This is a genomic window from Micromonospora sp. NPDC127501, from assembly GCF_040302185.1.
Lineage (GTDB): Bacteria > Actinomycetota > Actinomycetes > Mycobacteriales > Micromonosporaceae > Micromonospora.
Window position 1 is genome coordinate 57,266 of the sequence record NZ_JBEORJ010000009.1, and the last position, 57,671, is coordinate 114,936.

Here is a 57,671-nt window from a genome sequence, read left to right on the forward strand (position 1 = left end):
GCCCTCCGGGCCACGCTGGGCGTGCACGATGCCGCCCCGGCGCAGCTGGAGAAGGATGCTCTCCAGGAACTTCGGCGGGATCTCCTGGGCGCGGGCGATCTGGTCGGCCGTCACCGGCCGGCCGCGCCCGGGGCCGCTGGCCGTCGCGGCAAGCTCGGCGGCCGCGCGGAGGGCATAGTCGACCCGGGCGGAGAGGCGCATGTCGGCAAGGTTAGTCGCTGGTCAACCGGGCGGGCGGGCGACCCTCGGCCGATCGGCCACGCGTCGATGGGAAGCGGCCCCGCTGGCACCCGTCCGGGCCGCCGGGCGGGACCGATGAACGGCCGCCCGTAGGGACCGGTGAAGTACGTCATGATCCACCGCACGGTGGCGGCCGAAATGCCGTTCCGGAGCGTCCCTATGCTGGGCGTGAGTACGAATGTCTGGCCGTTTACCCGGCCACCAGCAACATATTGATAAACACCCGGGTGCGCTCGGGGGGAAGGCAATACGATGACCGATGTCGCGACACGCACCTGGGACGGCATGACCATCCCGGTGGCCGGCACCTATCTTCTCGATCAGGCGCACAAGCGGATCGGTTTCCTGTCCCGGCACATGATGGTGAGTCCGGTGCGCGGCGAGTTCGCCGAGGCCTCGGCGGAAATCTTCGTGGCGGAGGACCCGCTGCTCTCCTCGGTGACGGCCACCATCATGTCGGCCAGCATCACCACCGGGAGTGTCGACCGGGACACGCATCTGAAGAGTGCCGACTTCCTCGATGTGGAGCGTTTTCCCACCCTCGAATATCGAAGCACCGGTATCAAATGGAAGGGCAACGAGGACCCCATCTTCCAGTGGGCGCGCCTGCGCAACCATCGGTTGGGCGGACGAGGCCGAAGTCACATTGTTCCGCCGCAGTCCGACGGCATTCCCGGACGATTCGTCCTCACCGGTGAGCTGACCGTGAAGGGCATCACCCGAGCCGTCGACCTGGAGGTGAATTTCGGTGGTGCTCGTCAGGATCCGTACGGGCAGAACATCTTCGGATTCAGCGCGACGGCCGAGATGAACCGTGAGGACTACGGCCTGCTCTGGAATGTCGTCCTGGAGAGCGGCGGGGTGCTGGTCGGCAAGACGGTGCAGATCGAGATCGCCGGCGAAGCCATCTACCAGGCCTGAAGAACGTCATCCCCGCCAGCTGGCTGGCGGGGATGAGGACGACTACCTGGCGGAGATGAGCCGGAGCGTCAGGCGCCGACGCGACGCAGCAGACCCTCCTGGACAGCGCTGGCGATCTGCCGGCCGTCCGTGGTGAACATCCGGCCGGTGGCCAGCCCACGGGCGCCGGACGCCGACGGGCTCAGGCAGTCGTAGAGGAACCACTCGTCGGCCCGGAACGGCCGGTGGAACCAGAGCGCGTGGTCCAGGCTCGCGCCGACCAACCCGCCCGGCCCCCACACCTCGCCGTGTGCGGAGAGCACCGAGTCGAGCAGGGTGAGGTCCGAGGCGTAGGTGAGCGCGCAGGCGTGCAGCAGGGGGTCGTCGGGCAGTTTGCCGTCGATGCGCATCCAGACGCGCTGGTGCGGGTCGGCGGGCCGGTCGCCGGGGCGGACCCAGCCGGGCTCGCCCACGTAGCGCACGTCGATCGGTCGTGGGATCTGACCCCAGATGCCCAGCCGCTCCGGGTAGCGGGAGAGCCGGTCGGTCATCGTCGGCACCTCCTGCGGCGGGGGCACGTCCAGCGGGGCCGGGGCCTGGTGGTCCAGCCCCTCCTCGGCCCGCTGGAACGACGCCGACATGAAGAAGATCGGCTTGCCGTGCTGGAGGGCGACCGCGCGGCGCACCGAGAAGGACCGGCCGTCGCGGATGTTCTCCACCTCGTACGCGATCGGTTCGACCGGGTCGCCGGGGCGGACGAAGTAGCCGTGCAGGGAGTGCACGAACCGCTCCGGGTCGACGGTGCGGCCGGCGGCGACCAGGGCCTGGCCCGCGACCTGGCCGCCGTACACCCGTTGTGGGCCGACCGGGGGGCTCATCCCCCGGAAGGTCATCTCCCCGGTCGGATCGAGATCCAGCACTTCCAGCAGCTGGTCCACCGCCGCCTGGCCGACCGCGACCCGACCGTCGCTCACTGCAGGGCCCGCGCCGACGCGGCGTCGACCAGCGAGCCGAGCTGGTGTACGCGCAGCGTGTTGGTCGAGCCGGGGGTGCCGGGCGGGCTACCCGCCACGATCACCACGTAGTCACCGGGGTTGGCCCGGTCGAGGCCGAGCAGCGCCTGGTCGACCTGGCGGAACATGTCGTCGGTGTGCTGCACGAACGGCATCAGGAAGGTCTCCACGCCCCAGGTGAGGGCGAGCTGGTCGCGCACCTCGGGGACCGGAGTGAAGGCCAGCAGCGGCAGGTCGCAGTGCAGGCGGGACAGCCGTCGCACGGTGTCACCGGTCTGCGAGAACGCGACGAGGGCCTTGGCGTTGATGGCCCGGGCGATCGACGAGGCGGCGACGGTGAGGGCGCCACCGTGGGTACGCGGGTCGTGCTGCAACCGCGGCACCCCGATGGAACCGGCCTCGGTGGTCGTCACGATCTTGGCCATGGTGCTGACGGTGAGCACCGGGTACTTGCCGACGCTGGTCTCGCCGGAGAGCATCACCGCGTCCGCGCCGTCGAGGACCGCGTTGGCGACGTCGGAGGCCTCCGCCCGGGTGGGGCGGGAGTTCTCGATCATGGAGTCGAGCATCTGGGTGGCCACGATGACGGGCTTGGCGTTCTCCCGGCACAGCTGCACGGCGCGCTTCTGCACCAGCGGGACCTCGTCCAGCGGCATCTCGACACCGAGGTCACCGCGGGCGACCATGACGCCGTCGAAGGCCAGCACGATGGCCTCCAGGTGCTCCACCGCCTCCGGCTTCTCGACCTTGGCGAGCACCGGCCGGAACACGCCCTCCTCGGCCATGATCCCGTGCACGAGCTTGATGTCCTCGGCCGAGCGGACGAAGGAGAGCGCCACCAGGTCGACGCCGAGACCCAGGGAGAAGCGCAGGTCCTCGGCGTCCTTGTCCGACATGGCGGGCACGCTGACCGCCACGTTGGGCAGCGACACGCCCTTGTTGTTGGAGACCGGGCCGCCCTCGGTGACGAGGCAGCGGATGTCGTTGCCGGTGACGTCGGTGACCTCGACGGCGACCCGACCGTCGTCGATCAGCAGCCGGTCACCGGGCTTCACCTCCTGCGGCAGCTTGCGGTAGGTGCAGGAGACCCGCTCCTTGGTGCCGAGAACGTCGTCGCCGGTGATCACGACGGAGTCGCCGGTGCGCCACTCGTGGGGGCCGTCGGCGAACCGACCGAGCCGGATCTTGGGGCCTTGCAGGTCGGCGAGGACGGCGACCGGCTTACCTGTTGCCTCCGACGCCTCCCGGACCAGTCGATAGACCGCCTCGTGGTCGGCGTGACTGCCGTGGCTGAAGTTGAGCCTCGCCACGTTCATGCCGGCCTCGACGAGACCCCGGATGCGCTCCGGGGACGAGGTGGCGGGACCAAGAGTGCAGACGATCTTCGCGCGGCGTGTCACGCCCATCAGGCTAGTCTCTCCTTCAGGTCGGACTCGGGGCCGACCCCTTGCAGGCAGCGGAACAGGTGTCCAACGACGCGCGGTGCGCGTCGGGCCGGCGGGCGGAACCGCACCGGGAACGTTGTGGCGACGGGCATCAGCGACCGCGCGCCGGGAATCGTACGCCTCCGTCGGCGTGCGCTGTTGGGGTGCTCCCGGCGGCGACACACTCCGGGTGCCCCGACGGCGGCAGGCGGCGGCTCATTCCGGGTGCTCCCGGGGCGGCAGGGTGGGCACCGCGTGCAGCAGGTCGCGGGGGTCGTAGCGGCGCTTGGCGTGGCGCAGCCGCGCCCAGTTCGCGCCGTAGGCGAGCCGCACCCGGTCGGTTTCCTCCGGGGCGAGCAGGTTGGGGTAACCACCGGGTAGGGCGTGCGGGGCGAGCGCCGCAGAGGTCCGCTCCGCCCAATCGCGGTGCGGGTCGGCCTGGTCGCCGGGAGCCCACACCGCGATGACCTCGGTCATCAGGTGGTCGCTGCGGAGCCCGAACGCCGTGTCGGCGGGTCGGACCCGGGTGGCCGCGCCGTGGAAGTGGTGCACGGCCAGCGCCGAGAACGGCGAGCTGACCTGCCGGGCCGCGTCGACGAGCGTGTCCACGGTGCTGTCGGTGAGCGCGGGCAGCCAGCGGGTCCGCAGCAGGTAGTGGTTGCCGTCGACCATCCCGCCGTCGAACATCCGCAGCGCGTCCGCGTACGGCATCGGGCCGATCTGGTCGACCAGCGGGGTGCCCAGCGCGCGCAGCCGGTCCATCCACGGCGAGCCGGCGTCCAGGTCCGGGCCGCTGTAGAACGGGCAGACGAAGATCACCGGCTCGCCGGCCGGGCCGGGCAGGAAGCCGGCCATCACGGTCAGTTCGTCCGGAGCCTCGGCGACGAGGGCGCCGTAGCCGCGCAGCACGGCCGGCGCCTCGGACAGCGCGAACATGATCATCCCGGCCAGCACGCCGGGCAGCCGGTGCGCGCGGAAGCGCAGCTCGGTGACGATGCCGAGGTTCCCACCGCCGCCGCGCAGCGCCCAGTACAGCTCGGCATCGTGCCGGGGGTCGGCGGTGACCCGGCGGCCGTCGGCGAGAACCACCTCCGCGCCGAGCAGGCTGTCCAGGGACAGACCGAACCGGCCACACAGCGGGCCGTACCCGCCGGCGAGGGTGAGCCCGGCCATCCCCACGGCGCCGACCACGCCGGTGGGGACCACCAGGTCGTACGGGCGTGCGGCGGCGAGCAGCTCGGCCGCCGTGGTGCCACCGCCGATGGTCACCGTGGCCGCGTCCGGGTCGACCCGGACGGCGCGCAGCCCGGTCAGGTCGAGCACCAGAGCGTCGTCGCGCAGCGCCCGGCCGGCCCAGTCGTGTCCTCCGGAGCGGACCGAGAGGGGCAGGTGGCACCGGGTGGCGATGCGGACCGCCTCGGCCACCTCGTCGGAGTCCTGGCACCTGGCGACCAGCGCGGGCGTGCGCGCCACCGCGCCGTTCCAGAGTCGGGTGGTGGCGGCGTAACCGGGATCGTCCGGCTCGTGCAGCCGGTCGCCGAGCAGGGCACGCAGTCGGGCGGCGGCCGACGCGACATCGGGGGTGGCGGCGGAGATCATGGCGACTCCTCGACCGGGGCCGACCCACGACACCGGGTACGCCCCGGCGGCGGCCCGCGCAGGGCGCGACCGTAGCACCGGCAGGCGGGCGAGCGCCGTCGTCATCACGACAGCCACCGATGGACCGCTGACTCAGCTGCCCGCCTTGACCAGCGGGAACTCCAGGGAACCGGCCGGGCAGAGGAAGGTCAGCACCTCCACCCGGTAGAGCCCGGCCTGCACCGCCGGGTCGGCCTCCAGCACGCTGCGGACATCGTCGACGCTGCCGGTACGGGCCAGCCCGAAGCCGATCGGCGGATCCGGCTCGCGCGCCGGCCCGTCCACCGAGCCGGCGACCAGGACGATGCCGCGCCGCTGCAACGCCTGCATGTGTTCGGCGTGCTCGGCCTGCAACCGCTGCACGGTCTCCGCGGGCAGGGCCCGCCCGGCCGCGCCGGGATAGATCACGATGCACTCGTACGTGTCGAGCGCGAAGTTGACCTGCGGCACTGCCATGGGTGCTCCCTCCGCCGTCGCGCCGGAACGCACCGGCTCCGGCCAGCGTCGCACGGACACCCCGGTCGTACCGGGCGCTTCCCGGCAACTCGGCTCGGTGCGCTGACGGCGTGTCCGCGCCCACACTCGGCCGACCGCCGGCATGGCGGCGCGGTTCCGGGGGATGATCCTTCGGTGGTGGGTGGGCTCTTCATGCCCGCGCTGTCCACGCCCGCCACGACGAGACGATTGGGGATCGGGCAATGGCGACAAATATCAGCGAGCAGCCCGCGAAGGCGTCCGGCACGTACCGGATCGGTGGCGACGTCACCGTCAACCGGCTCGGCTACGGGGCCATGCAGATCACCGGCCCGGGCGTCTGGGGCGACCCGAAGGACCCGGCCGAGGCGGTTCGCGTGCTGCGCCGTGCGGTCGAGCTGGGCGTGACGTTCATCGACACCGCCGACTCGTACGGGCCGTTCGTCTCGGAGTTGCTGATCCGGGAGGCGCTGCACCCGTACGCCGACGACCTGGTGATCGCGACCAAGGCCGGGCTGAGCCGCTCCGGCCCCGGTGACTGGCGTGCGCTGGGCCGCCCGGAGTACCTGCGCCAACAGTGCGAGTTGAGCCTGCGTCACCTCGGCCTGGACAGCATCCCGCTGTACCAGCTGCACCGGATCGACCCGAAGGTGCCGCTCGCCGATCAGCTCGGTGAGCTGGCCCTGCTGCGGGAGGAAGGCAAGATCCAGCACATCGGGCTGTCCGAGGTGAGCGTCGCGCAGATCGAGGAGTCCCAGGCGATCACCACGATCGCGTCGGTGCAGAACCTGTACAACCTCGCCAACCGCAGCGCCGAGGACGTGCTGGAGTTCTGCGAGCGCAACGACCTCGCGTTCATCCCATGGTTCCCGATCGCGACCGGTGAGCTGGCCCGCCCGGGTGGCCCGCTGGACGCCATCTCCACCGCGCACGGCGCGTCGCCCGCGCAGCTCGCGTTGGCCTGGCTGCTGCGCCGCTCGCCGGTGATGCTGCCGATCCCCGGCACGTCCTCGGTGGCGCACCTGGAGGAGAACGTGGGCGCGGCCGACGTGCGGCTCACCGACGACGAGTTCGAGGCGCTCGCCAAGGCGAGCTGACCCGCCGATCCGGACGCCGTCGGCTCAGCCGGCGGCGTCCGGACCGGTTCCCGGGCGCCGTCGGGTCAGTCGACGGCGTCCGGACCGGGCTCCCGGGCGGCGCGTAGCGCCTCGGTCGCCTGGGCCAGCAGGCGAGCGGAGTCGGTCCGCCCGCTCACCTGCAATTCCACTTCGGTGTCCCCGGCCTGGATCCGGATGCTCGCCTCGGTGCGCTGCTGGTCGACCCAGGACTGCAACAGGTTGAACAGCCCCGGAAGCAGCCCCTGGGCCAGCACCGCGATGATCACCGCGTCGCTGAAACCCGGCCGGCCCCCGCCGCCGCCGGCCGGGCGGACCACCGGCCGGTACTCGGGGCGGCGGTGGATCCAGGTCAGCAGGTCGACCGACGGAGGCTGCCGCTGCCGGGGGTTGATGGTCAGCCGGACGGGCTGCCGGGCTGCGGTGTCGCTGTCGGTCACGGTCTGTCTCCCGGTCAGTCGGCGGCGGGTCGGAAGGTCACGTTGTCCCCGTCGGCGGTGGCGACGCCCGCGACGGTGAACGAATTGTCGTCCTTGAACGGTGAGCTGCCGCCGAAGTAGGTGGTCGTGCCACTGGCCTCCACCCTGCCCTGGGTCTCGGTCGGGGTGGAGACCTGGGCGCTGGCCGGGCCGGTGAGTTCGACGGCGAGCTTCGGGTACTCCAGGATCTTCCAGGTGATCTTCTGGACGGAGCCGCCGTAGTAGCGGAACGGGCAGCCCGGCGGGGCGGCGACGGTCTGCTTGGCGCACTCGTCCAACCAGGCCCGTACCCGGGCCTCGACGGCCTCGATCGCCGCCGGCTTGAGCACCGGAGCCAGTTGCAGGACGGCGGCGCTCTCCCCCGGGCCCACCAGCACGGTCGTGCTCGGCGTCTCGCTGAGCGCACTGGACGGGCCGGTCGCGGTGTAACCGCCGGGCAGCAGCACCACTGGCGGGCCCTCGGTGGCGACCGGCAGCTCCACCCCGTTGAGCCGCACCCCGGGGTCGGCGATCGCGGCGTTGAGCTGGGTCGGCCCACCGCTCAACCGCCAGCCGTGGAACAGCCCGGCGGTGGTCTCGTCCTCGCGGCGCAGGGCAAGGGTGGCGGTCTCCCGCGCGTCACCCAGCCGGTACGTCACCGTGGCGGTGGCGGTGTCGCCGTCGCGCTCCAACGAACTGATCTCGACGTCGGTCGGCGGTTGGTAGCCCTTGCCACGCAGCAGTTGCGCGAGCAGCTTGGTGTCGGCGCCACTGCCCTGGTCGGTCAGGTACCCGAGCGCGGCGGCGCTGTCCCGGTCGGCGAGCGCGGAGAAGTAGCCGTCGATCGCCGCCTGGGGGCGGAAGAACGCCCACTGCACCACGCCGAGCCCGCTGGTGCCGAGGCAGGCGACCAGGATGAGGGCGCCGACCAGCAGCCAGGTGCGCCGGGTGCCGACCGGGCCGGAGGAGTTGAACAGCCGGTCGACGGTGACGGGCTGGGCCGCCCCGGCGGGCGCACCGGCCAGCGACGCCCGCTCCAGCGCGTCGAGCCGCAGCTCGTGCGGCGGGTGGGTGGCGCAGACCGCCTCGTCCCAGCCGCTGCGGCCGGTCTCGAAGGACAGCCGCCGTTCCAGGATGCGCCGCAGTCCGTCGACGTGCCCGGTGAGCACGGCGCCGAGGTCGGCCCGGTACTCGGCCGCCCGCACGTCACGGGCGTGCAGCGGCAGCACCACGTACCGCATGGTGAGCAGCACCGGCCAGAAGAACACGAAGACCACGAAGTTGGTGCCCGGGTGCGGGAACGTCCGCATCAGCCAGGTCGGCAGGGCGTGCGCGAGGGTCAGCGGCAGGCCGACACCGCGGACGAAGGCGCTGGTGATCTCGTCCCCGGTCCGCCAGTGCACCAGCTCGTGACTGAGCAGCGCGGCCACCTCGTCGTCCGGTTCGGTCAGCACGGCGGTGGTGACCACCACGTGCCGGGCGTACGTGCGGGCGTTGCTCAGGACCGGGTCGTCCTCCATGAGCAGCCGGGGCACGCTGGGCAGGCCGAGCCGTCGGGCGCAGTCGTCGAGGATGGGGCGCAGCCGCGCGTCCTCGCGGCGGCTGGGCTGGCGCGCACCGGAGACGACCAGCAGGCGTGGTTCGAGCAGCACCCGGTAGAGCGTGTAGAGGAGCCCGATCAGCGCGGCCGCGACGACAGTGCCGATCAGGCCGGTGAGCAGCGCGAAGGGCTCGTCGGTGACGCCCAGCCAGGGCAGCGCCAGCACGACGAGGAAGCCGACCAGGAAGCCGATCGCGAAGCCGACCACACCGCCGAGCACCCCGCCGGAACGGGTCAGGAACGCCTCGATCAGGGAGCCGATCAGCGGGGCGTCGCGCAGCACCTCGGGCACCTGGTCGTTGGCGCCCGATCCGATGGCGAAGAGCCCGGCGACGCCGAACAGGAGACCGCCCCAGAACGCCAGAAGCAGAGCTACCGGCAGGTAGAACCAGGTGGCGAGGAACGCGCCGAGCACGCCGCGCCAGTCCCGCAGGATTCCGGCGCGCAGCCAGACCAGCGCGCTGGGGTAGCCCGGTGGGCGGTCGGCGAACCCGCCGGTGGGGGGCGGGGTGTCGGCCGACGGCGGTTGGGCGGCCCGGACGTCGAGCTGCGGCACGGTCGGCGGGGTGTTCTCCGGCGGCACGGTGGGCGGCTCGGTCATGAGCGCTGCTCCCTCTCGGAGGATGGCGTCCACTGTCGGGAATGGACAGCCGGAGCAGGCTATCGAGGACCTCTGATGCCGGAAACCCCGTTTCCCACGATCGTCGCGCACCCGACACTCACCATCGCGGATCCGGTGCGGTGGCCCCGGAGGGGACCGCCGCACCGGACCGGTTCAGAGCGCGAGGCAGTTGGGTCGCACCGGGCCGTCGACCAGGGCGCCGCGCACGATGGTGTACGCCGTCCCGTCGAGCACCAGACCGAGGTGCCCCACCACCCGCAGCGGGCAGTACGCCTGGATCAGCACGTTCGTCGCACCGTCGTTGACGGCGGCGTTCCCGGTCGGCCGGACCAGCTCGTCCTGCACGGTGCGGATGGTGGTGTAGCGCACCGCGCCCGGGGTGTCGTCGCCGGCGTTGAGGTCGGTGAGGAACGCCGAGCCGATGCTCATCTGTTGGCAGGCCACCACGCCGGCGCAGCTACCCAGGCCCAGGAACGCGACGATGTTGGCGACGTACGTGCCGTACTGCGGTGTGCCCAGGCTGACGTAGCGACCGACGGTGGCGGTGCCGCCGAGCCGCTTGAGGTAGTACCGGCTGACCAGGCCCCCTTCGGAGTGGGCGACGACGTCCACGCTCGCCGCGCCGGTGCTGGCGCGGACCTGGTTGACGTAGCCGGCGAACGCGCGGGCCGAGGTGGGGATGTCACCGAGGCCCAGCCCGGGCAACTGGTAGATGAAGGCGCGGTAGCCGTCGGCGCGCAGGCGGGCGGCGATCGGCTCGTACGCGACGGCGACGCCGCTGAGCCCGCCGACCACGATGACGGGGTTGGCCGCCGCGGCGGCGAAGGGTGTCGCGGGGGTGGCGGTGGCCGGGGCGGGATCGGCGGGGGCGGCGGTCGCCGTGGCGGTGGACGCGAGCAGCGCGGCGGTGGCGAGGGCCAGGACGAGGGCGGTCTTTCGGAGCAGCATCGCTGCACCTCCGGTGGGAGGCGCCCGGCGAACCGGGCAGGTGGGTGGGGGTGTCCGGTCGACCGTGCGACGATCATCCCCGCAACAATTCAGAAACGTCAATGACTTGTTACGCGCCGGTAACCCGTTGTTCCGACGGAGGCGTAAACGGTCATACCGTCACGCTCCATATCGGACACCAACCATGACTGGCATGCTGTGGCCGTGGCTGTCGACGAACCCACCGAGCGCGAGCTGCGGGTCATGCCGTGGTGGCTGGTCCTGGTCGGCCTGCTGGTCGCCATCGCCCTGGGCTGGCTGGTGTTGGACCTGCTGCTCACCGAGGCCGACCGGGCCAGCCAACCGGACACTCGCGCCACACTGCGCATCGACGCGATCCGCACCGGCCTGACCGTCGTCGCGGGCACCGGCGGAGGGCTCGCGCTGCTGCTGGCCGCCCGCCGCCAGTGGATCACCGAACGCGCGCAGCGGCACCAGGAGACCGTCGCCGCACGGGACCAGGTGCACCGGGATCGGGTGCAGGCGCACGCCGAGGCGGTGGCCGAGGCCGCGCAGCGCCACCAGGACCGGCAGTCCGGGGCCGCCGAGCACGACGCGGCGGAGCGTCGACTGACCGAGCTCTACACCCGGGCGGTCGAGCTGCTCGGCAACGACAGCGCGGCGGTACGCCTGGGGGGCCTGCACGCGCTGGAACGCCTCGGTCAGGACAACCCCGGGCAGCGCCCGACGATCGCGGCGGTGCTCTGCGCGTACCTGCGGATGCCGGCGCCCGACGGCGAGCCGCGCGAGACGGAGGTCCGGCGCAGCGCGCAGCGCGTGCTCACCCGGCACCTGCGCGCGGACGACGCGGCGCACTGGCCGGAGCTGAGGCTCGACCTGGCCGGCGCCACGCTTGTCGACTTCGACGCCGCCGGGTGCACGCTCGTCGACGCGAACTTCACCGAGGCGGTGTTCACCGGTACGACGACCTTCGCGGGCGCGACGGCGCGGGGCCGGCTCCGGCTCGGGGCGGCGACCTTCGACGAGGCGGTCTTCGAGGGGCTCGCGGCCGACGGCGAGGTCATCCTCGACGACGTCCGGGTCGGCGGTGGGGCCAGCTTCGACGGTGCCGCCCTTCCCGGCGGCCTGGCCTGCCGGCGAGCCAGATTCGTCGGCCCGACCTCGTTTCGCCGGGTGATCTTCGGTCAGCCGACCAGCTTCGACGCCACCCGCTTCGAGGACACCGCCACGTTCCGGGAGGCCGTCTTCGACGGCGCCCTGTCCATGGAGCACACCGAGTTCGGGCGGTCGGCCAACTTCCACTCGGTCCGTTTCACGAACATGGCGCTGTTCCGCTGGACGGTGTTCGGCGCGGAGGCGCTGTTTGACCGGGCCCGCTTTCTCGACGCCGCGAACTTCGGCCGGGCCCGGTTCCACAGCATGGTCAGTTTCCGTGACACGCAGCTCAGCCGGCCGCCGCAGGTCGAGCAGGCCCGGGCGGTGGCCGATCCTGGTCACCGCTGGCCGGCGGGCACGACAGTGGAACGCCTCGACGACGAGTGGCTGCTGCTGGTCGACCGCTGACGGTGGGACGGAAGTCAGCGCGTCGTGGTCGGACGGTCGTCAGCGTGGCCTGGGCGGCTGGGTCGTCAGCGCGGCGTGGCTGGCGGGCGCAGGCCGTCCAGTGCGACGCCGAGCACCCGGTCACGCTGCTCGGGTGACGGGAACTGGGCCATGGTGAGGCCACTGATCAGCCGCACCACGTCGTCGAAGCCGATGTCGTCACGGACCACACCGGCGGCCTGCGCGCGACGCATCAGCGGCTCACCGGCGGAGAAGATCTCCGTCCGGCAGCTGGTGAAGATCTCGGAGTCTCGCAGCAACTGCTCGGCCAGCGCCCGCTTGGTGGCGACGTACGCGACGAAGCGGTGCAGCCAGGCGACGAGCGCGTCCCAGGGCGGCAACTCGGCCAGACCCTCGGCGGAGTGGCACAGCTCCCGGACCTCCTCGACGTAGACGGCCTCGAACAGGTGCCGGCGGGTCGGGAAGTTGCGGTAGAGCGTGCCGATGCCCACGCCGGCCCGGCGGGCCACGTCCTCCAGGGAGGCGGCGGCGCCGTTCTCGGCGAACGCCTCGCGTGCCGCCGCGATCAGGGAGTCGTAGTTACGTCGCGCGTCGGCCCGCTTGGGCCGCTGGGCGAAGACCTCGGGCGCCTGCCCCGCGCTGGTCATGACGTGCGTCACCTCACCCTGGTTGCATCCGGAGGGAACCCTCCGCTAGCTTAGTGGAGGCACCCCTCCGGAATCCCGGAGGCCTGCCTCCGGTTACTGTACCTCGGGACCCGCCCGATCGCCGCCTGGCCACCCCGATCGCCCGGACCCCGACAGACCCCCCCGTCACGGACGACGGGTGACAAAGCCTTCATTCCCGTACGTAATCAGGGAGCCTTCTCTCGTGGCAGTGACTTCCCGACGCAGCTCGCGTCGGCTCACCTTCACCGTGCTCGCGGCCGGCGCCGGGTTCTTCGCGATGCTCCAGTCGCTGATCACCCCCGTGCTGCCGACCATCCAGCAGGCCCTGCACACCTCCCAGAACACAGTGACCTGGGTCCTGACCGCCTACCTGCTCAGCGCGTCGATCTTCACGCCGATCCTCGGACGCGTCGGCGACATGATCGGCAAGGAGCGGATGCTCGTCGTCTCGCTCGCCGCCCTCGCCCTCGGCTGCCTGCTCGCCGCCATCGCGCCGAACATCGGCATCCTCATCCTCGCCCGGGTCGTGCAGGGCATCGGCGGAGCGGTCTTCCCGCTGTCGTTCGGCATCATCCGCGACGAGTTCCCGGCTGCACGGGTCTCCACCGCAGTGGCCGCCATCTCGGCGATCGTCGCCGTCGGCGGTGGCCTGGGCATCGTGCTGGCCGGCCCGATCGTCAGCACGCTGGACTACCGCTGGCTGTTCTGGATCCCGATGATCGTGGTCGGGCTGACCGCCGTGGCCGCGCACCTGTTCGTGCCCGAGTCGCCGGTCCGTACCCCCGGTCGCATCGACTGGCGCGCCACAGTGCTGCTCTCCGGCTGGCTGGTCGCGTTGCTGCTGCCGATCAGCCAGGGCGCCACCTGGGGCTGGACCTCCACCCGGGTGCTCGGTCTGCTGGCGCTGGCCGTGGTGCTGCTGGCCGGCTGGCTGGTCACCGAACTGCGGTCCAGCAACCCGCTGATCGACATGCGGATGATGCGCCTGCCCGGCGTCTGGACCACCAACCTGGTCGCCCTGCTCTACGGCGCGTCGATGTTCTCCATGTACGCGTTCCTCCCGCAGTTCCTGCAGACCCCGACCGCCGCCGGCTACGGCTTCGGGGCGAGCATCAGCCAGGCCGGTCTGCTCATGCTCCCGATGGTCAGCGCGATGTTCGTCGCCGGCGTCATCGCCGGGCGACTCCAGGCCGTCTTCAGCGCCAAGGCGCAGCTCGCCACCGGTGCCACCTTCAACGTGGCCGCCTCCGCGATGCTCGCCACCGCGCACGACACCCGCTGGGAGGTCGCCATCGCCGGTGGCCTGGTCGGCCTCGGCATCGGCCTGGCCTTCGCGTCGATGGCCAACCTGATCGTCGCCAGCGTGCCAGCCAGCCAGACCGGCGTGGCGACCGGCATGAACGCCAACATCCGCACCATCGGCGGCGCGATCGGCGCGGCCGTGGTCAGCGGCGTGATCACCGCGCACCCGCAGGCCAACGGCCTGCCCCGGGAGGCCGGCTTCACGATGGGGTTTCTCGTCCTCACGGCGATCGCCCTGGCCGCCGCGCTCGCGGCCCTCGCCGTCCCGTCCGCCCGGCGGACGTCGGCCGGTCGCCGGCCGTCCGCCGCGACGATCGTCGAGTCGGAGCTAGCCGGCGAGTTCGCCACCATGCCAGCGACCCGCTGAGGCAACGTGTCGCAGCCCGGGCGGTTCGCCGCCCGGGCTGCTGCATGTCCAGGAGTACGCTGGCCGCTCCCCCACCCACCGACCGTCGTCTTTCAGGATGCGCCCATGTCCGAGTTGCTCACCGCCGACCGCATCGAAGAGATCGGCGCCCTGGGCGTCGACAGCCCCGACCCGGCCGCGCTCGTCGCCGAGCTGGTGGGTGCCGTCGACGAGGGGCGTGTCGCGGACCCCGACGACACCGGGTACGCCCTGCTGGTCGCCGCGGACATCCTGGAACAGGCCGGTGACCTGGCCGACGCGCTCGCCCTGGCCACCCGTGCCATCGCCGAGCAGCCGGACGACAACGCGTACGCCCGAGCGGTGCGCGGCGGTCTGCTGCTGCGCCTCGACCGCTCGGACGAGGGCATGGCCGAGCTGACCGCCCTGCGTCCGCTGTTGGAGACCGACCCCGCGGCCACGTACCTGATCGACGAGCTGGCCGAGTCCGGCCACGCCGACACGGCGCTGGAATGGCTCACCGGGGCACTGGACGCCATCCTGGAACGGACCCGCACCCAGCAGCACGAATCCGAGGACGCCCAGGACGAGGCCGCGGCCATGATCTACGGCCTGGCCCAGCGGCGGCACGACCTGCGCGAGGAGCAGGGCCTGCCCCACGACGAGTACGACAACCTCGCCGACCGGCTGCGCGCCGCGAGCACCCACGCGCTCGACGCCCTCGACGACGGCCCGGCGACACTGCTGTTCTGGCCGCAGGCGGAGTTCACCGCACTGCTGCTGCGCTGGCCCGCTCTGGTCGACAGCTACCCCGCCACCTGGGACGAGCACCGCGCCCAGATCGAACGCGCCCTCGTCGACGCCTCCGGGATGGGCGGCGCCGACCTGGGCGTGGTCGTCGGCACGGTCGCCGACCTGGCGGCCTTCGCCGACCGCACCGACAGCGACCCCACCAGCGAGGAAACCCTCGACGAGTACGCCGACAGCCTCGACGAGTCGGGCGTGACAGCCTGGCCGCCCGGCCGCAACGACACCTGTTGGTGCGGGTCCGGCGCCAAGTACAAGAAGTGCTGCCTGCCCCGCTCGCGCGGCTGATTGTCTCGGGCGCTCCGGCCCCGACGTATGGTCGGTGCGTCCGTTCGACTCGACGATGAAGGCGATGGCGTGACCACACACGAGCAGCACGAGACGGTCGAGGACAGCCCGGTCGGCTGGGTCGCCAGCCACATCCGGCGCTACGTGGGCACCGACGGCGCGGACGGGGGCACCTTCCACGGCGTACCGTCGCTGCTGCTCACCACCCGCGGACGCCGATCGGGCAAGCTGCGCCGCACGGCTCTGATGTACGGGCGCGACGGCGACAACTACCTGCTGGTGGCGTCCAACGGCGGCGCGGCCAAGCACCCCGCCTGGTACCTGAACCTGAGCGCCGACCCGGCGGTGGAGATCCAGGTCGGCGCGGAGCGGATCACCGGTCGGGCCCGGACCGCGACGGGCGAGGAGCGCGTTCGGCTGTGGCCGGTGATGACGAAGGTCTTCCCGACGTACGCCCGCTACGCGAAGGAGACCGACCGCGAGATCCCGGTCGTCGTCATCGAACGCGAACCCGCCATCGATTGACACCTCTCACTGCTGGGGAGGGCTAGGGTGACCGCAGGTAAGCACCCACTCCGGCAAGGAGGAACGTCGTGCGCCGCATCATCACCGCTGTCGCACTACTCGGGCTGTCACTTTCCGTCATGCTGGCGCCGACGCCGGCCAGCGCGGCAAGCACCGTCGAGGTCACGTCCGCGACCCTCGTCGCACGAGGCGTTGCCGTGGACATCACCCTCACCGTGACGTGCCCAGCCGGCCTGTCCGGCGCTACCGAGCTGATCGTCCGGCAGCGATCGGGCGACCGGGTCGCCTACGCGTCCGGCTGGGCGCCCCTCAACAGCTGCACCGGCGAGCCACAAGCCGTGACCGGGCGAGCCTGGGCGGAGGGCGGCGGGCTGGTCCTGCACAAGGGTGTCGCGCTGATCAGCGGCGGATTCGAACTGTGCAACCAGGACGTCTGCGACTACCCGACCTTCGAGCAGACGTTCCGCATCACCAGCTGAGACAGCGGCCGAGCCGTCGTCGCATGCCACCAACGGCGCGTCCGATGATCAAGTGATGAGAAGTAGGTCAGAACCGCTCCCGACGCCTACTTTTCATCACTTGATCATTGGCGCCGTCCCGAGTGACCGGATCAGGCGCACCCGTCACCCGGCCGCCTCAATCGCAGCCTCCACCTTGTCCAGATAGTTGAACCACCACTCCCCCTCGCCCTTAGGGCGAAAGGACAGGAGACTTGCGGCCACAACGAAGGCCAGGACGACTGCGCTGCCGGCTGGCAGCACACCCGACATCGGTCGACCGGTTACAACGGCGTTGAGGAAGGCTTCGACCTCGGGAGAGGTCGTCGAGCTCCAAGCTTCTGCCTCGGCAACCTCCTCGGACAACTGCTGGATCTGCTCAGGCGTTGGCTTGCCTTGGCAGATATCAGCACTGACAAAGGCCGCGATGGCAGCCAGTAACTCCAGGGCCGACTGCCGCATGGTTGCGTCGGAAAACGCCGTGAGCGCTCTATCAAACTCGATCGGCTGCCGCTTCACGGCCCAGTGCAACGTGTCACGGACAAGCTGCTCAACTCGCTCATCGATCTTCAACCGAACCTCCGCCATCCTGCGATCTCGCTTTGTAAGCCTTGAGGGAACCCCAGGTTGCCACGGCCCCGAGGACGACGCCGGCTACCGCCTTCGGCAGAGCGGGCATGAACTCCGAAACCGTCGCCCATGCTGTCGCCGCCGCCGAACCGCCAACAGCAATTGCCTCTGGGCCGACAGCCCTGCGTCTGGTAGGCGACGGCGCATCTCGGTTCTCTCGGCTCCGCGCCTCACGTCGTCCGTCGCGGTCCGGCAGCGCCGACACTGGTCGTGGGATCGCAGGTCGCAAGGTGACGCCGGCTGCCGCGGGTGGTTGGTGGATTGCGCTGCCACCACCCGTGGTCAGTTTCCCAGCGCTCGGACCTTGGCGATCGTCTCCTGCACATGCTGCTTGGCCGGGTCGCCACCCTGAGACGCCTGCGCGAGCGCCTGACGGTACGAGTCGATCATGCCGACCAGCGGACCAGCCGCTACGCCTTCCAGCGCACCGGCGACGAGTGCTCGCGCCTCGGCGGCGTCCTGCGCTGCCGCTGCGGTCTTGGCCTTCGCCTCGTCCAGCTTCTGCGACGCCGCCGCCAACCTCGCGATGATCTGTGCTGCGCTCACGCGCACCTCCCCGTGGTCGACCATCGCCTCCGCCACCGCACCGGCGGAGACCACATGGGAGCGTACGAGATCCGCGCACCCAGCGCGACCGGCTGCTAGCCCCCGCGTCACCTCGTGGGCAGTGGATGCGCCAAGCGAGCTGGTCTGACGGATTTTGCCGACGGGACCTCGACCGAGCCCGGACGGTGACCAGATCTTGGACAGTTTCCGTTACGCGCTAACGGAAACTGTCCAAGATCTAGAGTGACGCCACGAGATTGGGGCCGTTCAGCGCCCGGCGACGAACACGCCGACGCCGCCGACGCCTTCCACGAGCCCTCGATCTTGAGCACGTTGATGGCCTCTTGGCCGGCTCCCAGGTCTGCAACCCGGAGCTGGTGCGCCGAGGCGGGCGAATGAGCGCCGACGCCGTGGACGACCTGCGTGCTGCCTGGCTGGCCACGATCTCCGCTGCCGACCGGGCCGGTGCGCAGTGGCACGGGGCGGGGCCGCCCGGCCGGCGGCTGCCCTGGCAGGACGCGGTCACGGAGTGCTGGCGGGCGTTGAGCCTGGTCTACGCCGGCCTGGCCGCCGATCGGGAGTCACCGGGAGGCTCGGTCGGGGACCTGCTCGCCGGTCTGCACGCTGCTCGATTCGACGCTGACCGGGCCGCCATTCTGGCCGCTCGGGTCCGCTGGCGGTTGAGCGCGACCGAGGACCGAGTGGATCATGCCCGGCAGCGGCCAGGCAGGCTAGGCAGCGGCCAGGCAGGCTAGGCGGCGGGCTACGGCGACGGCGGGCCGTTCTGCGCCCGGGTGATCAGATCGTGCAACGGCTTGGTGCCGCTGCCGACCATCACACCGGTCACGACGGCATCGACCCAGACCGCGACTCCGTTCCAGTCGGCACCGGCGACCGCGTGCAGAACGTAGAACCCACCGGCGCTGGACGCCACTGTGGCCAACCCGCTGGCGAGACCCCACGCGACGATGGTGCGGTTCGCCTTCGCCCGCGCGACCGTGGCGGTGGCCACGGCGACCGCCTCGCGGTCAGCCTCGGTGGGGCCGTCGACCCGGCTGCTCACGTCGGTCACCGTTCGGGACAACGCGGCCTCAGCGGCGCGACCCGGCAGCCACCGTGAGAACGGTTCCAGGATCCGTTCGACCGCTGCGGCGAAGACCAGCAGGGTGAGGAAGACGCCGGTGGTGTCCTCCGGCTGGATCTTCGCAGCGGACGCGCCGCTGCGCCAGATCAGCCAGCCGCCGACCGCGCCGACGGCGATCAGCCCGAAACCCGCAACCACGGCGCCCGCACCGGCCTGCTGCGATGCGGCGACGACCGACAGCCCTGGCTCCTGTTCGGAGCGAGGCGTGGCCGTTCCTGCGGCAGCATCGGCGTTGCCCGGCGAAGCGGCAGGCCTGCCGTTTGGCGGCATCGGCTCAACCTGGGTGGACGTCTGTCCCTGCAATTCCCTGACCAACCTTTCGACCTGCCGCTCGCGAGACGTCGAGGCGTGATGATCCAGACCCTCGGCGAGCGGATCGCGCACCGACTGCGCTCGGGGCGCGAGACTACGGCACGAGAGTGGGCACGATGGACGGCCGGCAGGTGTGAGGCTTCGAGGGCGCACGGAGCACAGTGGCACGGCCAACCGGCAAGCCGCGATGCCGGGTTCGGGGAACACGCCAGAGCGCGAAGCCTCCTAGACTCGGTGGCACCGGGCTGAGGGAGTGACGTGGCTTGACGGTTCAGAAGACAGACACGACATCGGCCGGTCGTGGTCGCCGGGCTCGCGCCATTGGGCTGTCCGGCGGTCTCATCGGGTTCCTCGCCCTCCTGCTCATCGTCTCCGTCGCGACCGGTGACGGGCAGAGCATCCTCAGCAGCCTCCAGTCATCATCGTCGGCAACGGCCGCGCCCAGTCCGACCCCGGAATCTCGGGCACCGTTCTACCGGACCTGCATCACCAAGACCAAGGGCCAGGACGCCTTGGTCTTCTTCCAACGGGACATCCCCGAGGGCCGGTGGGGAGAACCGTTGCGGGGCACCGCCTCGGCGGCCAGTGAGCCGTACGTGCTGTGGCTCTTCGACGCTCACTGTGAACCGCACCGCGCGATCGAGGTGCCACCGCGCACCAGCCGCACGTTCAAGGCCCAGCTGGGTCAGGTCTGGTACTACGCCGAGGCGTCAGCGGGCCGGCCCGCCGACGGCTGCGCCTGCCGCGTCTTCAGCCCTTCGAACAGCGGCACCGAGCAGAGGTTCAGCGACGCCGGCAGCATCACCTACCACCTGGACTAATCCGCCGCCCTACAGCAACTTCCCGTGTTCGGTGACGACCAGTCGCCACTCCGGTGTTCTGAGGGTTCGCAGATCCGGGGCCACGACAGGCTCGGCGCCGGGCGCGCAGACCCCGTACACCTGCGGCGCGACTGCCTCGGTCAGGAGGTGGTCGAAGTGGAACGAGCCTTCGAAGCCGAGCCAGACCACCGTGTCGCCGGCGGCGCAGGCGACGCGCAGGCAGTGGGCCAGGTAGCGGCGCAGGAGCGGCGGCAACTCGTCGAAGACCAGGTCGTACTCGGTGACGCGGGCGTACGGATCGTCCCGTTCGAGGGGATACGTCAGCACCTCGAGCGGCACGACGTCGTCACCGGCGAATTCCGGCACCCGGGCCGGGACGCCCGGCACGAACACGCTGACGGTCGGCTGCGCGGCGAAGCGCAGACCGGATGCCAGGTCGGTCATCAGCGCAGGCCGCGGACCATCAGCAGGTACGCGCAGTAGGCCATCGGCACCACCAGGAAACAGATCAGGAACCCGAGCGGCAGGTACCGCGGCGGGGTACCGGCGACCATCGCGGGCCGCCCCCACCGGCCCAGCACCAGGTAGCCGCCGAAGAACGCCACCGCCGGCAACCCCGCGCAGATCCACGCGCCGAGGGTGAACCCGTCCACCAGACCGACCCCGGAGGCGAGCACCAGCATCAGCACGAGCACCCCGGCCGCCGCGCCGCACCCGGCGTAGACGGCGACCGCCCGCGCCAGCGGTGACCACGTCGGCAGCAGCGCCGGCCGCTGGGCCAGCAACTCCGCCTGCTGCCCGTGCCGGTCGGCCTCGTCGGCCATCCGCCGGGCCAGCTCCAACTCCACCGCCGGGTCGGCCGCGACCGCGCGCTGCGCGGGCACCCCGCCGCCCGCCGGGCTCACCGCCGTCGGCAGCGCCAGCCGCGCCTCCCCCGCCGGCAGCTGGGGGTACGCCCCGACCCCCGCCCGCCCCGGCGCGCCGGCTGCGCCGCCGGGTTCCCCGTCTCCGGTTCCGGGGACGGTGGGAGCGCCGGCAGCGAAGGGCGGGCCGGAGCTGGGAGCGGTGGGCGCCGCGGCGCCGGACGGCGGGCCGGGCCAGGCGGCGGTCTCACCCGGCGTCCCCGGGCCAGGGGCAGGGGGTGGTTGTTCGATACCGATGGCTCGGCCGAGCTGGTCGAGGCGCTGCCCCTGGGCGGTCAGCCGCTGCTGGAGGTAGTCGACGGCGGCGTGCAGGTCGCGGCGGCGCGCGGACTCGGCGGCGGCGTGCTGTTCCCCGGCGCGGTGCTGGGCGGAGAGTTGCCGGGCCAGCGCCGCGTACTCCTCGAAGGACACTGTCACCGCTCCCCGTCGGGGTCGTGCCCGTCGCCGACGAACGGGACGATCAGCCGGGTGCGCTGGTCGTGCCGGTCGATCAGCAGCGCCCGGTCGGGGCGGGGCGTGTAGGTCAGGTCGTGCGCACCGAGGTGCAGGGCCAGCTCGGCGCCGGGCACGTTGAGCGCGACCAGGCAGGCGACGTCGTCGCGGTTCTGGGTGCCGCCGAGGTCGTCGGCGAGCCGGCGCAGCCCCCGCCACCAGCCGAGCAGGTGCACCCCCTGCCCGGGGCCCTGACGCAGGACGGTCCGCAGGTCGTCCAGGCCGGAGCGGAACGTGCCGGGGTCGGTGGCCCCGAGGACGGGGGCGGCGGCGTCCATGCCGAACACCACCAGGTACTCGCGGCCGGCCGGCTCGGCGGCCAGCGCGGCGATCCGGTCGCGCAGCCCGGCCGCGTCGAGGCGCTGCACCGGGTGCCCGGCGGCCCGCAGCAGCGTCTCGGTGTCGTCGGCGACCGGGTCGGCGACGGTGACCAGGCAGGCCAGGTCGAAGCGGACGTCGCCGGGGGCGTGCTGGCGGGCCAGGCTGAGCGTCGCGGCGCGCAGCACGTCCGCGCCGGTCGGTGCGGTGCCCACCACGGCGAGGTGCCGGCCGGGGGTGGTGTCCATCAGGAACAGTGCGGTGGTGCCGTGCACGTCGACGGTTCGGCCGACCAGGGCCATCGGGCGTCGACCACCGGGGCGCAACCCGGCGAACGTGCTGTCGTCCTCGATCCGCGCGGCCTCGTACCCCTTGAAGACCGCTGGGGCGCGCGAGCCCGGCGGGCGGGCCTGCCACAGGTCGTGGCGTAACGCGGCGAGGTCCGCCGCGGCGGCGTGCGCGTCGGGGAAGCGCAGCAGGGTGTCGGCGCCGACCGCGCCGGCGGCGGTGTTGACCACGGCGGAGCCGACCGGGAGGGCCGCGGCGGCGTCGTTGAGCTGGTCGAGCACCCCACCGCCGCCGGGCAGCGCCACCCGCAACGCGAACTGCCCGAAGATCGCCTCGGCCCGCCCGTAGAGGGCTTCGATGCCGGTCATGCTCTGGCTGGCGAGCACCAGGTGGATGCCGTACGAGCGGCCCTTGCGAGCCAGCTCCTCCAGCAGGTCGACCGACTCGCGGGCCAGTCCGTCGTTGCCGGCGAGCAGCACGTGGAACTCGTCGATGACCGTCACGATGCGCGGCAGCGGATCGTTTCGGGGCAGGTCGGCGAGCTTGGTGACGCCGTGCCGCTTGAGTGCGGTGGCCCGGCGTTGCGCCTCCCGGCGCAGCTCGCGCAGGACGGCGAGACCGTACTCGCGGTCGGACTCGATGCCGACGGCACGGGCGTGCGGCAGCCAGGACGGGTCCCGGCCGGTGGGCACGAACTCGGTGAAGCTCACGCCCTCCTTGAAGTCGAGCAGGTAGAGCTGCAACTCTGCCGGCGAGTAGCGGGCGGCCAGCCCGTAGAGGACGTCGAGGAGGAACACGGTCTTGCCGGCGCCGGTGCGCCCGCCGACCAGCCAGTGTGGGGTGGCGTCGTCGAAGGCGAGCGTCAGCGCGGTGCCGAAGGCGCCACCGCCGCCGGCCCGGCCGATCACCGTCCGCAGGCCGTTGCCGGCGGACTCGGCCCAGCGCCGTTCGGGCAGCAGGTCGGTGAAGGGCAACGCGTCGGCGCGACGGGTGGCGGTGCCGAGGTGCTCGGCGAGCGCGCGTACCGAGGCAGGCGGCGGGTCGCCATCGAGCAGGACGGGTGCGGCGAGCCCGCTGCCGTCGGCGCTGAACGGGTTGCCGGGCGGGTCGCCGACGTGCGCGTACCCCTGGTTGAGCCGTACCGCGGTGGTGCCGCCCAGCGGCGGCGCGGTCTCGCCGGGCAGCCGGGACGGGTGGCCGGCGAGCAGCACGCACACGGCGGCGGCCGGGCCGGCGTGGGTGAGCGCGGCGAGCCGGGCCAGCTCGCGCGGCGGCGGCGCGGCGGTGGCGACCACCACCAACAGGCGACGGGCGGCGGGCTGACCGTGCTGCGCGGCGCGGGCGTGCTGCTCGGCGGCGTCCACCAGCGCGGCCACCTCGGCCTCACTGGTGGCCGGCGGGTCGAGCACCCCGGCGTCGAGCAGTGGGCGCAGCGGGCCGAAGGTGGCGCCGAGCGCGGCGGTGTCGATGCCGGCGACGCGGACCTGACCGGGCGGCGCGGTGGCGACCAGCCGCAGCACCAGCGCCCGCAGCAGCCCGGCGACCTGCGCGTCCCGGGCGTCGGTGTCCAGGGCGAGGTGGTGCCCGCCGCCGAGCGGAACCAGCACGGGAAAGGCGCCGTCCGAGGTGGACGCCTCGCCGATCCGCACCGCTGCCGGCTCATCGGTCAGCGGTGTGACGCCGGGTGCGGGGGTGGCCAGGGCGGCGCCGAGACGGGCGAGGCGGGTCACCAGGTCGTCGCCGACCGGCGCGGCGGCGGTCGGTGCCGCCCCCAGTGCGCCGCGGGCAGTGTCCAGATGCGCCCGAGCCGCCCGGTGGGAGTTGACCGCCTGCCCGTACGCCGACGCGAGCCTGCCCACCCTCTGCCCCCAACGCCACGGCCGCCTGGTCCCAGGAACCCTAACGGACACCGGCGGCACCCGGACAGTCCTGCGAGGACGTGTCACGGACCGGTCAGGCGGGGCCGCACGCCGCCGGGCCGGACGCCTCGGCCGCCCCGCAGCGGAACACCTCCACCGGCGCCCTCGCCACGTCGGGCACCTGCTCCACCCGCATCAGGGCCAGCCGCTTGTCGACCGGCTCCCCCGAGTCGGGCGTGAACCGGATCAGCCCGGCCACCCCCGGGTAGCCCTGCCCGGCGTTCTGCCGGAGCACCTCCGCGTGCACGCCCACCGGGTTGACCGAATCCGGCTCCCAGCGCTGCCGGGGGTCGGCGTGGTGCAGCCGGGCGGCGAGGCTCTCCACCGCCCGGACCAGCATCATCGACGCGTCGTAGGCGAGGCTGACCCGCTCGCCGACCTGCTCCTCGGAGCCCGGTCGGCAGCGCGGCGGATCGAGCAGGTCGTCGGCCTGGATCCAGGACAGGAAGCGGGCCCGCGCGTCGTCGTCGCGCCGGTCCTGGGCGGCCCGCAGCGCCGCGCAGGTGGCCAGGGCCGCCTTGGAGACGTACGTGACGGGCAGGTTGCCGGGCGCGGCGGCGCGTAGCCCCGGGTTGGCCATGTACCGGTTGGCCGAGTCGTCGGCGACGAGGTGCCGGGGCGGGTTGCCGCCGCACTCGCGCAGCGCCCGCAGGAATCCGTCGAACTCCGACCAACGACCGGCGTAGAAGAGCATCCCGGTGTAGCCGCACTCGTCGGTCAGCCGCTGCCCGGTGCGCCACTCGTCGAGGCGGGTGATCCGGGGCCCGAACTGTTGTCGGAGCCCGTCGACGAGGGTGCCCACGTAGAGGTCCTCGGAGAGGGAGCTGCCCTCCAGGGTGGTGTAGAAGACGTGCACGTCGTCGACCTTCAGCACCTGTCTGGCGTACGCGTCGACCAGCTTCACCTGGTCCTTGTTCGGTGCGGAGATCTGGAGGTAGAGGCGGGAGTTGGCGTCCATCCTGTCGGCGGAGAGGGTGGGCGCCAGCACCGGTAGCCCGACCTGGTTCAGCTCGCGCAGCGCGCGGGCGGTGCTGGTGCGGCTCTCCACCAGCCCGACCACCCCGAGCACCGTCGGGTCGTCCCGGGCCAGCTCGGCCAGCATCGCCACGGCCCGGTCAGCGTAGATCATCTGGCGACCGCCGTTGGCCACCACGATCCGCAGCAGCGCGGCACCGTCGGCGCCGGCCGACTCCTTCAGCAACGCGTACTGGGCGGTGGCCATCCCTTCCAGCTCCTCGCGCTCGGAGACGTACGACTCCTCGTCCGCGCGGGTCCGGTTGCCGGTGAGGGTGCCGAGGTAGACCAGGGTGAGGAAGGGCCGTCGTCGGTCGCTGCGCTGCCAGACCTCCTCGGCGGCGCGGTTCTGCGCGAAGATGCGCTCCTGAACGGTGCGCAGCCGGTCCTGACCGGGATCGTTGTTGAACACCTGCGCGGCGCTGTCGCTGTAGCCGACACACTCGCCGCTGCCGACCACCTCGACCGAGACCTGACCGGTGAGCGAGGGGTGACAGCCCGGCCCCCACCGGCTGGCCACCCACAGGCCGAGCACCGCCACCAGCACCAGGCAGAGCGCCGTCGGCAGGAAGCGCCGCGACCACCACGGCGGGTCGGGCGCGGAGAAGGGCCGCAGCCCGCCACGTGACGGTGGGCCGGTGTCCGTCTCGTCGGGACGCAGCGCCACCAGCCAGGTGGCCGGGCGGCGCAGCCGTCGCATCTCCGGCAGCGCCTCGGCCCACTCGTCGTACGCCTCGTCGGCCTCAGTCAACGGGTGCGGTTCCGGCAGGTCCGGTGGGGGTCGCCCACCGGACGCGACGATCAGCAGCGGGTCGTTGCGGCCGGTCTCGGTGCGGACGTCGCCGATCAGGCGGACCAACTCCCCGCCGACGTTGCCGGGGGCGACGTTGTCGATCAGCAGCGCCGGGTACGCGGTGCGCCGCCAGTCCGACGGGCGCCACGGCCGACGCCGGTACGCCTGCCGCAGGTCCTCCAGGAACGCGTGCAGCAGCAGCTTGTTGACCTGGTCGGGTTGCTCCCCGTCGCGCCAGCCCGCGGTGAGGCGCTCGGCGAAGCCGAGGAAGGTGACCGACTGCCGGGGCGCCAGGTACTGCTGGCGCATGAACCAGTTGTAGTGCCGCCCGAGCACCGGCACCCGACCGGAGACGGCAGCCCGGAAGACCACCCCCGGCACGGCGCGACGGACCAGCCAGAGCAGCACCTGCGAGGCGATGCTGACCGCGTCGCCGCCGGAGGGCAACGCCTCCGGCGTACGCGGGCCCTTGCGGTCGCGCAGCCGGCGCACCAGGGCCGCGCGGCTGTCGTCGGCGTCGATGCCCAGGCTGAGGCTCTGCTGCATCAGCCAGTCGGCGAGCGGATAGTGCCGGAAGCGCAGTCGGGCGGCGCCGAAGGCCTCCAGGGAGAGCTGCCGGTGCAGCTCGCGCAGCAGCGCCGGCACGTCCCCGGCGCCGGGCGGCGCGTCGGCGTCCAGCACGGCGTGCGGGACCCGCCGCCGGGGGCCCTGGCCGAGGAAGCGGCGCAGCGGCACCATCAGATCCGCGGTGTCGGAGCGGACCAGCCACAGCAGCGGCAGCCGGCGTTCGCCGCGACGGGGCCGCCGCAGGAGCCGGGCGAGCAGCGCGAACAACTCCAACCCGCCGGCCGGCAGCCGTTCCCGACCCGCTGTCGACTGCCTCTGCCCGGTCAACTCCCGCCCGGGAACGTCCGACCGTCGCATGCATCACCTCCGATCCCACTCAGTGTGACGCATCATGCACAGGTGTTGAACCGGCCGGCGGCCGAGGGCCCACAGGGGACGCTCGACCGCCGGCCGGTACGGGTACGACGGTGTGGATCGGGTGCTGCGCTCCGGTCAGCCGGTGACGGCGTTCAGCGCCGGCAGGTATCCGTAGCGGTAGCCGTCGGCGTCCGGGTGGTACGCCTCGATGATCCCGGAGATATCGTTGATCCACGGGTCTCCGGCGCAGACGCCGTGTCCGGCGAAGGTGGGCCGGGTGTCGGCGAAGGTGGCGCCGGCCGCGCTGGCCCGGCCAGCCGTGACCGAGGCGAGCACGTCGGCGGCCTCGTTGAGGATGGTGCGCTTGTAGGTGCTCATCGCCAACCACCCGCAGGAGCCGGTCTCGAACAGTCGCGGGTAGCCGAGGACGATCAGTCGGGCGTTGGGTGCCCGGTTGCGGATGGCGGCGTAGGTGGCGTCCAGGCGGGCGGGCAGCGTCGTGGTGGCGAAGTTCTTCGCGGTGTTGACGGCGTTGGTGCAGGACGAGGTGCTGCCGAACCGGCAACTGGTGATGACGTTGACGAAACCGGCGTCGTTACCGCCGATGGTGATGGTGACCAGTGTGGTGCTGGCGCTGAGCGCGCTGACCTGGTCGTTGAGCACGTCGGCGGTGACCGCGCCGCCACAGGCCCGGAAGTTGAAGCTGGTCACGCCATGGGCGGCCGCCCAGAGCGGAGCGTACGACTTCTGGCTGCGCAGGCACCCGGACGAGTCGTAGGGGCCAGCGCCGACGCCGGAGGAGTACGAGTCGCCGAGCGCGACGTAGTTGACGGCGGCGGCGTGGGCGGTGCCGGGCACGAGCACCACGCCCAGGGCGGCGGTGAGGAGTGCGACCAGCACGGCCAGGACGCGGGCGAGCGGGCGGTGGGGCATGAGGGACCTCCACAGGACAGGGGTGGTGGGATCCTGCGACCGCGCGCGTGGCCAGGGGTGATCTGTTGTTACTAGTCGGTAATGCTATCGAAACATGCAGATCAATGGAATGGCCCGACGACACCGCGTGCCGGGCCGGCGACGTTCACAGTTGTCGATTAGGTTGGCCTGGCGAACACCCGATGGAGGGAGTCCACCCCGTGCGACGAGTCCTCACGGCGGCCACCACCGCCCTGACCCTCACCACCGCCGGCACCATGCTCGCCGGCACCCCCGGCCAGGCCGCCCCGACGGGCTGGGGCCGTCCGGTCGTCTCCGCCGCGCCGCAACCCGGCGCGCCCGGACTGGGCGACAGCTACTTCCCCGACTACGGCAACGGCGGCTACGACGTCGAGCACTACGACGTCCGGCTGCGCTACGAACCGGCCACCGACCTGCTCACCGGCACCACCACCATCCTCGCCACCGCCACTGCGGACCTCTCGACGTTCAATCTGGACTTTCTGCTCGACGTCGAGTCGGTGCGGGTCAACGGCTGGGCGGCGAGCACCAGCACCGCGGGGGCGCACGAGTTGGTGGTCACCCCGGCCCGCACGGTGACCCGGGGCCAGCAGCTCACCATCGTCGTGCGCTACTCCGGTGTCCCGTCGGAGACCCTGGTCAACGACTACACCGGCTGGACGCGTACCGACGACGGCGCCCTCGCCGTCAACGAGCCCGAGTCGGCGTGGTGGTGGTTCCCGAGCAACGACCACCCGTTGGACAAGGCCACCTACGACATCTCGGTGTCGGTGCCGACCGGCGTCGAGGTGATCAGCAACGGCGTGCAGCCGAGGCCGCCGGTGGCCGAGGCCGGCAACCGCACCCGGTGGATCTGGCGGACGACCTCCCCCACCGCCACCTACCTGGCCTTCATGGCCATCGGCCAGTACGACATCGTCACCGACACCGCCCCGAGCGGCCAGCCGGTGATCAACGCGTACAGCACCTCGCTGGGGGCACTCGGACCGGCCGCGCGGGCCAGCATCGAGCGGACCGCCGAGATCGTCGACTGGGAGAGCGGGATCTTCGGCCCGTACCCGTTCGAGGCGCAGGGCGGCGTGGCCGGGCCGATCGACGGCATCAGCTTCGCGCTGGAGACGCAGACCCGACCGGTGTACGGGCCGGGCTTCTGGCGACGCGGCGCCAACACCTACGTGGTGACGCACGAGTTGGCCCACCAGTGGTTCGGCGACTCGGTCTCGGTGGCCGACTGGCGCAACATCTGGCTCAACGAGGGCTTCGCCTCGTACGCCGAGTGGCTCTGGTCGGAGGAGCAGGGTGAGGGCACCGCCCAGGAGGTCTTCGACTTCACCTACGCCAGCTACCCGGCCGACGACGAGTTCTGGCAGGTGCTGCCCGGTGACCCGGGCGCCGCTCGGGTCTTCGACAACGCCGTCTACGACCGGGGCGCGATGACCCTGCACCAGCTGCGGCTGGCCGTCGGCGACGACGCGTTCTTCGAGATCCTGCCGACCTGGACCGCCGAGCACCGGTACGGCAACGGCACCATCGAGCAGTTCCAGTCCCTGGCCGAGCGGATCTCCGGACTGGACCTGGACGACCTGTTCACCACCTGGCTGTTCACCGCCGGTCGGCCCGACGTGGCCACCACGGCCCGCAAGGCCGCCCCGCCGGCCGAGCCGAAGTCCTGGGCCAAGATCCGCGAGTCCCACCACCTGATGTCGCACTAGGACCCACCGCCTCACCCACGTCGATCATGGAGTTGTGGTGCCCTGCATATCGGGCGAGGGCGCACCTTCTGCCCACCACAACTTCATGATCGACGGGGCCGGGCCGGAGCAGCCCGGCCGGCGGCAGGGTTACGGGGTTGAGGCTCCTGCCGCTTCGACGGCGCGGATGTGCCGGTACGCGAACCAGAGCGGTGGGAACGCCCCGACCGCGAAGGACAGGTCGACGACCGTCCAGAACCAGGGGATGTCCCGGATCGGGCCGCAGATCAGCGCCAGCGGGACGATGCCGGCGCAGGCGATCATGCCGACCTGCACCACCCAGACGTTGCGCACCGGGTCGCGCAGTGGCCCCCAGAAGGCCACCGCCAGCACTAGGTGGGCGAAGGCCAACCAGTCGGTGCCGTAGAGCAGGAACGGGTAGTCCTCGCCGGCCGTCACGAGCCCGGTGTGCACCCGCTCGATCCAGGCGACCAGCGCGGGCAGTTGGCCGGCGAGCGGATCCAGTACGCGCAGCAGCCAGCGCACCTCGATCTCCAGCGGAAACGCGGTGACACCACTCAGGAAGAGCCCGATCAGCACGATCCACAGCCATCGGCGGGTTCGCCGTAGCCGCTCCTCAATGTCCATGATCGCAGCGTAACGATGATCTTCACGTCGCCCTGTCCCGGAAGCGGGCCGCCGGGGGTGACCGCTGTCTCAGCGGTTCGGCAGCCGGCAAGTCCTGCCGGCTGAAACCTTTTTGCCCATATCTGCGAGCGGCTTCACCAGCGGGAATGGTCGGTCGGTGCGGCGGCGGACCTGCCGCACCGACCGGACGCCCGCACCTCAGCGAGCGGCGAGAGCCTGCGCGGCCGGACCCACCGGGGCCGGCAACGCACCGACACCGCCCAGATAGCCGTGGATGGCGGCGGCGACCGCCCGCCCCTCGGCGATGGCCCAGACGATCAACGAGGCGCCCCGGTGCATGTCACCGGCCACGAACACGCCGTCGGCGTCGGTCTGCCAGTCGTCGCGGGCGTCGACGGCGCCCCGAGGGTTGCGGGTCACGCCGAACTGGGCCAGCAACGGCTGCTGCTCGGTGCCCTCGAAACCGATCGCCAGCAGCACCAGATCGGCCGGCAACTCCCGCTCCGAGCCCGGCACCACGGTGACGACCCGCCGGCCGTCGCGCTTCTCCACCGTCACCTCGGCGATCCGCACCGCCCGCACCTGGCCGGTGCCGTCGTCCACGAACTCCTGCACCGCCACGGCGAAGACCCGCTCGCCACCCTCCTCGTGCGCCGGGTAGCTGCGCAGCACCCACGGCCAGGTCGGCCACGGGTCCCGTGCCTCGTCGCGCTCCTGCGGCGGCTGCGGGTACAGGTCGAGCTGGTGCACGCCCGCGGCGCCCTGGCGGTGCGCGACACCGAGACAGTCGGCCGCCGTGTCACCGCCACCGATGATCACCACGTGCTTGCCGGCCGCGTCGATCGGCGTGCCGTCCGGCAACACCGCCGGCGCCAGCCGACGCTCGGCGGTGGCCACCACGCCGGCCTGGTCGGTGGCCGCGGTAGCGACCGCGCGATTCGCCGCGACCAGGTGCGCCATCGCCTGGTGTACGCCCCGAAGCGCCCGCCCCGGGGTCTCCGGCGTGTCCCGGCCCTGCAACGCCCCACAGGCCAGCAGCACCGCGTCGTGCTCGGCGCGCAACTGCTCGGCGGTCACGTCCACCCCGACGTTCACGCCGGTGCGGAAGCGCACCCCCTCGGCGGTGAGCTGGGCCAGCCGGGCATCGATGTGCCGCTTCTCCAACTTGAAGTCGGGAATGCCGTACCGCAGCAGGCCACCGATCGCGTCGTCGCGTTCGTACACCGTCACCGCGTGACCGGCGCGGACCAGCTGCTGCGCGGCGGCGAGGCCGGCGGGCCCGGAGCCGACGACGGCGACCGACCGACCCGACGGCGCCGGCACCGGGCGGGGGGTGAACCCCCGGGCCGCGGCGGCGTCGGCGATCTCCACCTCGACCTGCTTGATGGTCACCGGTTGACCGCCGGAGATGCCGAGCACACAGGCCGCCTCGCAGGGCGCCGGGCAGAGCCGGCCGGTGAACTCCGGGAAGTTGTTGGTGGCGTGCAGCGACTCCACCGCGGCGTCCCAGTTGCCGGTACGCACCAGGTCGTTCCAGTCCGGGATGCGATTGCCCAGCGGGCAGCCGTCGTGGCAGAACGGGATGCCGCAGTCCATGCATCGGGTGGCCTGCTCACGGACCAGTTCCTCGCCGGCCGGCGGGTACACCTCCCGCCAGTCGCTGATCCGCACCGGCACCGGACGGCGGGCCGGCAGCCGCCGGTCGTAGCGCAGGAAACCGTTCGGGTCAGGCACGTGCCACCTCCTGGGCAGCCACCCGCGGGGCGGGCGGCACCGGCGCGGCGGGCGCGCTGAGCGCGCCCATCACCGCGTCGTCGACGTCGCGGCCGGCTGCTTCGGCGGCCCGCATGATCTCCAGCACCCGGCGGTAGTCGCGGGGTACCACCGCGGTGAACTCGGCCACCGCCTCCGGCCACCGCTTGAGCAGCTCCTCGGCGACCGCCGACCCGGTCTCGGCCACGTGCCGTTGGACCAGCTCGTGCAGGAGCGACTGCTCCTGCTCGCCCAGCGGCATCAGGTCGACCAGCTCCGCGTTGACCCGGGAACGGTCCAGCTGGTGCACGTACGCCGTGCCGCCGGACATGCCGGCCGCGAAGTTCCGGCCGGTCGCGCCCAGCACCACCACCGTGCCACCGGTCATGTACTCGCAGCCATGGTCGCCGACGCCCTCGACCACGGCGATCGCGCCAGAGTTGCGCACCGCGAACCGCTCGCCCACCCGGCCGCGCAGGAAGACCTCGCCCGCCGTGGCTCCGTACAGGATGGTGTTGCCGGCGATGATCTGATCCTCGGCCCGCTGCCCCGGCTCGGCGTCCGGGTCGAGGAACGGCGCGGCGGCGTCCGGACGGACGATGAGCCGACCTCCGGAGAGGCCCTTGCCCACGTAGTCGTTGGCGTCGCCGTGCAGGCGCAGGGTCACCCCGCGCGGCAGGAACGCGCCGAACGACTGCCCGGCCGTGCCGTGCAGCACGAACTCGATGGTGTCCTCGGGAAGGCCGGCGCCACCGAAGCGACGGGTCACCTCACCGCCGAGCATCGCGCCGACGCTGCGGTGCTCGTTGCGCACCGCCACCTCGACCCGCACCGGTGCCCCGTCCGCCAGAGCCGGACGGGCCAGCGCGATCAGCTCGTTGTCGAGCGCCTGCTCCAGGCCGTGATCCTGCGCGCGGACCCCGCGTCGGGCCGCTCCGGCGGGCAGCTCCGGCAGGTGCAGGACGGGCGCCAGGTCCAACCCGTGCGCCTTCCAGTGCGTCACCGCCGGGGCCACGTCCAGCACCTCGGACTGCCCGATCGCCTCCTCGATCGATCGGAAGCCCAACTCGGCCAGATAACCCCGGACCTCCTCGGCGAGGAAGAGGAAGAAGTTCTCCACGAACTCCGGCTTGCCGGTGAAGCGCTCCCGCAGCACCGGGTTCTGGGTGGCGATGCCGACCGGGCAGGTGTCCAGGTGGCAGACCCGCATCATCACGCAGCCCTCGACGATCAGCGGCGCGGTCGCGAAGCCGAACTCCTCCGCGCCGAGCAGCGCCGCGATCAGCACGTCCCGGCCGGTCTTGAGCTGGCCGTCGACCTGCACGGTGACCCGGTCGCGCAGCTTGTTGAGCAGCAGTGTCTGCTGCGCCTCGGCCAGCCCCAGCTCCCACGGGGTGCCGGCGTGCTTGAGCGAGTTCAGCGGGGAAGCGCCAGTGCCGCCGTCGTGGCCGGAGATCAGGATGACGTCCGCCTTGAGCTTGGCCACCCCGGCGGCGACGGTGCCGACGCCGACCTCGCTGACCAGTTTGACGTGCACCCGGGCCGCCGGGTTGACGCACTTCAGATCGTGCACCAGTTGGGCGAGGTCCTCGATGGAGTAGATGTCGTGGTGCGGCGGTGGGGAGATCAGACCCACGCCGGGGGTGGCGTGCCGGGTCCGGGCGATCCACGGCCAGACCTTGTTACCGGGCAGCTGACCACCCTCGCCCGGCTTGGCGCCCTGGGCCATCTTGATCTGGAGGTCGTCGGCGTTGACCAGGTACTCGCTGGTCACACCGAAGCGGCCGCTGGCGATCTGCTTGACCGCCGAACGTCGGGCCGGGTCGTGCAGCCGCTCGACGTCCTCGCCGCCCTCACCGGTGTTGGACTTCCCGCCGAGCCGGTTCATGGCGATGGCGAGCGTCTCGTGCGCCTCCGCAGAGATCGACCCGTACGACATGGCGCCGGTCGCGAACCGCTTGACGATCTCGGTGGCCGGCTCGACCTCCTCGATCGGCACCGCCGGACGGACCCCGGTGCGCAGTGTGAACAGCCCGCGCAGGGAGCCCGCCTGCGCGGCGAGCGCGTCGACCTTGGCGGTGTACTTCCGGAAGACGTCGTACTGCCGGCTGCGGGTGGCGTGCTGCAGCAGGAAGACCGTCTCCGGGTTGAACAGGTGCAGCTCACCCTCGCGGCGCCACTGGTACTCGCCACCGACCTCCAACCGGTCGGAGGTGGCGGTGCCGGCCGGCGGCCAGGCCAGCGCGTGCCGGGCGGCCACCTCGGTGTGCACGCCGGCGAGACCCACCCCGCCGATGCGGCTGGGGGTGCCCCGGAAGTAGCGCTCGACCAGCCGGCTGTCCAGGCCGACCGCCTCGAAGACCTGCGCGCCGCAGTACGAGGAGACCGTCGAGATGCCCATCTTGGACATGATCTTCAGGACGCCCTTGCCGAGCGCCTTCGCGTAGTTGCGCACCGCGGCGGCGGGCTCCACCCCGGCCAACATGCCGGTGGCGATCATGTCCTCGACCGACTCGAACGCCAGGTACGGGTTGACCGCCGCCGCGCCGTAGCCGATCAGCACCGCCGCGTGGTGCACCTCCCGGCAGTCCCCGGACTCGACGATCAGCGCCGCCCGCGTACGGGTCTGCTCGCGAACCAGGTGCTGGTGCACGGCGGCGGTGAGCAGCAGCGACGGGATCGGCGCCAGGTCGGCGTTGGAGTCCCGGTCGGAGAGGACCAGGATGCGCACGCCGTCCTCGATCGCCTCGGAGACGTGCCGGCAGATCTCGGTCAGCCGCGCCTTGATCCCGGCGGCGCCCTCCCGGATCCGGTACAGCCCGGAGACCCGGACCGCCTTGAAGCCGGGCAGGTCGCCGTCCTCGTCGATGGAGAGGATCTTCGCCAGCTCGTCGTTGTCGATGATCGGGTGCGGGAGCACGATCTGCCGGCAGCTCGCGGCACCCGGGTCGAGCAGGTTGCCCTCCGGCCCGATGGTCGACGCCAGGCTGGTCACCAACTCCTCGCGGATGGCGTCCAGCGGCGGGTTGGTGACCTGGGCGAAGAGCTGGTGGAAGTAGTCGTAGAGCAGCCGCGGCCGGGTGGACAGCGGCGCGATCGGGGTGTCCGTACCCATCGAGCCGAGCGGCTCCGCGCCGGTGCGGGCCATCGGCCCGAGCAGGATCTTCAGCTCTTCCACCGTGTAACCGAAGGTCTGCTGCCGGCGGCGCACCGAGTCGTGCGTGTAGACGGTGTGCTCGCGGGCCGGCAGGTCGTTCAGCTCGATCAGCCCGGCGTGCAGCCACTCGCCGTACGGCTGGGCGGCGGCCAACTCGGACTTGATCTCCTCGTCGTGCACGATCCGCCCGGCCACGGTGTCGACCAGGAACATCCGGCCCGGCTGGAGTCGCCCCTTGGCGACCACGTGGGCCGGGTCGAGGTCGAGGACGCCCGCCTCGGAGCCGAGCACCACGAGCCCGTCATCGGTCTGCCACCAGCGCCCCGGGCGCAGCCCGTTGCGGTCCAGCACCGCGCCGACGATCTCACCGTCGGTGAAGGCCACCGACGCCGGACCGTCCCACGGCTCCATCAGGCTGGCGTGGAAGCGGTAGAAGGCGCGCTTGGCCGGGTCCATCCCCGGGTCGTTCTCCCAGGCCTCGGGGATCATCATGAGCACCGCGTGCGGCAGGCTCCGCCCGGCCAGGTGCAGCAACTCCAGGACCTCGTCGAAGTTCGCCGAGTCGGAGGCGGCGGGGGTGCAGACCGGGAAGACCCGCCGGATGTTGCCCGGCACGTTCGGCGAGCGCAGGAGAGCCTCGCGGGCCTGCATCCAGTTGCGGTTGCCCCGGATCGTGTTGATCTCGCCGTTGTGGGCGATGAACCGGTACGGGTGCGCCAGCGGCCAGGACGGGAAGGTGTTGGTGGAGAAGCGGGAGTGAACCAGCGCGATGGCGCTGTCCACCCGCTCGTCGCGCAGGTCCGGGTAGAACGCCGGCAACTGGTCGGGCGTGAGCATGCCCTTGTAGACCATGGTGCGGCTGGACAGCGACGGGAAGTACGCTGGAACGCCGCGCTCGGCGGTCTCCCGTTCGGCCTGCTTGCGCAGGCAGAACGCCACCCGGTCCAGCTCGATGCCGCGCAGCGGGGAGCCGGCCGGCCCGCCGGGCGCGTCGGTGAGACGGTGCGCGGCCAGGAAGAGCTGCCGGACCCGGGGCATCGCCGCGAGGGCGGTCTCGCCCAGGTCACTCGGGTCGATCGGCACGTCCCGCCAGCCGAGCAGGTCGGCGCCCTCGACCAGGGCGTACTTCTCGACCACCCGGCGGGCACGCGCCTCGGCGGCATCGTCGTCGGGAAGGAAGACCAGCCCCGTGGCGTACTCGCCCGCCGGGGGAAGCGCGACGTCGGCCACCGCGCGCAGGAACGCGTCGGGCACCTGGATCATGATGCCGGCGCCGTCGCCGGTGTTCGGCTCCGCGCCACGGGCGCCCCGGTGGTCCAGCCGACAGAGCGCGCCGAGCCCATTGGCGACGACCGAGTGTGAACGCCGGCCGTGCAGGTCCGCCACGAAGGCCACGCCGCAGGCATCGTGCTCCTGCGCTGGGTCGTAGAGGCCCTGGGCGGACGGATGGGTGTGGGGCGTCGGGGACGCCTGCGGGCTGTGCGGGTGCGGCTGTTCTGTGTCCGCGTACGGCTGAGCCACCGGGCCTCCTGTCGTCACTCAGGTTGGATCATGGTGGGGACGACGTCGGCCCGGGGTCTATTGAGTCTACGTTAGGGCTGGGGTCGCACGGCCACCCGAGATTGATCACACCGTCCACTGGCTGGGACGTGTAGTCTCGCGCGGTGGATCCGCGACACAAGCACGTCTTCGACCGGTTGGAACGCTTCTACGACGCGGTGCCCCGCGACGTCGCCGGTGCGGAGGAGCATGGCGCGCTGGTGCTGTTCGTCCGCGAAGGTGCCGGCTGGCCGTTCTACGCCCGCCCCCGGATCGACGCCACCGAGCCGCCGTCGCTGGCCGACGTCGTCTCGGTCCGCGAGCGCCAGCGGAAGCTGGGCCTGCCAGAAGCCTTCGAGTGGGTGCACGAGACGACCCCGGAGTTGCTGGCGGTGGCCCGCTCGGCGGGACTCAGCGTGCTGGAGGCGCCGCTGATGGTGCTCGACCCGAGCGCGCTGCCCGACCCGGCGACGCTCTCCGACGCGGCGGTGCGGGTGCTGGCAGCTGACTCCCCCGGCTTCGCCGCCGATGTCGCCGCCCGGCGTGCGGTGGCAGCGGTGGCGTTCGCCGCCGCCGGCACCGCGCCCGGCGAGGCCGGCCCGGCTGAACGCGACGCCGCCGTCACCGAACTCGAACTGGCCGCTCTCGACGAGGAGCGCGTCCGGATCGCCGACGGGCGACGGATCTCCGCGCTGGCCGGCACGCCGACCGAGGGCGCGCTGGCCAGCGGCATGGCGATGCGGGTGGACGACGTCGCGGAGATCGCCGGGGTGGCCACCCTGCCGTCCGCCCGACGACGCGGGCTGGGCGCCGCGCTCACCGCCACCCTGGCCCGGGAACTGCTGGCGGCCGGCACCGAGCTGGTCTTCCTCTCCGCGGGCAGCGAGGAGATCGCGCGGGTCTACCTGCGGGTCGGCTTCCGCCGAATCGGCACCGCGTGCATCGCCGAACCCGCCGCGCTCATCCCCTGACCCGCCCCGCTCCCGCTGACCCGCCTCGCGGCGGAGGTCAGGCCGGTGGGCGCCACTGGGCGGCGGAGGCCGCGGCGCTGGAGAGCAGTCGGGAGTTGATCGTGCCCAGTGCGGCGTCCCGGGCGCGCAGCGCCAACCGGCCCCGGGTCTGGAGCACCGCCGACATCCGCCGGGTCTGCCGGACCACTGTCGCGGCCCGGGGGCGGCGCACCCTGTCGTACGCCTGGACGGCGTCGGGCAGCCGAGCCTCCCGCAGCAGCGACGCGAGCGTGGCGGCGTCCTCGAACGCGAGGCAGGCGCCTTGCCCGAGGTGCGGCGGCATGGCGTGCGCCGCGTCGCCGAGCAGCACCACCCCACCGGGCCCGACCGGAAAGCCGTACGCCCGGGGCAGCGGGCGCAGCTCGCGAACCTCCTGTTGGACCAGGTCGGCCGGGTCGGTGGCGTCGAGCAGCGCGCCGACCGGCGCGGGCCAGCCCGCGTACCAGCGGCGCAGCAGGGCGAGCTGGGTCTCCGGTGGTTCCGGGCGGGGCGCGCCGGCGGCGGTGGCCACCCAGTAGATGCCGCCCCGGCTGGACCCGCCCGAGGAGCCGCGCTCGCCCAGCGACGCGGCCACGAACCGGTAACCCGCGCCGAGAATCTCACCGGCCAGCGGCTGATCGTCGGGCAGTCGAGGTGCCTGGTACCAGGGGATGACGGCCCGCCAGGCGGCGCACCCGGAGCTGACCACCCGGGACTCGGGCGCGAGTTGGCGGCGGATGCCGCTGTCCGTGCCGTCGGCGGCCACCACCAGATCGGCCTCGATGGTGTGCCGCCCGTCGCTGACTCCCGGCCGCTCGCCGGGCTCGACGCGGACGTGGCGCACGGTCACCCCGGTCCGCAATTCGACCCGCTCGCCGAGGCCGGCGATCAGCGCGTCGTGCAGATCCTCCCGGTGCACCACCACCGGCATCCGGTCGGCCGGGATGGGCCGGGGCTGCACGAGCCAGTGCCCGTCCGGGCGACGAACCCCGCCGTCGGGCAGCGGGGTGGCGATGGCGGCCAGGCCGGCGCCGAGGCCGAGGGCCTGGAGCGCGCGGACGCCGTTGGGCCAGAGCACCACTGCGGTCGGCTCGGGGCGGACCCGTTCGGCGCGTTCCAACAGGGTGACCCGCCAGCCGGAACGAGCCAGCGCGCCGGCCACCGCGAGGCCACCGACCCCTGCGCCGACCACCACCGCGCTTCGCATCGGTGCCGCTCAGCTGTCCCGGTCGGCGGGACGCGCGCCCGTGGCGTCGGCCCGGTCGGTGCGAACGGCGGACGGTTCGTCCACCGGCTCGTCGTCGCTCGACGTGAGGTCGGCGGCTGCCGTGTCGTCGGACGGCTGGGCATCATCCGACCGGGAGTCGTCGTCGTTCGCCGGCGGTACGACGCCGGTGTCCTGCCAGGCGGCGTACTGCTCCTCGCTGACCACCCGGTAGCCCTCCGGCGCGGCGGCTCGCGTCGGGGTCTCCCGCTCGGAGAGGTCGACCTGGGACAGGTCGGACGTGGGGGGCGGGGTTGGCGTCGCCGCCGGGCCGAGCGGGATCAGGTAGTCCCGAGGGCCACGCACCCGTACGAAGTAGATCAGGGCGCCGAGGAAGACCAGGGCGGCGGTCCAGACGTTGAGCCGGACGCCGAGGATCTGGTTGGCCTCGTCGGTGCGCATCAGCTCGATCCAGAACCGCCCGACGGTGTAACCCATCACGTAGAGCGCGAACGCCCGGCCCCGGCCCAGCTTCAGCCGGCGGTCGAGGATCAGGACCAGAGCTACGACGCCGAGGTTCCACAGCGCCTCGTAGAGGAAGGTCGGCTGGTAGAGACCCGGTTCGAGGATCGGCTGCCCGGCGTCGTCGCGGAGGGCGTGCCCGGGGTTGTCCGGGTCCATCCGGTGGATCTCCAGACCCCACGGCAGGGTCGTCCGGCCACCGAAGAGCTCGTTGTTGAACCAGTTGCCGATCCGGCCGACGGCCTGGGCCAGCGGCAGCCCGGGGGCCAGCGCGTCGGCCACCACGCCGAACGGAATGCCGAGCTGTCGGGCCGCGATCCAGGCACCGAGCGCGCCACCGGCGACCGCGCCCCAGATGCCGAGACCGCCCTCCCAGATGGCGAACGCCTTCATCGGGTCCCCACCGGCCCCGAAGTACTTCTCGGGTGAGGTGACCACGTGGTAGATCCGGGCGCCGATGATGCCGGCGGGCACCGCCCAGACGGCAATGTCGAGCACGGCGCCGGGCGCGACGCCGCGCTGCCGCAGCCGGCGCTCCGTCACCCAGCAGGCCAGCACGATGCCGGCGATGATGCAGAGCGCGTAGGCCCGGATCGGCACCGGCCCGAGCTGCCAGACCGCGGTGCTGGGGCTGGGCAGGGCCGCCTGGGGGGAGAGCGAGGCGAGGGTCACGGGTGCACACGCTACCGCTGCACACCCCCGCAGCGGCACCCCGGGCCGCTGGAGGGCGCATCCCGGTGACTTCTGGTTTGCACCGCCGTAGGCTCTTTGTCCATGAGCGCGCTCACCTGGGTGGTCGCCGCGGTCGTCACCGACGACACCGGCCGGGTGCTGCTCTGCCAGCAGGGTCGGGGTGCCCGCCGCTACGCGTTGCCCGGCGGGCGGCTGCGCCCGGCCGAGGGCCCGGTGCGGGCGGCGCTGCGGGACATTCGCGCGGAGACCGGCTGGGACATCGAACTGATTGACCTGGTCGGTATCTACCAGGTGAGCGGCCCTTCGGGGGAGGCCGCGGCGGGACGCGCCGGCCCGCTTCCGGACGTCCTCGTACACGTGTTCCGGGCCCGCGCGGCCGGGGTCCGACCCGCCACCGACCCACCGCCGGGCTGCCGATTGTCCTGGCACTCCCCCGACGCGCTGCCCGAGGTGGTCACCCCGCTCACCCGGGCCGCCGTCACCGACGCGACCGCCGGCCGCTCCGGCGTGCTCCGCGACGTCGGCTGCGGGCCCGGCACCGTCGCCTCCGCGCCGCTGCCGGCGGCTCGCCCAGCCGAGGCCGACCGGCCGGCAGCCGACCAGGACGCGCGGCCCCCGCAGACCGGCCAGGACGAGCAGCGAACCGGGATCAGCCACGACGGGTGTCCGGGAGCGGGGCAGCCGCCGGAGCAACGCGGTGAGGCCCCGGACCGGTCACCCCTGCACCAGTGACAAGCCGCTACCGTCCCGAGGTCCGCCGCGTGCTCGCGGACAGCCTCGCCTGCCAGGCCACATCCGATTGAGCGGTATACCTGTGAGTCATATTTATGCCTCACAGGTATACCGCTGAACAGACAGACATGCCCCAGCGCTCCGGCCAGCCGGCCGCCGCGCCGGCACGAGCGCCGAGGGTTGAGCCGGGCCGGCCTCGGCGCGGCCGGGGCCCAGCGATGCCGGGCTCGGCGAGGCCGGGCTCAGCGGGTGGGGTTACGGACGCCCTCGGCGAGTTCGGCGCTGAGCGTGCGCAGGGCGGCCAGCCCGTCGGCCTCGGTGGGCGCGTCGAGCACACACCGGACCAGCGCGCTGCCCACGATCACCCCATCGGCGTAACCGGCGACGGTGCCGGCCTGCGCGCCGGTACCCACACCCAGGCCGACACCGATTGGCAGATCGGTGACCGCGCGGGCCCGGGAGACCAGCGTCGGGGCGGCGTCGGAGGTACGCGCCCGGGCACCGGTCACCCCCATCACGGCGGTCGCGTAGACGAAGCCGCGGCAGTGCTGCACCGTCATCGCCAGCCGAGCGTCGGTGGACGACGGCGAGACCAGGAACGTGCGGTCCAGCCCGTGCGCGTCCGAGGCGGCCAGCCACTCGTCGGCCTCGTCGGGGATGAGGTCCGGAGTGATCAGGCCGGTGCCGCCGGCGGAGGCCAGGTCACGGGCGAAGACGTCCACGCCGTACCGCTCGACCGGGTTCCAGTAGGTCATGGTGACCACCGGAGCGCCGGTGGCCGCCACCGCCTCGATGACGCGCATCGTGTCCGCGGTCCGTACGCCCCCGGCCAGCGCGATGTCACTGGCCCGCTGGATCACCGGCCCGTCCATCACCGGGTCGGAGTAGGGGATCTCCACCTCGATCACGTCCACGCCGGCCTCGACCATGGCGGTCATCGCGGCGATGCTGCCCTCGACGGTGGGGAAACCGGCCGGCATGCAGCCGACCAGCAGCGCCCGTCCGTCGGCGCGGGCCTTGTCGAAGGCCACCCCGATCCGGCTCATCTCACCGCTCCTTGTCGAGGATGCCGAAGTAGTCGCCGGCGGTGTGCACGTCCTTGTCGCCCCGCCCGGAGAGGTTGACCACGATGGTGGGCTCCCGGCCCAGCTCCGCCGCGAGCTTCGGAGCCAGCGCGACCGTGCCGGCGAGCGCATGTGCGCTCTCGATCGCCGGGATGATGCCCTCGGTACGGCAGAGCAGCTCGAACGCCGCCATCGCCTCGTCGTCGGTGACCGGCAGGTAGTTCGCCCGGCCGGTGTCGTGCAGCCACGCGTGCTCGGGCCCGACGCCCGGGTAGTCCAGGCCGGCGGAGATCGAGTGCGACTCGAGGGTCTGCCCGTCAGCGTCCTGGAGCACGAAGGTGCGGGTGCCGTGCAGCACCCCGGCGGACCCGCCGGTGATGCTCGCCGCATGCCGGCCGGTGGACACCCCGTCGCCACCGGCTTCGAAGCCGTACAGCCGCACGGCCTCGTCGCCCACGAAGGCGTGGAAGATGCCCAGCGCGTTGGAGCCGCCGCCGACGCAGGCGGTGACGGCGTCCGGCAACCCACCGGTGAGATCCAGGCACTGCTGACGGGCCTCATCACCGATGCCCCGGACGAAGTCGCGCACCATCGCCGGGAACGGGTGCGGGCCCGCGGCGGTGCCGATCAGGTAGTGCGTCTCGTCGACGTTGGCCACCCAGTCGCGCATCGCCTCGTTCATCGCGTCCTTGAGAGTGCGCGAGCCGTTGGTGACCGGAACGACGGTCGCGCCGAGCATCCGCATCCGGGCCACGTTGAGCGCCTGCCGCTCGGTGTCGACCTGGCCCATGTAGACCACGCACTCCAGGTCGAACAGGGCGGCGGCGGTCGCGGTGGCGACACCGTGCTGGCCGGCGCCGGTCTCCGCGATCACCCGGGTCTTGCCCATCCGCTTGGTGAGCAGCGCCTGGCCGAGCACGTTGCGCACCTTGTGCGCACCCGTGTGGTTGAGGTCCTCGCGCTTGAGCAGCACCCGCGCGCCGACCTTCGCGGAGAACCGCCGGGCCTCGTAGAGCAGCGAAGGCGTGCCGGCGTAGTCGCGCAACAGCGCGCCGAACTCCGCCCGGAAGGACTCGTCCGCCATCGCCGTACGCCACGCCCCGTCGAGCTCGTCCAGCGCGGCCACCAGGGCCTCGGGAACAAACCGACCGCCGAAGCGGCCGAAGTGGCCGGCGGAGTCGGGCTGCGGGCCGGCCACCGGGGCCAGCGCGTCGGCGCTCATCGGGAATCCTCTCGGTGGGACGTCAGACCGGCGCGAGGTCAGCGCACCGGCCGGGGCGTTGCCGGGTGGTTGCCGGCGTTGACCAACTCGGCGACCGCCTCGCGGGGGCTCTTCTGCGTGACCAGGCCCTCGCCCACGAGGACCGCGTCGGCGCCCGCGGAGGCGTACCGGATCAGGTCGTGCGGGCCACGAACGCCGGATTCGGCGATCTTGACGACGCTGCTGGGCAGACCGGGCGCGATCCGCTCGAACACCGACCGGTCGACCTCCAGGGTACGCAGGTCACGGGCGTTGACCCCGATCACCTGCGCGCCGGCCTCCAGCGCACGGTCGGCCTCTTCCTCGTCGTGCACCTCGACCAGGGCGGTCATGCCCAGCGACTCGATCCGCTCCAGCAGGCCCATCAGGACGTTCTGCTCGAGTGCGGCGACGATCAGCAGAACCAGGTCGGCGCCGTGCGCGCGGGCCTCGTGGATCTGATAGCTGGAGACCACGAAGTCCTTACGCAGCACCGGCACGGTGACCGCGGCACGGACGGCCGCCAGGTCGTCCAGCGAACCGCCGAACCAGCGCCCCTCGGTCAGCACGCTGATCGCACGCGCCCCACCGGCCGCGTAGTCGACCGCGAGGTCGGCCGGATCGGCGATCTCGGCCAGCCGGCCCTTGGACGGCGACGAACGCTTCACCTCGGCGATCACGGCCACACCGGGCTTGCGCAGCGCCGCGTACGCGTCCATCGGCGGCGGCGCCGCCGCTGCCAGTTCACGGATCCGCTCCAGCGGAACCTGCTCCTGGCGTCGGGCGACGTCTTCACGCACGCCGGCCAGAATCTCGTCGAGCACGCTTACGGACGCTGCCTGGCCGGCCTCGTCCCCCTCCGCGTGCGCATGCTCAGCAGTCACGAACGGACTCCCCTCTCCGGGCGTCATGGGCCGATGCTAGGGGCAGCCGACCGGCGCCGAATGCCGGGGGTATGGCGCTGCTCACGAAAAGGGCTGCGGCATAATGGCCGACTTGCCGTGAAGGGGTTGTCACGCAGCGCCACCTCCGGTATCGACCACCGTCACGCGGTATGGAGCCTGGCGGCCACGGTCAGACCGGGCCGATCCATCGATCATGCCACCAGTTTCCGCTCGGCGCCCGACGGCAACGACGCCAATCGATGCTGTGAGCAAGCTCAAGGCCGAACGGACGGTGCCTGGTCACGACCGAGGCGGGACAGTTGACCGGGCGGTCACCGCGGCGAAACGTCGACGGACGAGCATCGTCCTCGGGCAGACTCGATGGCGCGCCTGCCCCGACCGCAGCAACTCCTCGTGCGAGGTGACCATGAGCATTTCCGAGCCGAACCAGACCATCGGACTGACCACCATCTCGCGGACGGTGGCATCCCTCGCCGTCGGAGTGGTGCACACCGTGGAACGGGCCGTGGTGGGCGAGGGACGGATGCGGACGGCACGGGGCAACGCCTGGGAGGCGGTCTGCGCCGATCGGGCCCGCGCCGACCAACGCGCCGAGCTGAACCGCCTGGTCGCCGAGCTGACCGCCGCCCGCGCCGCCAGTAGCCGCGCCCGGTGGGAGCGCCAGCCGGTCGGCTGACCGCCGGCCGGCCGCCGCGTCAGTCGGCCGTCGGGTCCTCGCCCCGGTCCAGCGCGTCCCACGCCTCCGTGGTCCGCCGGCCCGCCAACGGCGTCGGCGGCCCCGCCGGGTCGCTCTGCGCCGGCGCGGCCTGCGGCGCGGTCCGCGCCGGACGTTCGTACCGGGCGCCCATCGCCGGCCAGTCACCGCCACGCACCGCCGTCCACCAGCCACCCCCGGCGGCCAGCAGGCCGCCGAGCAGGCAGAGCGCCGGCCACTGCCGGCTCACGGCGCCACTCACATCGGCTGCCAGCCCATACCCGCCGCCGGCCGCCACCGCCAGACCGAGCACGCCGAGCAGCGCCCCGAGCACCCGACGCAGGCGGCCCCGGGTGGCCAGCACCGCGCCACCCCCGGCCAAGGTCACCAGGGCCAACGCCGGCAGCCAGGGCAGCAGGCTCGCGCCGCTGCGGGTGTCACGCACCGGCGGCAGCGGCGCCGGACGTACCGTCAGCTCGACCGACCAACTGCGCGTCGCGGCCCAGAGCGCCAGGCCCGCGCCGGCCAGGCAGAGCAGCACGGCGTACGTCAACGCGCGCCGGCCCACGACGGACCGCTCCCCGCCACTCACGATGTCATCCCTTCGTTCGCGACTGCGGGGCTCCGCTTCGCTGCACTCCTCGCGCTCACCGTGCCGGCCGGAGGGTTTCGGCGGCAGCGATCGCGGCCAGCACGGCCGCGGCCTTGTTCCGCGTCTCCTGGTCCTCGGCGGCCGGGTCCGAGTCGGCGACCACCCCCGCCCCGGCCTGGACGTAGGCGCGGCCGTCGCGGATGAGCGCGGTCCGGATGGCGATCGCCATGTCCAGGTCGCCGCCGAAGCCGAAGTAGCCGACGGTGCCGCCGTAGAGGCCACGGCGGACCGGCTCCAACTCCTCGATGATCTCCATGGCGCGCACCTTGGGCGCCCCGGAGAGCGTGCCGGCCGGGAAGGTCGCGGCCAGCGCGTCGAAGGCGCTCTGATCGTCACGCAGCGTGCCGGTGACGGTGGAGACGATGTGCATGACGTGGCTGTACCGCTCGATGGTGGCGAACTCGGGCACCTCCACGCTGCCGGGCTGACAGACCCGACCCAGGTCGTTGCGGCCGAGGTCGACCAGCATCACGTGCTCGGCTCGTTCCTTCGGGTCGGCGAGCAGCTCGGCGGCGAGCGCGGCGTCGGCGGCGGGGGTGCCGCCCCGCGGTCGGGTGCCGGCGATCGGGTGCAACAACGCCCGGCGCCGCCCGTCCGCGGCCCCGGTGACCTTCAGGTGCGCCTCCGGAGACGAGCCCACGATGTCGAACCCGTCGAAGCGCAGCAGGTACATGTACGGGCTGGGGTTGCTGGTGCGCAGCACCCGGTAGACGTCCAGCGGGTCGGCGTGGGTCGTCCGCTCGAAGCGCTGGGAGAGCACGATCTGGAAGCACTCACCGGCCCTGATCGCCTCCTTGGCCGCCTCCACCGCCTTCGGGTAGCCGCCGTCGGGCGTACGACAGAGCACCTCGCCGGTCGGCGCACGCTCGACCGTGGAGATCATCGGCGGGATGGGCCGGGACAGCGCCGTGGTCATCGCGTCCAACCGGCCCACCGCGTGGTGGTAGGCGGCGGCGACCTGCGGGGCGCGGTCCGGGGCGTCCAACGGCGGCAGCACCGCGTTGGCGACCAGGATCGCCGAGCCGTCGTAGTGGTCGAGCACCACCAGGTCGGTGGCGAGCATCATGCCCAGCTCCGGGACGCCCAGGTCGTCCTCGGTCAGCTCGGGCAACCGCTCGAAGCGCCGGATCAGGTCGTAGCCGAGGTAGCCGACCATGCCCCCGGTCAGCGGCGGCAGACCGTCGGACGGGTCCCCGACCGGGCCGGCCAGCGCCGCCACCGTCTCCCGCAGCATCCGCACCGGGTCACCCTCGGTGCTCAGCCCAACCGGCGGCTGACCGAGCCAGGTCGCCACGCCGTCGCGCTCGATCAGCGTCGCGCTGCTGCGTACGCCGATGAACGAGTACCGCGACCAGGCCATGCCGGCCGAGCCGACGCCCTGCTCGGCCGATTCCAACAGGAACGTGCCCGGTCCACCGGCCAGCTTCCGGTAGACCCCGACCGGGGTCTCCGCGTCGGCCAGCAGCCGCCGGGTGACCGGCACGACCCGCCAGTCGGCGGCCAGCGCCGTGAAGGTGGCCAGGTCGGGGCTGAGCGTGCCGTCGGTCATCAGCCGACCCGCCTTTCGGTCGCGACTGCGGTGCCTCGCCGCGCTGCACTCCGCGCGCTCACGGTGCCTCCGTCCCGGTGACGGGCAGCTCGGTGAAGAAGCAGGTCCGGTGCCCGGTGTGGCAGGCCGCGCCGACCTGGTCCACGCTCACCAGCAGCGCGTCCCCGTCGCAGTCCAGGGCGACCGACCGCACGTACTGGTGGTGCCCGGAGGTGGCGCCCTTGACCCAGTATTCGCGGCGGCTGCGCGACCAGTAGGTGGCCCGGCCGGTGGTGAGGGTGCGGTGCAACGCCTCGTCGTCCATCCAGGCGACCATCAGCACCTCACCGGAGTCGTGCGCGCGCACCACGGCGGCGACCAGACCGTCGGCGGTGCGGCGCAGCTGGGCCGCGATGGCCGGGTCGAGCCGGGACGGGCGTGCCGGCGCGGGCGCGGGCAGCTCGTTCGGATCGCTGGGGACGCCGGTCATCGGCGAGTCAGGTACGGGCACAGTCACCAATTCTCCCGCACGCGGCGCGGGCACCGCCGACCCCTCCCGCCAGGGCTGCGGCGGAGGCCCCGAGAGCCAGGGCTGCGACAGGGGCCGAGGCTGCGACAAGGGCCCGGACCGTGACAAGGGCCCGGACTGCGACGAGGACCCAGACTGCGACGAGGACCCAGACTGCGACGAGGACCCAGACTGCGACGAGGACCCGGACTGCGACGAGGACCCGGACTGCGACGAGGACCCGGACTGCGGCGGGGGCCCGGCCGGCCGGGCCAACTGCGCGACGTAGCGGTCCAGCCGGCCGTCGACCAGGGCGGCGGCCAGATCCGGGCCGGCCGTGTCGGCGATCTCCTCGGCGTACGGCCGGATCAACGGCAGTGTGCCGGCGACCAGCCGTACGGCGGCGGCCCAGAGCTGTCCGGTGGCGCCCGGGCGCAGCCCGAGGCAGAGGAGCATGTCCGTCCGGTAGCCGGGTGGGGCCACCGGCAGTTCCAGGGCCGCCGCGAAGGCCGCCCGGCGGGAGTGGACCCGCACGGACGGGTTGGCCGGTCGCAGCACCGAGGGGCAGAGCCGCGCCAGGTCGGCGACGGCGAGCCGGACCCCGAGGCGGTCGCCCGCCGCGCGGGCGGCGGCGGCCTTACCGAGCGTGGCGATCATCTCTTCCAGTCGGGGTGGTTCGGCGGGCTGACAGAGCACTGGCAGGTCGATCCGGGGCCGCCAGTGCGGGTCGGCCCAGAGCAGCCGCGCCGGCGCGGTGACCGGCAGCCCGAACGCCCAGTCGGCCGGTTCGCCCAGTCGGTGCACCCAGGACCGGATGTCCCGGGCGGCCACCGAGACGTGAGTGACCTGGCCTGCGGACTCGTCCAGGTAGGCCCGGCGGGCCGCGTACGGGGCGCCGCCGACCAACACGTCGAGGTCGACGTCGCTGTGCGCGGTGGCGGCGCGGCGGGCGTGGCTGCCGCGCAACAGGATGCCGACCACCGGCCGCTCGGCGGCCTGCCGCAACCGCGCGGCCCAGTCCTCAAGAAAACCGCTATCCGGTAACGGAGCGTGACCCACCGCGCCATCGTGCCGTACGTCCGATCGGCGCGCAATGCCCGTTGGCGGACTTCGTGTCCGGTCCGGAGCCTACTGCCCGTTCTCGCACTCCTCGCGACGGTGGGCCGCCGGACACCGGTGCGGGCGTTGCGCCCGGCGCGGTATTTCATCTAGCGTTGAGTTCAACAGGTGATGAGTTCTTGTGGAGGTGCGTGATGGACGATGCGATAGCCGTCCGCGACCTGGTCGTGGACCGGGGTGGGCGGCGGGTGCTGGACGGCATCAGCTGCCGGGTCCCGCGGGGCGCGGTCACCGGGCTGCTCGGCCCCAGCGGCAGTGGCAAGACCACGTTCATGCGGGCTGTGGTCGGGGTGCAGTTGGTCAGTGGCGGGACGGTCACCGTGCTCGGCCAACCGGCGGGCACCCCCGCGCTGCGGCACCGGGTGGGCTACCTGACCCAGGCCCCGAGCGTCTACGCCGACCTGACCGTCCGGGAGAACGCCCGCTACTTCGCGGCCCTGTACGGGCGTGGGCGCGTCGAGGCCGACCGGGCGATCAGCGATGTCGGGCTGGCCGAAGCCGCCGGTCAGCTGGTCGCCACCCTCTCCGGCGGTCAACGCAGCCGAGCCTCGCTGGCGTGTGCCCTGGTCGGGGAGCCGGAGCTGGTCATCCTCGACGAGCCGACCGTCGGTCAGGACCCGGTGCTGCGGGCCGACCTGTGGGCCCGGTTCCACGCGATGGCCGCCGCCGGCACCACACTGCTGGTGTCCAGCCACGTGATGGACGAGGCGGCGCGCTGCGACCAACTGCTGCTGATCCGCCAGGGGCGGTTGATCGCCGACGACAGCCCCGCCGCGGTCCGCGCCGCCGCCGGTGTGGACGACCTCGACGAGGCGTTCCTGCGGCTCATCCGGGCCGGCGAGGCCGCCTCCACCAGCACCGACGCGACAGCCGCACGGGAGACAGCATGAACGCGCGAATTCTCGCCGCCACCACCGGCCGCATCCTGCGTCAGCTCCGGCACGACCGGCGGACCATCGCGCTGCTCGTGGTGGTGCCGGCCGTCCTGCTCACCCTGGTCTACTTCATGTACGCCGACCAACCGACCCCGCCCGGCCAGCCGACGACCTTCGACCGGATCGCGCTGGTGATGCTCGGCATCTTCCCCTTCGTGATCATGTTTCTGGTGACCAGCATCGCCATGCTGCGGGAACGCACCTCGGGCACGCTGGAGCGGCTGCTCACCACTCCGCTGGGCAAGCTCGATCTGCTCTTCGGGTACGGCATCGCGTTCGGGCTGGCTGCCGCCGCGCAGGCCGCCGTCGCCGCCGCGGTGGCGTACTGGATCTTCGACCTGGAGACCGCCGGCAGCATCGGGCTGGTGCTCGGGATCGCCGTGCTCGACGCCGTGCTCGGCGTTGCCCTCGGGCTGCTGTGCAGTGCCTTCGCGCGCACCGAGTTCCAGGCAGTACAGTTCCTGCCAGTCGTGGTGGTCCCCCAACTGCTGCTCTGCGGGCTGTTCGTGGCCCGCGACCAGATGGCCGGCTGGCTCCAGGCGCTCAGTGACGCCTTCCCCCTGTCGTACGCCATCGAGGCGTTGCAGGAGGTCGGCGCGCACGCCGAACCGACCGGCCGGATGTGGCGCGACGTCGCGGTGGTGTTCGGCGCGGTGGTGCTGGCGCTGGTGCTCGCGGCGGCCACCCTGCGCCGACGCAGCGGCTGACTGCAGCGCCGGGGGCGGCGGCCAGCGCGGCAGCCGACCCCGGCGTGGGCCGGGCCCACGACGGGCCGAGGCGGACGAATGAAGGGCGGCGATGACGCGGCGGACCGGCCGGCGACCCGGCAACCCGGGCACCCGGGAGGCGATTCTCGACGCGGCGCGGACGGCGTTCGCCGAACGTGGCTACGACGCCGCCTCGATCCGGGGCATCGCCGCTACGGCGCAGGTCGACCCGGCGCTCGTGCACCACTACTTCGGCAGCAAGGACCAGCTCTTCCTGGCCGCGATGAACTTTCCGGTCGACCCCGGTCAGCTGGTGCCGAAGGTGCTCGCCGGCGACCGGGACGGCGTCGGTGAGCGGATGGTGCGCATCTTCCTCGGCGTCTGGGACTCTCCGGCCGGCAGCGCCGCACAGGCACTGCTGCGGTCCGCGGTGAGCAACGAGTGGACCGCTCGACTGTTGCGTGAGTTCGTCACCACCCAGGTGTTGCGCCGGGTGCTGGAGAACCTCGACGTCGACCCGGTCGAGCTACCGCTGCGGGGCTCCCTGGTGGCCACCCAGATGATCGGCCTGGCCATGATGCGGCACGTGGTGCGCCTCGAGCCGGTCGCCTCGGCGGACCCGGAAACCCTGGTGGCCGCGATCGGCCCCACGATCCAGCGTTACCTCACCGGCCCGCTGCCAACCTGACCCGGCAGCGCCGACCCTCGGACCACCCCTCGCCGATCTTGCACTTACTGTCCCGACCAGAGAGACATACCACGCATAGCGGCAACCGAAAGTGCAAGATCGGCGCGCAGGGCGGGGCGGGGTGGGGGGTGGGTGGGGGGTCAGCGTGGGGGGCGGGCGTTGGCTGTGGGCCGCAGTGGGGGCAGCAGGCGGGGTAGTTCGGCCGGGTCGGCCACCGGGCCCGGGAAGGCCAGCCGGACCCTCCGCCGGGCACCGGGTTGGCCGAGGGCCACCACCAGCCCGTAGCGGTCGATGCGCACCACCCGGGGCGGCCCGTCCGGGGTGTGCTCGGTCAACCCGAGCTGCCGGCGCAGGTACTCCGTCACCTGGGTGCCGTGGCACTCGGCGAGGTCGGCGAGGAGGCGGGCCTCGACCGGGTGCACCGGGTCCGGCTCGGCCTCGGCGTACTCCACCGGGTCGATCCGGTGCACGACGCCGGCCCGCTCCCAGCGGACCTCGACCACCTCGAAGCGGAACAGCCGGAACCGGGTGCCCAGGTCGAGCAGGTCGCCGGTCGGCTCCACCGCGGCGAACTCGACCGCCGCGTGGCGGGCCTCGTCGCCGCGCAGCTCGGCCGCCCAGCCGGACACCCAGGCGCGACCCAGGCCGGGCGCGCCGGCCGCGGGCGGCAGGTCGAGCACGTCGAGCACCACCGCGACGTCGCTGACGCCGGCGGCCGGTTGCAGTGCGGCGGCCAGGTGGCTGGCCACCGGCACCAGCAGCAGCACCCGCCCGTCCGAGTCGGTGACGTGCCGGGCGTGGTGCGGGCCCGGCCGGTGGGCCAGGTGCACGAGGCCGGGCAGGCGGCCGGCGACGAGGGTACGGACGATCTCGGCGGAGTTGGGCCGCATGGGCGCGACCTCCTTCAGAGGTTAGGCTTACCTAACCCGGAGCCTAGAGCACCCGCCCGTCGGCGTCCACCACACCGCCGCACCTCACCGGGTCTGCTCCAGCCAGGAGGCGTAGAGCAGGCCGTACACCGAGTCGGCGTCGCGAACCAGCTCGTCGTGCGGGCCGCGCTGCACCACCCGACCCCGGTCCACCACGATCACCTCGTCGGCGGCCTGCGCCGTGGAGAGCCGGTGCGCGATGGCGAGGGTGGTCCGGCCCCGGGTGACAGCGTCCAGCGTGCGTTGCAACCGCACCTCCGTCGCCGGGTCCACCGCGCTGGTCGCCTCGTCGAGCACCAGCAGGTCCGGGTCGGCCACGTACGCGCGGGCCAACGCGACAAGCTGCCGCTCCCCGACGCTGAGCGCCTCGCCGCGCTCCCCGACCGGCGTGTCCAGACCCGCCGGCAGACCCTCCAGCCAGTCCGACAGGCCCAGCTCGGTGAAGGCGGCGCTCAACTGCTCGTCGGTCAACTCCGGCCGGGCGAACCGGACGTTGTCCCCCACCGTCGCGTCGAAGAGGAACCCGTCCTGCGGCACCATCACCACGCGGGAGCGCAGCGAGTCGAACCGGACGTCGGTCAGCGGCACCCCGGACAGCAGCACCGCCCCGGCGGACGGGTCCATCAGCCGGGTCAGCAACTTGGCGAAGGTGGTCTTGCCGCTGCCGGTCTCACCGACCACCGCCACCCGGCTCTTCGCCGGGATCTCCAGGTCGATGTCGTGCAGCACCGGCGGACCACCCGGATAGGCGAACCGCACACCGGAGAACCGAATGTCCAGCGGCCCGCCCGGCAGCTCCCGCCCCTGCTCCCCCGGGTCGGCCACGTCCGGGGCGACGTCCAGCACGTCCAGCACCCGACGCCAGCCGGCGATCGCGTTCTGCGCCTCGTTGAGCACCTCGGTGGCGATCTGCACCGGCTGGATGAAGAGCGTCACCAGGAAGAGGAACGCGGTCAGCTGGCCGATCGACAGCGTGCCGTCCACCCCCAACAGCACGCCGAGCACCACCACGCCGGCCAGCGCCACCCCCGCCGCCAACTCCCCGACCGAGCTGCCCACGATGCTGATCCGGATCGCCCGCTGCTGCGCCAGCCGCTGCCTGTCGATCGCCTCGTCCAGCCGCCGCTCGGTGCGCCCGGCGATGCCGTACGCCCGGATCACCGGCGCGCCCACCACGCTCTCGCCGATCGCGCCGAGCAACGTCCCGGTGCGTTGGCGCACTGTCGCGTACGCGCTGCCGAGGCGACGTTGCAACTGCCGGATGACGAACACCGCCGGCAGGAACGCGGCCAACACGACCAGCGTCAACTGCCAGGAGTACGCCAGCATGACGGCGGTGGTGACCACCAGCTGACCGAGGTTGACCAGCAGGATCACCCCGCCCCACTGGAGGAACTGGGTGATCTGGTCCACGTCGCTGGTGACCCGCGAGACCAGCGAACCGCGCCGCTCCGACTGCTGGTGCAACATCGACAGGTCGTGCACGTGGCGGAACGCGCGCGTCCGGACGTTGGCCAGCGCCGTCTCACTGACCGTGAACAGCCGGCGCATCATCAGGTAGCCGCAGATCGTGGTGATCGTCAGGATCGCGGCGGTGATCGCCACCACCGTCCAGACCACGTTCAGGTCCAGACCACCGACGAGGCCCCGGTCGATGCCCTGCTGCACGGCGACCGGCACGGCAACCCGACCGACCATGTAGACCAACGCCAGGGCCAACGTGCCGGCCAGACCGATCCGTAGCTCCGGCGAGAGCGCCAGGCCCCGACGCAGGGTCTGCCAGGTCGTCTCCTGCCGGGCCTCCGGCGTGTCACTCGTCTCCGTGGTCGCGCTCACCGGGCCCGCCTCTCGTTCGCGACTGCGGGGCTCCGCTGCGCTGCACTCCTCGCGCTCACCGATCCACCTCGATCTCCAGGCCCGACGGCAGCGGCGCCACGTCGTCGCCGTAGGAACTTTCCTGCGCCCGCTCCACCTCGGCCTGCTCGTAGGCGGTGACCAGGTCGACGTAGCCGGGCACAGTGGCCAACAACTCGCTGTGGGTGCCCCGGGCGACCACCCGTCCCTGCTCCACGTAGATGACCTCGTCGGCGAGCGCGATGGTGGCCCGGCGGTACGCCACCACCAGGATCGACGCGGCCGGAACTCCCGCCTGCCTGGTCGACGATCGCAGCCCCGCCAGGATGGCCGCCTCCACTCGAGGATCGACCGCGCTTGTCGCGTCGTCGAGCACCAGCAGGCGCGGTCGACCGGCCAGCGCGCGGGCCAGGGTGAGCCGCTGCCGCTGACCGCCGGAGAGCGAGGTGCCCCGCTCCCCGACCATGGTGTCCAGACCTTCCGGTAGCGCGGCGACGAACCCGTCCGCCTCGGCCAGCCGCAGCGCCGCCCAGACCACCTCGTCGTCGACCCCGGGCCGGTCGAGGGCGATGTTGGCGCGGACCGTGTCGTCGAAGATGAAGGGCACCTGGGCGACCAGGGCCACCGTGCCGGCCAACGACGCGGAGGTCAGCTCGCGCACGTCCACGCCGTCCAGGCTCACCGTGCCGGAGTCCGGGTCGACGAGGCGCACCGCCAGCGAGGCGATGGTGGACTTGCCGGCGCCGGTCGGCCCGACCAGGGCCACCGTCTTACCGGACGGCACCGTGAAGCCGACCTCGCCGAGGACCTGCGCGCCGGGCGGGTGCGCTTCGGCCGGCGGGTAGGAGTAGTGCACGTCGGTGAAGGTGAGGGTGGCCGGGCCGGCGCCGGCAGGGTCGAGCACCCGCTGCCCGTACGGCATCTCGCCGGTGGCGTCGAGCACCCGGCGCACCCGGTCCCAGCCGGCGACGCTGCGCGGCAGCTCGGCCAGCACCCAACCGATGGCCCGTACCGGGAAGGCCAGCACGGTGAAGAGGAAGGCCACGCTGACCAGCTCGGTCACGCTGATCGCGCCCTGGCGCAGCCGGAACGCCCCGACCACCAGTACGGCCAGGGTGCCGAGGCTGGGCAGCGTCTCCAGCAGCGGGTCGAAGATCCCGCGCAGCCGGCCGACCGCGATCAGCGAGTCGCGCAGCTCACCGGCGCGGCCCGCGAACCGGGCGGTCTCCTGGGCCTCGCGACCCATCGTCTTGACCACCAGGGCGCCGTCGAAGCTCTCGTGGGCGATGCCGCTGACCTCGGCGCGCAGGCGCTGCGCCCGGGCCTGCCGGGGGGCCATCCGGCGGGAGTAGACGACGTTGAGCGCGAACAGCGCGGGGAAGACCGCGAGCCCGACCAGGGCGAGCGCCCAGTCGGTCGCGAAGAGCGACACGATCGCGCCGACCAGCATCACCAACGTGCCGACGGCGAACGGCAGCGGCGCGATCGGGTACCAGGCCGCCTCCACGTCGGAGTTGGCGTTGGACAGCAGGGTGCCGGTGGAGTTGCGGTGGTGCCAGGACAGCGGCAGCTCCAGGTACCGACGAGTCACCCGGCGGCGGTAGGAGGCCTGGAGGCGGTACTGCATGTAGCCGGCGCCGAGCCGGCGGCCGAAGATGCCCGCGACCCGCAGCACGCTGATCCCGAACAACGCGGCCGCGGCCAGTGCCAGGGTGCCGGCGCCCACCTCGCCGCGCTCGATGGCCGGAAGCGCCACCTCACCGATGACCGACCCGACGACCCGGGCGCTGACAATGATCATCCCGCCGAAGAGCACGCTGCCGACGACCGCCACCGCGAAGATCCGCGGCTGCTCACGGATCGCCTGCCGCAGGACGCCCAGCCCTCGACTGAGAACGTCCCGACTTGTCTTGCTCGCCACGCTCTCCCCCGCCGTAAGCCGCAATTATCTCCCTCATCCTTACCGGTCGGGGCCAGTGCCGCCGACCCTGACTGGATATGTCGACCATCACGTACCGGACGGCGGCGTGCCACCGGCGCCGACCGGCGTCCGCTGTCGCGCGCCGACGGGCCACCGGGCCTACGATCGGGCCATGCCGCGGTACGCCCGAGCCGAGCGCGAGGCGCTGGCCGATCTTCTACTGGCCCTCGGGCCGGACGCCCCGACCATCAACGAGGGCTGGGCGACCCGTGACCTCGCCGCGCATCTGGTGCTGCGGGAACGCCGTCCGGACGCGGCGGGTGGGATCGTGCTGCCGCCGCTGCGCGGCTATTCCGAGCGGGTCCGTCGGCGACTCGCCGCACGGCCCTACCCCGAGTTGGTGGCACAGGTGCGCCGACCGCCGCTGTGGAGCCCGGTCAGCAACCCGCTGACCGACGAGTTGGCCAACACGATGGAGTTCTTCATCCATCACGAGGACGTCCGGCGGGCCGGCTCCGGGTGGCAGCCCCGCGATCTGTCCACCGGCCTGCAGAGCGCGCTCTGGAAACGCGCGGCCCCGATGGCCCGGCTGGCACTGCGGCGTTTTCCGGCCGACCTCTACGTGCAGGCGCCCGGCCACGGTGAGGTTTCCCTCGGTCGCGGTGGCGAGCCACTGCGCCTGGTCGGCGCCCCGGCCGAGCTGGTGTTGTTCTTCTCCGGCCGGCAACGGGTGGCCCGGGTCCAACTGAACGGCTCGGCGGAGGCGGCTCGGCGGCTGCGCGCCGCCGACCTGGGCATGTGACTGCCTGTACATAAACGGTCACTGAATGACTGTGCAATTTCCCACACCCAGCGAAACACGCTGATACCTCCTCCCGTACGCTTCACCGCGCCGCTCTGCGCCGGGCGGCACAGAGTGGGGGCACACTGTGCGGGACTTCGCGATTTCGGCGCTGCGGGAACCCCCGTTTCCCACCGGGCGCCACGGAGCCACGGACCAGGTGGCAGGTGAGAGCATCGAGTGGGCGCGCACGTTCGGGCTGGTCGATTCCAGCCAGCGCGTGCACCGGCTGGAACGGGCTGACGCAGCTGGGCTGGCCGGCCGCGCCTGCCCGGACGGCTCGGTGGAGGGCCTGCGGCTGCTCACCGACCTGATCAGCTGGCTCTTCGTGATGGACGACGCCTGCGACGAGGACGGCCTCGGCGCCGACCCGGTCCGACTGGGCCCGGCGATCAGCACCCTGCTCGACGTGCTGGACCGCTGCGGTGACCCGTACGTCGTACCGCCCGCCGTCGGGCCACTGGGTGACGCGCTGCACGACCTCTGCCGCCGGACCCGACTGCACGATCACGCCGGGCTGCTGCTGCGGTTCGTCAGCCAGATGCGCGAGTACCTGTTGGCGCTGCTCTGGGAGGCGGGCAACCGGGAACGTCGGCGCGTGCCCGAGGTGACGGAGTACGTGCAGCTACGCCGGCACATCGGCGGCGTGCACCCCTGCCTCACCCTGACCGACCTGGCGTCGCCGCGGCCCTCCGGGCCGGCCGAGCGCGCCAATCCGGGGTTGGTCGCCCTGGACCTGCTGGCGGTGGACCTGGTCTGTTGGTGCAACGACCTCTTCTCCTACGGCAAGGAGAGCCAGGTCGACCCGGACGCGCACAACCTGGTCACGGTGCTCGCCCAGGACAGCGACGCGGACGAGGCGACAGCGCTGCGGAGTGCGGCACACCGGTTCAACCAGGGGTTGGCGACGTACCTGGACGCGGAGGAGGCGCTGCGCGCCGCCGGCGACGACGGGATCCGGGACGCCCTGGCCGCGCGGCGCAACTGGGTCCGGGCCACCTACGACTGGTCAGTGGTGGCTGCCCGGTACGCCTGATCGGCCGTACCGGTTGGTGGGATGGGCCGGCCGGACGATCACCAGGGCTAGCCGATGCACGGCAACAGGCAATACTCTTCGGTAACCATCATGACGTGACGACCGTCACGCCACCACCCCCGAAGGCGGCTACAGCGATGGCTCTCGATGTACCGTACCGCTCCATCCCGGACATGTTCCTCAAGCGCGTGGCGGCCACCCCCGACCGGAACGCGTTCGCTTCCCCGAACTCCGATGACTCGGGACCCGTCTGGCTGACCTGGGCGCAGGTCGGCCAGCGCGCCAAGGCGGTCGCCGCCGGCCTGCACGGCCTGGGCGTCGGTCAGGAGGACCCGGTCGCGATCCTCGCCAACACCCGACTGGAATGGGTGATCGCCGACCTCGGCATCATGTGCGCCGGCGGCGCGACCACCACCGTCTACCCGACCACCGAGCCGGCCGACGCGACGTACATCATCAGCGACTCCGGGTCGAAGGTGCTGTTCGCGGAGAACCCGGCCCAGGCGGCGAAGATCGCCGGGGCGTCCCTGCCCGCGCTCACCCACGTGGTGCTCCTCGACGGCGCCGCCGACCCGAACGCCGCGATCGCGCAGTTGACT

At 72.6% G+C, this 57,671-nt stretch carries 50 protein-coding genes and 1 pseudogene (2 of these 51 running past the window's edge); 19 read left to right on the plus strand and 32 right to left on the minus strand.

From position 1 onward, the window contains the following. On the minus strand, positions 1–201 hold the 5' portion of the coding sequence (locus ABTW72_RS20890) for an RrF2 family transcriptional regulator (RefSeq protein ID WP_091407884.1). The gene continues 264 nt to the left of window position 1, outside the view; only the first 201 of its 465 coding nucleotides appear in the window; its start codon is at positions 199–201; its stop codon lies off the left edge, out of view. Between the two features lie 291 nt (positions 202–492). On the opposite strand from ABTW72_RS20890, the gene ABTW72_RS20895 reads away from it, so the two are divergent. Continuing rightward, positions 493–1,161, plus strand: a complete 669-nt coding sequence (locus ABTW72_RS20895; RefSeq protein ID WP_350861090.1) for a YceI family protein — start codon at positions 493–495, stop codon at positions 1,159–1,161. A 68-nt stretch (positions 1,162–1,229) separates the two neighbouring features. Here the strand turns inward: ABTW72_RS20895 and ABTW72_RS20900 are convergent, their stop codons facing one another. From ABTW72_RS20900 to ABTW72_RS20915, 4 genes are all read right to left on the minus strand, one after another. Further along, on the minus strand, positions 1,230–2,114 hold the full coding sequence (locus tag ABTW72_RS20900; RefSeq protein ID WP_091407879.1) for an acyl-CoA thioesterase: 885 nt from the start codon (positions 2,112–2,114) through the stop codon (positions 1,230–1,232). After that, a complete protein-coding gene (pyk, locus tag ABTW72_RS20905; protein WP_350861092.1) occupies positions 2,111–3,559 on the minus strand; it encodes a pyruvate kinase in 1,449 nt (482 codons plus the stop codon). The genes ABTW72_RS20900 and pyk overlap by 4 nt, the downstream gene beginning before the upstream one ends. Positions 3,560–3,793: 234 nt before the next feature. After that, on the minus strand, positions 3,794–5,176 hold the full coding sequence (locus ABTW72_RS20910; protein ID WP_350861094.1) for an FAD-binding oxidoreductase: 1,383 nt from the start codon (positions 5,174–5,176) through the stop codon (positions 3,794–3,796). Positions 5,177–5,308: 132 nt separating this feature from the next. Beyond that, positions 5,309–5,671, minus strand: a complete 363-nt coding sequence (locus ABTW72_RS20915) for a YciI family protein (RefSeq protein ID WP_350861096.1) — start codon at positions 5,669–5,671, stop codon at positions 5,309–5,311. 242 nt (positions 5,672–5,913) lie between these two features. Here ABTW72_RS20915 and ABTW72_RS20920 point away from each other — a divergent pair, with 242 nt between their 5' ends. Beyond that, complete coding sequence (locus ABTW72_RS20920; protein WP_350861098.1) at positions 5,914–6,786, plus strand: aldo/keto reductase; 873 nt, start codon at positions 5,914–5,916, stop codon at positions 6,784–6,786. A gap of 65 nt (positions 6,787–6,851) precedes the next feature. Here the strand turns inward: ABTW72_RS20920 and ABTW72_RS20925 are convergent, their stop codons facing one another. From ABTW72_RS20925 to ABTW72_RS20935, 3 genes are all read right to left on the minus strand, one after another. After that, the gene (locus tag ABTW72_RS20925; RefSeq protein ID WP_350861100.1) at positions 6,852–7,244 is read right to left on the minus strand and encodes an effector-associated constant component EACC1; all 393 of its coding nucleotides are present in this window, start codon (positions 7,242–7,244) and stop codon (positions 6,852–6,854) included. Between the two features lie 14 nt (positions 7,245–7,258). Beyond that, positions 7,259–9,463 (minus strand): M48 family metalloprotease, encoded by a 2,205-nt coding sequence (locus tag ABTW72_RS20930; RefSeq protein ID WP_350861102.1) that lies wholly within the window; start codon positions 9,461–9,463, stop codon positions 7,259–7,261. Between the two features lie 174 nt (positions 9,464–9,637). After that, the gene (locus ABTW72_RS20935; protein WP_350861103.1) at positions 9,638–10,432 is read right to left on the minus strand and encodes an esterase/lipase family protein; all 795 of its coding nucleotides are present in this window, start codon (positions 10,430–10,432) and stop codon (positions 9,638–9,640) included. Positions 10,433–10,636: 204 nt separating this feature from the next. On the opposite strand from ABTW72_RS20935, the gene ABTW72_RS20940 reads away from it, so the two are divergent. Next, positions 10,637–11,995, plus strand: a complete 1,359-nt coding sequence (locus ABTW72_RS20940) for a pentapeptide repeat-containing protein (RefSeq protein WP_350861105.1) — start codon at positions 10,637–10,639, stop codon at positions 11,993–11,995. A gap of 65 nt (positions 11,996–12,060) precedes the next feature. Here the strand turns inward: ABTW72_RS20940 and ABTW72_RS20945 are convergent, their stop codons facing one another. Continuing rightward, positions 12,061–12,642 (minus strand): TetR/AcrR family transcriptional regulator, encoded by a 582-nt coding sequence (locus ABTW72_RS20945; RefSeq protein WP_350861107.1) that lies wholly within the window; start codon positions 12,640–12,642, stop codon positions 12,061–12,063. Between the two features lie 223 nt (positions 12,643–12,865). On the opposite strand from ABTW72_RS20945, the gene ABTW72_RS20950 reads away from it, so the two are divergent. The 4 genes from ABTW72_RS20950 (at position 12,866) to ABTW72_RS20965 (ending at position 16,428) form a co-directional block, all read left to right on the plus strand. Then, complete coding sequence (locus ABTW72_RS20950) at positions 12,866–14,332, plus strand: MFS transporter (RefSeq protein ID WP_350861109.1); 1,467 nt, start codon at positions 12,866–12,868, stop codon at positions 14,330–14,332. 105 nt (positions 14,333–14,437) lie between these two features. Continuing rightward, positions 14,438–15,424, plus strand: coding sequence for an SEC-C domain-containing protein (locus ABTW72_RS20955; RefSeq protein WP_350861111.1), 987 nt, complete (start codon positions 14,438–14,440; stop codon positions 15,422–15,424). Between the two features lie 69 nt (positions 15,425–15,493). After that, positions 15,494–15,949 (plus strand): nitroreductase family deazaflavin-dependent oxidoreductase, encoded by a 456-nt coding sequence (locus ABTW72_RS20960; RefSeq protein WP_350861113.1) that lies wholly within the window; start codon positions 15,494–15,496, stop codon positions 15,947–15,949. Between the two features lie 68 nt (positions 15,950–16,017). Next, positions 16,018–16,428 (plus strand): hypothetical protein, encoded by a 411-nt coding sequence (locus ABTW72_RS20965; RefSeq protein WP_350861115.1) that lies wholly within the window; start codon positions 16,018–16,020, stop codon positions 16,426–16,428. A 144-nt stretch (positions 16,429–16,572) separates the two neighbouring features. Here the strand turns inward: ABTW72_RS20965 and ABTW72_RS20970 are convergent, their stop codons facing one another. Together ABTW72_RS20970 and ABTW72_RS20975 are read right to left on the minus strand one after the other, a co-directional pair. Then, positions 16,573–17,019: a hypothetical protein gene (locus ABTW72_RS20970; RefSeq protein ID WP_350861117.1), complete on the minus strand. Its 447-nt coding sequence runs from the start codon at positions 17,017–17,019 to the stop codon at positions 16,573–16,575. Between the two features lie 339 nt (positions 17,020–17,358). Continuing rightward, positions 17,359–17,622: a DUF6244 family protein gene (locus ABTW72_RS20975; RefSeq protein ID WP_030489032.1), complete on the minus strand. Its 264-nt coding sequence runs from the start codon at positions 17,620–17,622 to the stop codon at positions 17,359–17,361. A 395-nt stretch (positions 17,623–18,017) separates the two neighbouring features. Between ABTW72_RS20975 and ABTW72_RS20980 the strand changes: the two genes are divergently transcribed. Beyond that, complete coding sequence (locus ABTW72_RS20980) at positions 18,018–18,377, plus strand: hypothetical protein (RefSeq protein ID WP_350861119.1); 360 nt, start codon at positions 18,018–18,020, stop codon at positions 18,375–18,377. Between the two features lie 8 nt (positions 18,378–18,385). Here ABTW72_RS20980 and ABTW72_RS20985 read toward each other — a convergent pair whose 3' ends face one another. Then, positions 18,386–18,904, minus strand: a complete 519-nt coding sequence (locus ABTW72_RS20985; protein WP_350861120.1) for a hypothetical protein — start codon at positions 18,902–18,904, stop codon at positions 18,386–18,388. 437 nt (positions 18,905–19,341) lie between these two features. Here ABTW72_RS20985 and ABTW72_RS20990 point away from each other — a divergent pair, with 437 nt between their 5' ends. Further along, positions 19,342–19,899 carry a hypothetical protein gene (locus tag ABTW72_RS20990; RefSeq protein ID WP_350861122.1) on the plus strand — a complete coding sequence of 186 codons (558 nt, stop codon included), beginning with the start codon at positions 19,342–19,344 and terminating at the stop codon, positions 19,897–19,899. Between the two features lie 9 nt (positions 19,900–19,908). Here the strand turns inward: ABTW72_RS20990 and ABTW72_RS20995 are convergent, their stop codons facing one another. The 5 genes from ABTW72_RS20995 to ABTW72_RS21015 all read right to left on the minus strand — a co-directional run bounded on the left by ABTW72_RS20995 (position 19,909) and on the right by ABTW72_RS21015 (position 27,503). Continuing rightward, positions 19,909–20,343, minus strand: coding sequence for a hypothetical protein (locus ABTW72_RS20995; RefSeq protein ID WP_350861124.1), 435 nt, complete (start codon positions 20,341–20,343; stop codon positions 19,909–19,911). Beyond that, entirely contained in the window at positions 20,343–21,239 is an 897-nt protein-coding gene (locus tag ABTW72_RS21000; protein WP_350861126.1) for a hypothetical protein, read from the minus strand. Before ABTW72_RS21000 ends, ABTW72_RS20995 begins: the two co-directional genes overlap by 1 nt. Next, on the minus strand, positions 21,236–23,779 hold the full coding sequence (locus tag ABTW72_RS21005) for an FtsK/SpoIIIE domain-containing protein (RefSeq protein WP_350861128.1): 2,544 nt from the start codon (positions 23,777–23,779) through the stop codon (positions 21,236–21,238). The genes ABTW72_RS21000 and ABTW72_RS21005 overlap by 4 nt, the downstream gene beginning before the upstream one ends. Positions 23,780–23,873: 94 nt before the next feature. Next, positions 23,874–26,570, minus strand: a complete 2,697-nt coding sequence (locus ABTW72_RS21010; protein ID WP_350861130.1) for a hypothetical protein — start codon at positions 26,568–26,570, stop codon at positions 23,874–23,876. Positions 26,571–26,705: 135 nt separating this feature from the next. After that, positions 26,706–27,503 (minus strand): SGNH/GDSL hydrolase family protein, encoded by a 798-nt coding sequence (locus tag ABTW72_RS21015; RefSeq protein ID WP_350861132.1) that lies wholly within the window; start codon positions 27,501–27,503, stop codon positions 26,706–26,708. 200 nt (positions 27,504–27,703) lie between these two features. On the opposite strand from ABTW72_RS21015, the gene ABTW72_RS21020 reads away from it, so the two are divergent. Next, a complete protein-coding gene (locus ABTW72_RS21020) occupies positions 27,704–29,236 on the plus strand; it encodes a M1 family metallopeptidase (RefSeq protein WP_350861134.1) in 1,533 nt (510 codons plus the stop codon). A gap of 129 nt (positions 29,237–29,365) precedes the next feature. On the opposite strand, the gene ABTW72_RS21025 is transcribed toward ABTW72_RS21020, so the two are convergent. From ABTW72_RS21025 to gltB, 3 genes are all read right to left on the minus strand, one after another. Next, a complete protein-coding gene (locus tag ABTW72_RS21025) occupies positions 29,366–29,863 on the minus strand; it encodes a hypothetical protein (RefSeq protein WP_350861136.1) in 498 nt (165 codons plus the stop codon). 198 nt (positions 29,864–30,061) lie between these two features. Beyond that, complete coding sequence (locus tag ABTW72_RS21030; protein ID WP_350861138.1) at positions 30,062–31,597, minus strand: glutamate synthase subunit beta; 1,536 nt, start codon at positions 31,595–31,597, stop codon at positions 30,062–30,064. After that, positions 31,590–36,293 carry a glutamate synthase large subunit gene (gltB, locus tag ABTW72_RS21035; protein WP_350861140.1) on the minus strand — a complete coding sequence of 1,568 codons (4,704 nt, stop codon included), beginning with the start codon at positions 36,291–36,293 and terminating at the stop codon, positions 31,590–31,592. Before gltB ends, ABTW72_RS21030 begins: the two co-directional genes overlap by 8 nt. A gap of 143 nt (positions 36,294–36,436) precedes the next feature. On the opposite strand from gltB, the gene ABTW72_RS21040 reads away from it, so the two are divergent. Next, positions 36,437–37,282: a GNAT family N-acetyltransferase gene (locus ABTW72_RS21040; RefSeq protein WP_112637715.1), complete on the plus strand. Its 846-nt coding sequence runs from the start codon at positions 36,437–36,439 to the stop codon at positions 37,280–37,282. A 37-nt stretch (positions 37,283–37,319) separates the two neighbouring features. Here ABTW72_RS21040 and ABTW72_RS21045 read toward each other — a convergent pair whose 3' ends face one another. Then, on the minus strand, positions 37,320–38,507 hold the full coding sequence (locus ABTW72_RS21045) for an FAD-dependent oxidoreductase (protein WP_350861142.1): 1,188 nt from the start codon (positions 38,505–38,507) through the stop codon (positions 37,320–37,322). 9 nt (positions 38,508–38,516) lie between these two features. Next, positions 38,517–39,698: a prolipoprotein diacylglyceryl transferase gene (gene lgt, locus ABTW72_RS21050; protein ID WP_350861144.1), complete on the minus strand. Its 1,182-nt coding sequence runs from the start codon at positions 39,696–39,698 to the stop codon at positions 38,517–38,519. Positions 39,699–39,800: 102 nt separating this feature from the next. Here lgt and ABTW72_RS21055 point away from each other — a divergent pair, with 102 nt between their 5' ends. Continuing rightward, positions 39,801–40,451, plus strand: coding sequence for an NUDIX hydrolase (locus ABTW72_RS21055; RefSeq protein ID WP_350861146.1), 651 nt, complete (start codon positions 39,801–39,803; stop codon positions 40,449–40,451). A gap of 242 nt (positions 40,452–40,693) precedes the next feature. On the opposite strand, the gene trpA is transcribed toward ABTW72_RS21055, so the two are convergent. From trpA to trpC, 3 genes are read right to left on the minus strand one after another with little or no spacing between them, the layout of a single operon-like run. Beyond that, the gene (trpA, locus tag ABTW72_RS21060; protein ID WP_350861148.1) at positions 40,694–41,497 is read right to left on the minus strand and encodes a tryptophan synthase subunit alpha; all 804 of its coding nucleotides are present in this window, start codon (positions 41,495–41,497) and stop codon (positions 40,694–40,696) included. A 1-nt stretch (position 41,498) separates the two neighbouring features. After that, a complete protein-coding gene (gene trpB / locus ABTW72_RS21065; protein ID WP_112623480.1) occupies positions 41,499–42,737 on the minus strand; it encodes a tryptophan synthase subunit beta in 1,239 nt (412 codons plus the stop codon). 38 nt (positions 42,738–42,775) lie between these two features. Next, the gene (gene trpC / locus ABTW72_RS21070; RefSeq protein WP_030334428.1) at positions 42,776–43,579 is read right to left on the minus strand and encodes an indole-3-glycerol phosphate synthase TrpC; all 804 of its coding nucleotides are present in this window, start codon (positions 43,577–43,579) and stop codon (positions 42,776–42,778) included. Between the two features lie 487 nt (positions 43,580–44,066). Between trpC and ABTW72_RS21075 the strand changes: the two genes are divergently transcribed. Beyond that, positions 44,067–44,336: a hypothetical protein gene (locus ABTW72_RS21075; protein WP_350861150.1), complete on the plus strand. Its 270-nt coding sequence runs from the start codon at positions 44,067–44,069 to the stop codon at positions 44,334–44,336. 19 nt (positions 44,337–44,355) lie between these two features. Here the strand turns inward: ABTW72_RS21075 and ABTW72_RS21080 are convergent, their stop codons facing one another. From ABTW72_RS21080 to ABTW72_RS21095, 4 genes and pseudogenes are all read right to left on the minus strand, one after another. Further along, positions 44,356–44,949, minus strand: coding sequence for a Trp biosynthesis-associated membrane protein (locus ABTW72_RS21080; protein ID WP_502892230.1), 594 nt, complete (start codon positions 44,947–44,949; stop codon positions 44,356–44,358). A 52-nt stretch (positions 44,950–45,001) separates the two neighbouring features. Then, positions 45,002–46,555, minus strand: coding sequence for an anthranilate synthase component I (locus ABTW72_RS21085; protein WP_350861154.1), 1,554 nt, complete (start codon positions 46,553–46,555; stop codon positions 45,002–45,004). Between the two features lie 58 nt (positions 46,556–46,613). Beyond that, entirely contained in the window at positions 46,614–47,045 is a 432-nt protein-coding gene (hisI, locus tag ABTW72_RS21090) for a phosphoribosyl-AMP cyclohydrolase (RefSeq protein ID WP_350861391.1), read from the minus strand. Between the two features lie 423 nt (positions 47,046–47,468). Further along, positions 47,469–47,699, minus strand: a pseudogene (locus ABTW72_RS21095) (phosphoribosyl-AMP cyclohydrolase); the annotation flags it as partial. 596 nt (positions 47,700–48,295) lie between these two features. On the opposite strand from ABTW72_RS21095, the gene ABTW72_RS21100 reads away from it, so the two are divergent. From ABTW72_RS21100 to ABTW72_RS21110, 3 genes are all read left to right on the plus strand, one after another. Then, positions 48,296–49,051 (plus strand): ABC transporter ATP-binding protein, encoded by a 756-nt coding sequence (locus tag ABTW72_RS21100; protein ID WP_350861156.1) that lies wholly within the window; start codon positions 48,296–48,298, stop codon positions 49,049–49,051. Continuing rightward, positions 49,048–49,803, plus strand: coding sequence for an ABC transporter permease (locus tag ABTW72_RS21105; protein WP_350861158.1), 756 nt, complete (start codon positions 49,048–49,050; stop codon positions 49,801–49,803). Before ABTW72_RS21100 ends, ABTW72_RS21105 begins: the two co-directional genes overlap by 4 nt. A 91-nt stretch (positions 49,804–49,894) precedes the next feature. Continuing rightward, positions 49,895–50,491: a TetR/AcrR family transcriptional regulator gene (locus ABTW72_RS21110; RefSeq protein ID WP_350861159.1), complete on the plus strand. Its 597-nt coding sequence runs from the start codon at positions 49,895–49,897 to the stop codon at positions 50,489–50,491. Between the two features lie 140 nt (positions 50,492–50,631). On the opposite strand, the gene ABTW72_RS21115 is transcribed toward ABTW72_RS21110, so the two are convergent. From ABTW72_RS21115 to ABTW72_RS21125, 3 genes are all read right to left on the minus strand, one after another. Further along, positions 50,632–51,381: a DUF2470 domain-containing protein gene (locus ABTW72_RS21115; protein WP_350861161.1), complete on the minus strand. Its 750-nt coding sequence runs from the start codon at positions 51,379–51,381 to the stop codon at positions 50,632–50,634. Between the two features lie 84 nt (positions 51,382–51,465). Further along, positions 51,466–53,256: an ABC transporter ATP-binding protein gene (locus ABTW72_RS21120; protein ID WP_350861163.1), complete on the minus strand. Its 1,791-nt coding sequence runs from the start codon at positions 53,254–53,256 to the stop codon at positions 51,466–51,468. Positions 53,257–53,311: 55 nt separating this feature from the next. Next, on the minus strand, positions 53,312–55,195 hold the full coding sequence (locus ABTW72_RS21125; RefSeq protein WP_350861165.1) for an ABC transporter ATP-binding protein: 1,884 nt from the start codon (positions 55,193–55,195) through the stop codon (positions 53,312–53,314). Between the two features lie 172 nt (positions 55,196–55,367). On the opposite strand from ABTW72_RS21125, the gene ABTW72_RS21130 reads away from it, so the two are divergent. The 3 genes from ABTW72_RS21130 to ABTW72_RS21140 form a co-directional block, all read left to right on the plus strand. Continuing rightward, positions 55,368–55,997, plus strand: a complete 630-nt coding sequence (locus ABTW72_RS21130) for a TIGR03085 family metal-binding protein (protein WP_350861167.1) — start codon at positions 55,368–55,370, stop codon at positions 55,995–55,997. Between the two features lie 199 nt (positions 55,998–56,196). Beyond that, complete coding sequence (locus tag ABTW72_RS21135; RefSeq protein ID WP_350861169.1) at positions 56,197–57,072, plus strand: terpene synthase family protein; 876 nt, start codon at positions 56,197–56,199, stop codon at positions 57,070–57,072. A gap of 137 nt (positions 57,073–57,209) precedes the next feature. Next, a protein-coding gene (locus ABTW72_RS21140; RefSeq protein ID WP_350861171.1) for an AMP-dependent synthetase/ligase crosses the window boundary here: on the plus strand, positions 57,210–57,671 show its 5' portion. It continues 1,365 nt past the right edge of the window; only the first 462 of its 1,827 coding nucleotides appear in the window; its start codon is at positions 57,210–57,212; its stop codon lies beyond the right edge, outside the window.

Coding starts and splice junctions, on each gene's coding strand:
- ABTW72_RS21115 (WP_350861161.1), bottom strand. CDS start 51,381: ATGCGGCCCAACTCCGCCGAGATCGTCCGTACCCTCGTCGCCGGCCGC.
- pyk (WP_350861092.1), bottom strand. CDS start 3,559: ATGGGCGTGACACGCCGCGCGAAGATCGTCTGCACTCTTGGTCCCGCC.
- ABTW72_RS20920 (WP_350861098.1), top strand. CDS start 5,914: ATGGCGACAAATATCAGCGAGCAGCCCGCGAAGGCGTCCGGCACGTAC.
- ABTW72_RS21045 (WP_350861142.1), bottom strand. CDS start 38,507: ATGCGAAGCGCGGTGGTGGTCGGCGCAGGGGTCGGTGGCCTCGCGGTG.
- ABTW72_RS21010 (WP_350861130.1), bottom strand. CDS start 26,570: ATGCGACGGTCGGACGTTCCCGGGCGGGAGTTGACCGGGCAGAGGCAG.
- ABTW72_RS20980 (WP_350861119.1), top strand. CDS start 18,018: ATGAGCGCCGACGCCGTGGACGACCTGCGTGCTGCCTGGCTGGCCACG.
- ABTW72_RS20915 (WP_350861096.1), bottom strand. CDS start 5,671: ATGGCAGTGCCGCAGGTCAACTTCGCGCTCGACACGTACGAGTGCATC.
- ABTW72_RS20955 (WP_350861111.1), top strand. CDS start 14,438: ATGTCCGAGTTGCTCACCGCCGACCGCATCGAAGAGATCGGCGCCCTG.
- ABTW72_RS20930 (WP_350861102.1), bottom strand. CDS start 9,463: ATGACCGAGCCGCCCACCGTGCCGCCGGAGAACACCCCGCCGACCGTG.
- ABTW72_RS21110 (WP_350861159.1), top strand. CDS start 49,895: ATGACGCGGCGGACCGGCCGGCGACCCGGCAACCCGGGCACCCGGGAG.
- ABTW72_RS21025 (WP_350861136.1), bottom strand. CDS start 29,863: ATGGACATTGAGGAGCGGCTACGGCGAACCCGCCGATGGCTGTGGATC.
- ABTW72_RS21130 (WP_350861167.1), top strand. CDS start 55,368: ATGCCGCGGTACGCCCGAGCCGAGCGCGAGGCGCTGGCCGATCTTCTA.
- ABTW72_RS21100 (WP_350861156.1), top strand. CDS start 48,296: ATGGACGATGCGATAGCCGTCCGCGACCTGGTCGTGGACCGGGGTGGG.
- ABTW72_RS21075 (WP_350861150.1), top strand. CDS start 44,067: ATGAGCATTTCCGAGCCGAACCAGACCATCGGACTGACCACCATCTCG.
- ABTW72_RS20935 (WP_350861103.1), bottom strand. CDS start 10,432: ATGCTGCTCCGAAAGACCGCCCTCGTCCTGGCCCTCGCCACCGCCGCG.
- ABTW72_RS21105 (WP_350861158.1), top strand. CDS start 49,048: ATGAACGCGCGAATTCTCGCCGCCACCACCGGCCGCATCCTGCGTCAG.
- trpA (WP_350861148.1), bottom strand. CDS start 41,497: ATGAGCCGGATCGGGGTGGCCTTCGACAAGGCCCGCGCCGACGGACGG.
- ABTW72_RS20945 (WP_350861107.1), bottom strand. CDS start 12,642: ATGACCAGCGCGGGGCAGGCGCCCGAGGTCTTCGCCCAGCGGCCCAAG.
- trpB (WP_112623480.1), bottom strand. CDS start 42,737: ATGAGCGCCGACGCGCTGGCCCCGGTGGCCGGCCCGCAGCCCGACTCC.
- ABTW72_RS21015 (WP_350861132.1), bottom strand. CDS start 27,503: ATGCCCCACCGCCCGCTCGCCCGCGTCCTGGCCGTGCTGGTCGCACTC.
- ABTW72_RS20895 (WP_350861090.1), top strand. CDS start 493: ATGACCGATGTCGCGACACGCACCTGGGACGGCATGACCATCCCGGTG.
- ABTW72_RS20910 (WP_350861094.1), bottom strand. CDS start 5,176: ATGATCTCCGCCGCCACCCCCGATGTCGCGTCGGCCGCCGCCCGACTG.
- ABTW72_RS21085 (WP_350861154.1), bottom strand. CDS start 46,555: ATGACCGACGGCACGCTCAGCCCCGACCTGGCCACCTTCACGGCGCTG.
- ABTW72_RS21055 (WP_350861146.1), top strand. CDS start 39,801: ATGAGCGCGCTCACCTGGGTGGTCGCCGCGGTCGTCACCGACGACACC.
- ABTW72_RS20995 (WP_350861124.1), bottom strand. CDS start 20,343: ATGACCGACCTGGCATCCGGTCTGCGCTTCGCCGCGCAGCCGACCGTC.